The organism is Leucogemmata humicola, assembly GCF_055379415.1.
The window spans coordinates 4,770,415-4,828,085 of sequence record NZ_AP040875.1; the positions used below are offsets into that span (position 1 = coordinate 4,770,415).

Below are 57,671 nucleotides of genomic sequence, written 5' to 3' on the forward strand. Positions count from 1 at the left end.
AGGTCTCATCGACCGCCATCGTCATGGCGTTTGCGTTCTCTGCCTTCGTCGGTGTGGCCTTTGGTGTATGGCCGGCACGTCGCGCTGCGACGCTCGATCCAATCACCGCGCTCCGGTACGAGTAAGACTGAGCGCGGCAAGAAGCTGAACGTCGAACGGCACACCGAGAATACTCGGTGTGCCGTTTTCCTTTGCGGCGCGTTCAACCTCGATCTCGCTTTCAGTATCAGCGGACGCTGAATTCAAAGGGCATTTCGGCCAAGGCGGAAACGCGACGGCCATTGACCTCGGAAGGGCGAAAGCGAAAGCCTAGGAGCGCGGCGCGCGCGGAATTGGCAAAGAGCTCGTGCGTTGCCTGTAGCACGGTGACGCTCGCGGGATCCACGCGGCCAAGCGTGTCAACGGTGAAGCGAATGAGCACTGTGCCGCCGATGCCGGCTTGGCGGAGTGTTTCTGGATAGCGCGGCGTCGATTTCGAGACGATGCGCATCAGGAGTTCGCTGCCCTTCCATTCGCTGCCGTCCGTGTCGCGAACCAACAGACTTCCGCCCCCTGGGTGGTCCGACCCGCCGCCGTGGCTTCCGTCGGATCCGCCAAGCCGGATCAAACTGTCCAGCGACGGGCCGAGCGCCGGCTGAATCGTCGGAAGGCCAACTGGAATGTTCACCGGAACGTCGATCACGCGCGTGCTTGGCGCGGTGAAAGCGGTTCTGGATTCGCTCGGACTCGACGTCACACGAGCATGCGCTGGTGTTGAGGGAGGCGGCTCTTTGGGGAGCACGAGGTGATAGACCGTCGGCTTCTCCGGTGCGGCCGCGTGGGCGCGATCGCGCGCCGTAAATACGGTTACCGTACCGACGATGGCGAGGTGACTCGCCGCGCTGAGCAACGCGCCGCCCGTTCTTCGTTGGCGTCGGGCGCGTGATTCGAGAAGAACTCCAAACATGTTCGCCTCCGTGGAAGAGTGTGCGGAGCGAGTTGTTCGCTCGATCACACGGTACCACGTCCAGGTTGCGCTGCCGTTTCGACCTGGTGAGAGCGTAGTGACGTCTCGATGAGGAAAGTTTGATCGATGAATGAGCCCGTGCTGACGCGAGGATTAGGAATCGATTACGCCCCGCGTATTTCCGGCCCGGAAAACGAAAACGCGACGACGGAGAGTAGATCTCCATCGTCGCGCCATCAGATCGTCGTGCAACCGACGGCGTGAGCCGTCCGGCCGCTGGATCGACCCGGTGTTAGTCCTCGGCCAAGTCGCTCTCGGCCTCGCCGATCTTGCGCTCGAGTTTGCCGCCGATCTGCTGAGCCTTGCCCTTGAGCTGCTCGCTCTTGTCGCCGGTCAGGCCGCCGACTTTGTCTCTGATCTTGCCTTCGATTTCGCGAGCCGAACCCTTGAATTGCTTCTCGGCGCCGTCGCGATCCAGATCGTCTGCCATGTGCTACCTCCGTCTGTGAGTCTCGCTGAAAACCGCTTTCCGTCCGTTCTCTCGTGTTGCAGCCCACACAAGCGCAACGGTTGTGCCCCTTGCGCCGATATAACGTCAGATATATCGTTACTGCCACAGACTTAGATATATCGGAGATATAACGTCATGTGGAACGCATTCATGTTCGAGGTCGACGGCAAGGGCTGTTCAGACCGACGCAGCCGTTGGGGCTGGGACTCATTTGGCGATTGGGGCGGCCCGCCGCGCGGCCGGTCGCATTGGCGGGGACGCGCCGCTCGCCTGTTCGAACAGGGGGATCTCAAGTACGTCATCCTCCGCCTTCTCGAGGAGAAGCCGCGACATGGCTACGAGATCATCAAAGAGCTCGAGAGCCGCTTCGGTGGCTCGTACGCACCGAGCCCAGGCACGGTCTACCCCACCCTGACCATGCTCGAGGACCTCGGCTTCGCCCGAGTGGTGCCCGAGGAAGGCGGAAAGAAGATCTACGAGATCACGGACGAAGGTCGAAAGCACCTCGCGGAGCACAGCACGACGGTGGACGACATCTTCGACAGGATCGCGCGCTTCGTAGCCGGATTCACCGACTCACCGATGATGGAGCTGAACGCATCGTTCCAGCGGCTCGCTAAAGCCACTTACAAGACAGCAACGTCGCATATTCACGACAAGGAACGAATTCAGCGCATTCGAGAAATCATCCAGCGGGCGGCTGACGAAATCGAAGAGGCGGCGAAGTAGTTGCCCCTGCGGCACTTGAGCCCCCTGGGCCCGCTGGACGCCTGAGGGAGAGGCACTAGATTCAAGAATGGGTCGCGGGGTTTCCGCGACCCATTTTTGCGTATTAGTCCCGACGCTCGTCTGGTTCGGGACCATCAGGAATTCGGCGGGGCCCGCCCGCAGCTCATACATGACCGCACAACCACGACGCGTCAACGAACAGTCAGGCGACAAACCGCCTGACGACGCGCCGCGTACCCCAGACGATCGACCCCCCGGGGTACTTCCGCCCTCCGCCACCGGCACAAGCGGCTTTCACGCCGCGCTCCCGCAGCGATTGCACGTCGAAGCCCATCCCACCGGACGGCGCCTCGGCATCCTCTCACTGACGGCCCTCGGCATCGTCTACGGCGACATCGGCACCAGTCCGCTGTACGCGCTGCAACAGTGCTTCACGTCGAAGGAGTTCGCGATCGCACCCACGACGGAGAACGTCTACGGCGTTCTTTCGCTGATCGTCTGGCTCCTCGTGCTCGTCGTGGCGGTCAAGTACATCGTCTTCATCATGCGCGCCGACAACCGGGGCGAGGGAGGTATCCTCGCACTGATGGCGCTCATCCTCCAACAGGAACGGCGCACCAGCGACTCGAAGCGGCGCTTCCTGCTCATTTCGCTCGCGCTCTTCGGAGCGGCGCTCCTGTACGGCGACGGCATCATCACGCCGGCCATCTCCGTGCTCAGCGCCGTCGAAGGTCTCAAGATCGTGACCCCGGCGTTCGATAGCGCCGTCGTTCCGTTCTCGTGCGTGATTCTGTTCCTGCTGTTCGCCGTCCAGCGCTTCGGCACGAAGAAGGTCGGCGTCATGTTCGGCCCGGTCATGGCGCTGTGGTTCGTCGTGATCGCCGTGCTCGGCGTCGCGTCGATGATTCACGAGCCGAGGATTCTGGGAGCCCTGAACCCGTGGCATGGCGCGGCGTTCTTCATCGCGAACCGCCACGTAGCGTTCCTGACGCTCGGCGCTGTCGTCCTCGCGGTCACGGGCGCCGAGGCGCTGTACGCGGACATGGGCCACTTTGGGAAGCGCCCGATTCGCGTCGCGTGGTTCTCGCTCGTGCTGCCGGCCCTCATCCTGAACTACCTCGGCCAGGGCGCCCTGCTACTTCGCAACCCAGAAGCGACCTCCAATCCGTTCTTCCTGCTCGCGCCACGCGTGATGTTGGTGCCGCTCGTCGTGCTCGCCGCGATGGCCGCGGTGATCGCGTCGCAGGCTTTGATCTCCGGCGCCTTCTCGCTGACGCAGCAGGCCGTGCAGCTCGGCTATTCGCCACGCATCACCGTGGTGCACACGTCGGCGAACGAGGCTGGGCAGATCTTCATTCCCGAGATCAATCGCCTGCTGGCGATCGGCTGCGTATTTCTCGTTCTTGCATTCAAGAACTCCAACTCGCTTGGCGCCGCCTACGGCATTGCCGTGACCGGCACGATGGCGATCACATCGCTGCTCTTCTACGTCGTAGCGCGCGGCCGGTGGAATTGGTCCCTCTGGCACATTCTGCCGCTGACGCTCGCGTTCCTGGCGATCGATCTCACGCTGTTCTCGGCGAACGTCATCAAGATCGAACATGGCGGCTGGGTACCGATCGTCATCGCGGCCGTTGTCTTCACGCTCATGAGCACGTGGAAGAAGGGGCGCCACCTGCTCAACCACGCGCTCCATTCCGGTTCGCTCCCACTCGATCTGTTCCTTGGCGACGTTTCGCGTCGCAAGCCTGTTCGAGTTCCGGGCACCGCAGTGTTCATGACCTCATCAAACGATGGCGTGCCCGTCGTGCTTCTGCATCACCTCAAGCACAACAAGGTGCTGCACGAGCAGGTGATCCTGATGTCGGTTGTGACGCGCGAGGTGCCCGAAGTCAAAGCCTCGGAGCGCGTGACGGTCGAGAAGCTGGAGCACGGCTTCTATCGCGTCACGGCGCGCTACGGCTTCATGGAATCGCCGAACGTGCCGGAGATTCTGCAATGGGCCCGGGAATCGGGCGTAAAGGCGAAGCCCAACGAAACGACCTTCTACCTCGGCCGTGAGCGTATCATCATCGGCGACGGTGAGGCTCGGCCGGGAACGCGACGCGCGCCAGAAGATGTGGTGCTCCCGCACATGGCGCGTTGGCGCAAGAAGCTCTTCGTGCTCATGTCGCGCAACGCGCGATCGGCAACCGAGTTCTTCGGTATTCCGCCCAACCGGGTTGTTGAACTCGGAGCACAGGTAGAATTCTGAAAATAGGCGCTAGGCACTAGGTGCTGGGCGCTAGAGAATCGGAATGATGTCTTGTTGGATGAACGGCCCCGCGGAGGCATCTCAGCGGGGCCGTTCATCTACATAGCAAGTTCCGAATCTAGCGCCTAGTGCCTGCGCCCAGCGCCTATCACCAGTCCACGCGACCGCCGAATCGCCCGAACGCTCGACCCATTCCTGCAGTCGCCGACTCGACCGCGCGGCGAACGTCGTCGCCAATGCGCACCGTGCCGGCACCCATGCCCATTCCGCCGAGCGTTGGCATCATGAGATTGTCGCCGCCGATGACCGTGAGTGAGGACTTTCTGCGCGGCAGATCGCTGTAGCGAACCGTCTTGACCTTCACGTTGCGATACTGGCCGTTGAAATACACGCGCAGATCGATCTCGTCGCCGGGCTTGGCGCGCGACACTTCGCGCTCGAGCCGGCTGACGTGCGATGTGCGGAAGACGTAGTCGTCGTCGTCATCGGTCCGATGCCCGCGCACGTCCACACCGTTGATTGACGCAATGCGGCTCCCCTCTTCGATCCCGGCCTTCGCCGCTGGCCCGTCGTCGACCACCGACATGACGAACACGCCGAGTGTGTCGCGACTGCTCCCGGTAACGGCGAGGTTGACCCCGAGGGTCGCGCGTTCGTCGTTGCGCAGGTTCGATACTCGAGCCTCCACCAGGTCCGCCGGAGCGACGGTCTTCACCTTGAGCGACTTCGTCTGTCCGTTCACCACGACTTTGAGATCGACTTCGTCGCCCGGCTTCAGCTTCTCGAGCTCCCGCGACAGGCGTCGCGTCATCACGCCGCTCATCTGATCGTCGCCGACGTCGGCGGGCGACAGCTTGAGGCTCACACCATTGATCGATGCGATCCGATTGCCCTCTTCGATGCCCGCGCGCTCGGCGGGGCTGCCCTGGCGCACGCTCGAGACGAGCACACCGATCGTATCGCGCGCGTTCCAGCCGCTCGATGTGGAAACTCCGATGATCGCGCGCGGCTCTTCGCTGTAGACGCTGTACGTCCGCGCGCCGGGCGTGACGATGGTGCCGGGGCCGATGCGCGTGATGCGCGGCTCCTGGGCGCTGAGCGCTGACGCCGCAGCGCTCGCGATGAACACAGTCGGAAGAAGTGCCGGAATTCGCATAGGGTCCTCGTAATGCCGTTGTGGGGTTCGCTAGATCAGTCACGGTTCAGCGGCGGAGGGTTTACTCGCGGCCGCGTCTCTATCAGCGGCTGGACGGCTCGCCTACCTTTCGCGGATGGCCCCCGCACCCACTTCGACGCCCGATCTTCACGCCTTCGCCCACCATTGGCAGGACGAGGCGGATGCCGCGTACCTGTATCGGCTCCTGTCCAACGCCGAGCCCGACGCGAAAAAGAAAGACATCTACCGACGCCTCGCCGAGGTCGAAGACCGGCACGTCGAGGTGTGGGCCGGCCTCCTGCGCGCGCATGGTCGCGACCCGGGGCGTTTTCGTCCCAGCGCGCGCACTCGCATTCTCGCGCGACTCGGCAACGTATTCGGTCCTGGCTTTCTATTGCCGATGCTGCTCGCCGAGGAAGGGCGCGAGGTCAAAGGGTACCTGGACATGCATCGGCGTACGGCGTCCGGTGCGCCGGGTGCAAGCGAATCGCTCACGCTCGCGCGCGAATCCGCCGAGCACGCGACGGCACTCAATCAGATATCTGGAAAGACGGGCGAACCGTGGCACCGCGCTGAATCAGGCGGCTTCCTTCGGAACGTCGTGTATGGTTTCAACGACGGGTTGACGGCGAACTTCGGCCTCGTTGCCGGCGTAATCGGTGCGTCGGCCGACACGGCACACCACACGGTGATCGTTGCTGGCGTGGCCGGCCTCATTGCCGACGCGCTGTCGATGGGATCGAGTGGTTATCTCGCGGCGAAGAGCGAGCAGGAGGTCTACGCCAACGAGATTGCGATGGAGCGCGACGAAATCGCACTCATGCCAGAGATCGAGCGCGATGAGCTGGCGCTGATCTACGAGGCAAAGGGCATGTCGACGGAGTCGGCGCACGCGTTGGCCACCGAAGTCATGGCTGACCCAGCACGCATGCTCGAAGAGCAGGTTCAGGAAGAGCTTGGCATCGGCGATCCGCAGATGTCGCCAATGCGCGAAGCGTGGATCACCGGATTGGCAACCGCCGTCGGCGCGTTGATCCCGGTATTTCCATTTCTCATATGGTCTGGAAAGACAGCGATCGTGACTGCGTTCGTCATCTCGATGCTGTCGCACTGGGTCGTCGGCGCTGCACGGTCGGTGTTCACGGGGCGCAGCGTGTTTCGCTCCGGTCTCGACATGTTCGTCGTCGGACTCGGCGTCGCGTTCGTCGGCTATTTGGTGGGCGATCTCATTGCCAGGTGATGGCTGCTGACACTAGGCGCTAGGCACTGAGCGCTAGATAATCGGAAAGCGGGGCGCGGCCTTTGGCCGCGCCCCGCGTTCGTTGTCTTTCAGTGCTTAGCCCTACACGACGACGTTCAGCAATCGCCCAGGAACGAAGACCACCTTCTTCGGCGTGCCAGTCACGAACTTCGCGATCGTCGGCTCCGCCATGGCCGCAGTCATCGCTTCGTCCTGACCGCTGCCGACGGGCAACTGAATCGTTCCGCGTGTCTTGCCGCCAACCTGCACGGCAATCGTCATCATTTCCTCGGCCGCGAGGGCGTCATCGAACGCCGGCCAGCCTGCGTCGAACACGCTCTCCGAATGCCCGAGTCGCTCCCACAGCTCTTCGGCGATGTGCGGCGCAAAAGGCGACACGAGCTGAACGATCGGCTCGACTTCGGCCCGATGCGCAGTGCGCTCTCCTCGACGAACGACGTTCAGGTACTCCATCATCGCGGCAATCGCGGTGTTGTAGCTCAGCGCCGGAACGTCCGTCGAAACCTTCTTGATGGTTTGATGAAGCTTGCGCATCACCTGTGCGTCCGGCTCGCCGTCGGTCGACGCGTCGGCCACCGACGACCAGAGACGGTCGAGGAACCGGCGCACACCAGCGACACTCTGATCGCGGAAATCGCCGCCAGCCTCGTACGGTCCGAGGAACATCAGGTACGTGCGGAACGTGTCGGCACCCCACCGATCGACGTACTCGTCGGGATTCACCACGTTGCCGCGGCTCTTCGACATCTTCGCACCTTCGCGCACGATCATCCCGTGCGCGCGGAAGCGTGTGAATGGCTCTTCGAACGCGAGATGCCCGGCGTCGTGCAGCACCATCGTCACGAAACGCGAATACAGCAGGTGCAACACCGCGTGCTCGTTGCCACCGATGTACGAATGCACTGGCAACCACTTCTTCGTGATCTCGGGATCGAACGGACGATCGTCGAAATCCGAACTCGGATAGCGCAGGAAGTACCACGCGCTGTCGAGGAACGTGTCCGATACGTCAGTCTCACGACGCGCCTGGCCGCCGCAGGACGGACACGCGACGCGATACCACGATTCGACGCGCGCCAGCGGCGAGATGCCGGTGTCGTCGGGCTTGAAATCCTCGACGTACGGCAGTTCGACCGGCAGATCCTTTTCCGGAACCGGCACCGTACCGCACTTATCGCAGTAGATGATCGGAATCGGCGGCCCCCAGTAGCGCTGCCGAGAGATGCACCAGTCGTGCAGGCGATAGTTCACCACGCCCTTGGCATGCCCGTTCTTCTCGAGCCACGCCACGATGCGTCGCGTCGCCTCGTCGATCGGCAGGCCATTGAACTGACCGGAGTTCACCAGGTGAACCCGTTCGGTTTCCGTATACGGCGCGGAGAGAACGCCGTGCGACTCGACGCCGTCCGCGGCAACTACGCGCACGATCGGCAGGTCGAACACCGATGCAAACTCGAAGTCGCGCTCGTCGTGACCCGGCACCGCCATGATGGCGCCGGTGCCGTACTCCATGAGCACGTAGTCGGCGATCCAAATGGGAATCGGCTGCTGCGTCGCCGGGTTCAGCGCAAACGCGCCGGTGAAGACGCCCGTCTTCTCCTTCGTCACCTTGCGAGTGACGATGTCCTGCTTGGCCGTAGCCGCACGATACGCGTCGACGTCCGATCGGTACTCGGTAGTCGTGAGCGCATCGACCAACGGATGCTCGGGCGCCAGCACCAGATAGGTGGCCCCGAAAATCGTGTCCGGCCGCGTGGTGAAGACACGAATATCCGTCGTCTGCGCCGTAAACTCGCCCGTCAGTCCGCTTTCGGCCGTGATCGACCCGGCCAACTCTTCCAGATCTTGAACGCGGAAAGTCAGCTCGGCGCCATCGGAGCGGCCGATCCAGTTACGCTGGGCCTGTTTCGTCGAGTCCGACCAGTCGAGCCAGTCCAGGTTGGCCAACAGGCGCGCTGCGTAATCGGTGATTCGGAAAAACCATTGCTCGAGGAACCGCTGCTCGACGCGCGCGCCACAGCGCTCGCATTCGCCGGCAATGACCTGCTCGTTGGCGAGCACGGTCTTGTCGTTCGGGCACCAGTTGACCGCCGCGCGCTTTTTGTAGGCCAGGCCGCGCTTATAGAGCTCTAAAAAGACCCACTGCGTCCACTTGTAGTAGTTCGCATCAGTCGTGGAGAGCTCATGCCGCCAATCGACCATCAGGCCAGAACGCTTTAGCTGGCGCCGAAAGTTGTCGATGTTCTTTGGTATGAGGTCGGCGGGGTGGGTACCGATCTTCAGCGCGAAGTTCTCGGAGTGGATTCCGAACGCGTCGAAGCCCATCGGCTCAAAGACCGTGTGCCCTTGTAACCGCTGGAATCGTCCATAGATGTCGCTCCCCGTGAAGGCGAAGAGGTTGCCAACGTGCAGCCCCTCAGCCGACGGGTATGGGAACATCATCAACGCGTAGTACGGGCGCGCGCCGGCGGCGAGGTCGGTGTGGTTCGTCCCCCGCTTCTCCCACCTCTCCTGCCATTTCCGTTCAATGGCGGCAGGATCGTAGCCGTCCGTTTCTTCGGCCGGCGCTCGATGAGTCGATTCTGTCATGGTAGTTAACGGAATCTAGCGGCCGATGAACCTCCGTCCCAGTACACCTATCTCGCCCATGTCCGTCAAAGACGGCGACCTGCGCTCTGCGCAGTCGCTCCGTCAACGCCTCGTCTTCTTCGCGGGCGCTGCCGCCGTGGTCATTCTCGGTGCGGTGACCTACGCCGGGCTGGTCATGCTCAAGAAGTCCATGGCCGGCGACGAGGACGCACGGATCGTCAACGCCGCGTCGCTGTCCAAACAGCTCGTGGACCGCGTTCTCGCCGAACGCACGCGACAGGTCGAACTGATCGCCACCTCGCCGTCGGTGATAGCGGCTGCGCACAAAGGCAGCGCTGCCTCCCGCGAGCGCGGGCTCCCCAAGCTGTCGATCCCACAGCTGGAGGAGATGTTCCGCGTCACGCGATCTCAGCAGGTCGACAGCGGCGCGAAAGCCTTCCTCGGCGATCTCCTTCCCAAGCTCGACATCGCCGAAGTCATGGTGACGGACGAGTACGGATACAACGCAGTGACGACCTCGCCGTCGTCGGACTTCGTGCAGAGCGATGAAGGCTGGTGGCAGACTGCCTGGGCCAACGGTATTACCTCGGCGCAGGCAACGGCCGATGCCGCAACGCAGCGCACGGTCGTGGAATTGGCCGGGATCATTCGCGATCACGGTACCAAGATCGGCGTCGTGAAAGTGAAGTTCGGTTTGTCGACGGTAGACTCGGTGCTCATGCAGGGCAGCGCTGGCGGATCGATGCTTCGCGTCGACCTCATCGACTCGCTCGGAAAGGTGATCGCGAGCTCCGCGCCGGCGATGCGCTTCAAGCCGTTCGCAGCGTTCTCGCAGGTATCTGGGCGCGAACAGAATACGGCATTCGACTTCAATGGCGACGACGCTTCGGTTCGCCGGGCGTCGTTGGGTTTGGCGAACGCTGGACACTGGCGACTCATCGCTCACATGAGTGAACGCGATGCGATGCGCGGCTACAGCGTCGCGCGCGCTGCGCTCCTTGGCGGCGTTGGTCTGATGCTCGTGCTGATCATGGTTTCGCTGATCGTCGCCGGCCGCTTCATTCACCGGCGCATCACTGGCCCCGCCCAGGAGTTGGCCGAGGTAGCTGAGGCAGTCGCCGCGGGCGATCTGTCGAAGCGCGTGAATCACCTCGAATCGGATGACGAAGTTGGCCGTCTGGCTCGCGCCGTCGCCGCGATGACCGGCGAACTGCGACGGTTGGCCGGCGCGCTTAATGAGTCGGCGCAGGAAACCGCGAGCATGACGGCGGAGATCAACGCGAGCTCGGAAGAAATGGCGGCGTCGGCTGGCCAAATCGCGCACACGGCGTCGGATCTCAGCCAGCAGTCGAACGTGATGGCCGAGACGATTCAGACGTTGGCGACTTCGTCCGAGCAGCTCGTGAGCGTGGCGGCAGATCTCGATGCTGGTGCTCGCGAAGGCGTCGAACGCAATGCGCACCTGCGCGCACTTGCACTCGACAACCGATCGCGTCTGGATGACAGTTCTGCATCGCTCGCGACACTGAGCGCCGACGTCGAAGCAAGCGCCGCGGCGATCGACCAGCTGGCTCAGGCGTCAGAAGAAGTTCGGAGCTTCGTGACACTCGTTCAGAAGCTCGCGCGTCAGTCGAAGCTCCTCGCGTTGAATGCGGCAATGGAGGCGGCACGAGCGGGCGATCATGGTCACGGCTTCGCGGTCGTTGCCGAAGAAGTGCGTCGCCTTGCGGCAATGTCTTCTGAAGCCGCGGAGCGCACGGAGCGCGTCGTGAGCGGGGTGCTCAACGGAATTGCCGAGTCGCGCGTGTCGAGCGAACGCACCGTAGACACCGTGCGGGCGGTACGCGGCGCGACGGAGGAAGGCTCGCGTTCGTTCGGCCAGATCGAGCTAGCAGTAGCGGAAGCAGACGGCTGGACCGCGTCGATTCAGCGCGCCGCGATGTCGACGACTGGGTTGTCGCGCGATCTCAGATCGAAACTCGACTCACTCGCCACTGGCACCGAGGCATTTGCGGCAGCGATGCAGGAAGTCGCTGCGTCGAGCGAGGAACAGAGCGCGAGTACCGAGGAAATCGCTGCTGCGGCTGGAACACTTGCTGGTGCGGCAGAACGACTTGGCAAGCTCGTAGCAAACCTCAGACTCGAACGCACGTCCGGTTCGCCGCCGGAGTCGCCATCGGGGAGTCCGCCGGTAAGGCTTCCGCCCGAGGTGATCATGTCGATGCCGCCAGGCAGCTACATCCCGGCCAAGGCGTAATCAACGAAGCGCACGCGATATCGCGTGCGCTTTTGCTATCGGGCTCCGCCCAGTCGGCGAATGCGTCCGTGGAACTTCACCGCCTTCCAACTCGAATCGGGCGGTGCGTCGGGAACCCCGAGCGTTGCGATGGCGTACGTCGCGCCGGCCGCGGCGAATTCGTCGAGGAGCGAGTCCTGCGCCGCCTTTGAAAGTTGCCAGAACGCTGATACACGATTCCTCGGCACGCTGGCGACGATGTGCAAGCGCGCCGTTCGCGCCCAGTACGATTCGGCGTGCGGTCCAATGACGGCAATCCGTGTTCCTGGCGTGATGCCCTGCGACGCGAGCTCTGTCGCGATGTTCATGGGAACGTTGCCCCAGTTCGGCAGAGCAGCCTGCGCGAGCGCCGTCCGGTCCTGATTGAGACGGATGCCGACGCGGAACAGAAGTACGGCAGTGATCAGCAGTGCGAGCGCCAACTCGGCTCGCCGCGCAAACCAGACGGTGCGATGCGATCGAACCGCGGCAAGCGATGTGCGCCAGAAGAGCAGCGTCATCGCGCCGGCACCGGCCCATACCAACGTCACGAGTGATGCGGGAAATAGCACGCGCGTCGCAACCATGGCAATTGTGGCGATGAGTCCCCACACGACGGGGCGCGATGCGGACACCAGTACGGCCGCCAACATTCCGCCGATGATCGACGTGACGAGCGACAGCCCAGCGACCGTCCTCGGCAGAAGGCCTTCGAGCACGACGGGAATGGCGAGACCGACGAGCGCGAGGACGGGACGCATGCGCCGCGCGATGGGAATCGTCGCGAGAAGCATGAGCGTTCCGGAGAGCACGAAGGGCATGACGTAGCGCGTCGTCACGACGACCATCGCGTACGCGGCGAGGCCGAGCAGCGCGGGCACGTAGATGATCCAGCCGCGATCCCAGGCGACGCGACGCGCCCCCGAGGGCGCGATCACGATGAGGAAAATCAGAAAGAGCAGTGGCGCCAGGTTCTCCACGTAAAACACGTGAAAGACGACGAGCGTCTTGTACTGATCGACGAGGCTCACGTGCGGAACGAGCATCGCGTTCCAGCGCGCCGGGTCCGCCCACATCGGATCCGTGTAGTTGGTGTCGTTGGAGATGCCTGTGCCGGGCAGAATCATCTCGGTGCGAGCGGTCCGTGCTCCGGGCGGTACGCCTCCAATCGACGGCGGATCTTCGCCATTCACGAACCACGCGTACGTCAATCGGCCAGCATCGCCAAACGTCGGCCGGCCAGCTTTGATCGATAGCACCGTCGACCAGGGCACGACGAATACGAGCCACACGCCAATCGCGATCGCGGCCGGACGGAGTCCCTGTTTGCGCGTAGCAACGAGCAGCGTGCCGAATACGACGACTGCCCAGGGGATCATGAACGACTTCGACAGCGCCGCTACGCCGAGCGCAACGCCGAGGACAATCGCGTGGCGTGCGCCGTGACGGGATGTGTCGCGCAAACGCAGGAGCGCACCGAAGGCGATGAACGCCATGGCGGCGTTGATCGTATCCGGTGTCGTCAGCTCGAGCGGCGTCATGGTGAACGCGAAGAAGCCGAACAGCGCGTACGCCACGATCGCCCCAAATTTTCCTGACAGCACCGCGCCGCGCACTCCGGATGCTGCGATCGCCGTCAGCATAAACTCGAACGACGCGAGCATCGCGACGAAGCACACGAAGTTCACCGCGTGAATCACCGGGATTTCAGCGGCAGGACCGGCGTGCACGATGCTCCGCCCTACCCCGATCAGCAGCGGGTAGAGCGGACTCCAATAGAGATTGGCGAGACGGGACCATTGTCCCGTGATGAGAGCGTCGCTGAGGTCGAGATAGGAGACGCCATCGGGACTGATGACGAAGCGCTGTGCGTACGCCTGAAACGCGGCGAGGGCGAGCAGGATCGCCCACGCGATCACTCGGACCGGGCGCGCCACGCTAGGTGCGCTGCTCCGGTCGTTGGTGGCGGGTTCCCTTACGGCTTGACCATCACGCCGCTGATCGGACCCTTGGGTTGCTCTGATTTCTTGAACAGATACGCGCACTGCTCAATACGCGCACCACTCGAATCTGCAACAGCAAACGGCGATCCCTCGTACGCGCACGCTCCGGCGTACTCACCCTTCTTGTTCACGGCGTAGTACTGGAGCTGGAAGTACGGGCGTCCCTTTTCGTCGAGCAAGCGCTTTTCCGTCATCGCGATTACGCGCTCCATGACCTTCATCAACGCCTGCTGTGGCGACATACCCTGGCGCATGAATTCCACGGCCAGGAACGCCCCGCAGACCTTGATGTTCGCTTCGCCGCGACCGGTCGAACCGGCGGCGCCAACGTCGTTGTCGCAGTACTGACCCGCACCGATGATCGGCGAATCGCCAACGCGACCTGGAATCTTCCACGACAGACCGCTCGTCGTCGTGACGGACCCGATGTCGCCGGCCGCGTTCACGGCGTTCATGTTGATCGTGCCGTACGTATATGGAACGCCGTACGCGTCGCGATAGATGTGCAGCGACCCGTAACGCTCCTCTTCCCGCGGCGATTTCTTCGGCGCGGAACTCGGCGTGGTTTTGGCCGAATCGCGCGGAATGTCGAGCCAGTTGTCCGACGAATTGAGACGGCTCTTCCAGCGCAGCCAGTCGAGCCGGCTCTGTTCCGTGAGCAGGTTCACCTGCTTATGCCCCATTTCGACGGCGAACTTCTTCGCTCCGGCACCGACCAGCATGATGTGGTCGGTGTGGTTCATGACGTCGCGCGCGACAGCAGCTGCCGTCGCCACGTCCTCGAGCGATCCCACCGAGCCCGCGCGCTTGGTCGGCCCGTGCATGACGCTCGCATCCAGCTGGACGACACCCTCTTCATTCGGGAGCCCACCCAATCCGACGCTCTGGTCGTTCGGGTTCAGCTCCACCACCTGGACTCCCGCGACCGCGGCATCCAACGGATCGCCACCCTTGGCCATCAGGTCCCAGGCTACCTGGATGCCTCGTTTGCCGCTCGGATCGACGTCGTAGCCGTTGGCCGCCGAAACGATGACCGGACGGCCGGCCATGGCGTTGACGACAGGCTCAGACCGGTCCCGGACGGTGATGACCGGCATCGCCTGGGAGAGCTTTGGGAGGGCTAGGCCGGCCGCAGCCGCGGCGCCGGCACCAAGGAAGTCACGGCGTGAAACGGACATAGAACCTCCGCAGTCGAGCAGGATGGCAGGATCCGATAATCATACTGCGGACCCGAGTCGGGGGCCAATCTGACGGCACCCACCCCGGGTCATTCCTTGATTAGCGATTGACCATCTGCACGATAGGTTACAGCCCCATGTCTGCTGCTTCTCTCCGCGACCGCCTCCGTCAAGCCGAGTTTCTCGAGGGTTTGACCGACTCGGCGCTGCACCAACTCGCCAAACTCGTCTCCGTCGTCACGTTCGAGTGCGACGCCGTTCTCTTCGAAGAGGGCGGGCCTAGACAGTTCATGGCCATCATCTCATCGGGCACGGTCGCGGTCGAAAAGGGCCGCAATGGTCGCCCGGTTCGTCTCGTCACCCTCGGCGCCGGTCAGGCGCTCGGCGAAGGCCTGCTGCTCGACGCATCGGCGCACGGCACGAGCGCGCGTGCAGTGCAGCGCACCGAGGCGTTCGTCGTCTCGGCCGATCAGGTTCGTGAGATGTTGAAGGAATACCCAGCGCTGTATGCGGCGCTGGTTGCGCGCGCCGCGCGATCGATCTCGCAGCGACTCGCCGCAACCGACGCAACGCTCGTGGGTCACGGACGCACGCTCGGCTTCACCGGCGCGCGTACTCGTCGTGAACACGATCTGCTCGGCGAACGCGACGTGCCCGAAGACGCGATGTACGGCATTCAGACATTGCGGGCGTTGGAAAACTTTCCCATCACCGGCATCGCGCTACGCGAATTCCCGGTGCTCATCGAAGCGCTCGCGGCAGTCAAGGAAGCAGCCGCGCTAGCGAACGCCGAGCTCGGACTGCTCGATCATGCGGTGGCCGAGGTGATCGTGCGGGCGACGCAGGAGCTGCAGGCAGGGCGGCATCATGAGCACTTTGTCGTCGACATGATCCAAGGTGGAGCGGGTACGTCGACGAACATGAACGCGAACGAAGTCATCGCGAATCGTGCGCTCGAGTTGATGAACAAGCAGCGCGGTGATTATGCGGCGGTTCACCCGAACAATCACGTCAACCTCAGCCAGTCGACGAACGACGTCTATCCGACGGCGGTGAAGATCGCGCTACACAATGCGATCGAAGCACTGCGAGCGGCGATGCGCGACTTGGCGCAGGCGTTCCTCGAGAAGGGCAAAGAGTTCAATCCGCACCTCAAGATGGGCCGCACGCAGTTGCAGGACGCGGTGCCCATGACCCTCGGCCAGGAGTTCACTGCGTTTGGCCATACGATTCTGGAAGACGTGGATCGTTTGGGCGAAGCGCAGGCGCTGATTCGCGAAATCAACATGGGCGCCACGGCGATCGGCACGGGTATCAACGCGCCGAACGGATACGCGGAAACGGTTTGCCGCGAGTTGTCGCGCATCTCGAAACTCAGTCTCATTACGGCGCCGGATCTCGTCGAAGCAACGGCGGACACCGGTGCGTTCGTGCAGCTCTCGGGCGTGTTGAAGCGCTGCGCGGTGAAGCTTTCAAAAATCTGTAATGACCTCCGGCTATTGAGCTCGGGTCCGCGCGCTGGATTGGGCGAGATCAACCTACCGGCAATGCAGCCCGGATCGTCGATCATGCCGGGAAAGGTCAATCCGGTGATTCCGGAAGTGATGAATCAGGTGTGCTTCGACGTCATCGGCGGCGACGTGACGGTGACGCTCGCCGCGGAGGCGGGCCAGTTGCAGCTCAATGTGTTCGAGCCGGTGATCGCGTATCGCTTGCTACGCAGCATCGAGACGCTGGAGAATGGCTGTCGTGTGTTGCAGAAGCGATGCGTCGAAGGCATCACGGCGAACCCTGGCCGCATGCGGTTTTTCGTCGAGCATTCCATTGGCATCGTGACTGCGCTCGTGCCGGTGATCGGCTATGAGCAGGCAACCTCGGTGGCGAAAGAAGCGCTGGAGTCGGGCCAAGGTGTGTTCGATATCGTCATGGCGCGCGGGCTGTTGACGCGCGAACAGCTCGAGCGCGCGCTGGATCCAGGCACCATGTTAGGGTCCAAGGTTTAGGTCTCAATGCCCCCACGACGGCGAAAGCGCCTCGATCCCGTGGCGTTCAATCTTCCCGTCGAGCAGCTTCGGCAGGGGTTTTACACGGATACGCACTTCGTCCGTGCGCGGGAGATCGTACGACAAGACAAGCGATCTCCCGCTGTGACGCTGCAGTTCAGCGGAAAGACCGAAGGCTGGCTCAGCGGAATTGACGAGACGATCGCGATCATCAAATCGTGCGTCGACGACTGGAGCGCCCTCACCGTACACGCCTTGTACGAAGGCGACCGGTACGAAAGCTGGGACACCGTTCTTACGGTCGAGGGGCCGTACGAATCCTTTGGCCACCTCGAGACCGTGTGCTTGGGCACGCTGGCTCGCCGAACGCGCATCTGTACGAACGCCAAGCTGATCTCCGACGCGGCGCACTCCAAGCCGGTGATGATCTTTGGCGCACGCGATGATGCTTTCCTCATGCAGCCTGGTGATGGCTTCAGCGCGATGGTCGGCGGTGTGAAGGCAATGTCGACCGACGCACAGGCATCGCTGTTTGCCGGCAAGATCGTGGCGACGATTCCGCACGCGCTCATTGCGCTGTGTGGTGGCGACACGGTGAAAGCAACGAAGCGTTTTGCCGACATGTTCGACGGCGTAGAGTTGATCGCGCTGGTTGATTACGCGAACGATTCCGTGAAGACGAGCGTCGACGTGGCGAAGGCGCTCGAAGGGCGCTTGTGGGGCGTGCGCCTCGATACCGCGGAAACGATGGTCGACAAATCCGTGCTGCCGCAGATGGGTGCATTCAAGCCGACAGGCGTCAACGCGGCACTCGTTTGGAATGTTCGCAACGCACTCGATGCGGAAGGCTTCGGCGAAGTGAAGATCGTTGCCTCTGGCGGGTTTGATGCGCCGCGCATCATCGCCTTCGAGGAAGACGGTGTTCCCGTCGATGCATATGGCGTTGGATCTGCGCTCCTCGATGGCCGATTCGATTTCACGGCCGACATCGTTCAGGTGAATGGGAAAGCGGAGTCGAAAGCGGGACGCGAGCTCCGGCCCAATCCGAAGATGGAGCGAGTGAAGTAGCTCTCGAGGTCGCTGGGTCGTCGTGAGCGGATTTTATACAATCGCATCCGACCCATATATCGGCCGGTTGGCCACCGAGACCTCTTACGACTTTTGGTGAGCGGGACGAACCGTCCCTGCACAACAACGCCAGCTCACCATCGGGCCTCCACACAAATTCGGAATCGACCGTGCTTTAGTCATCTGGACATCTCAATTAGAGTCCCGTAGACTCTGGCCCGTACCAGGCTCCGGCCCGCGCCGTGATTATGTGGCGCCGGGTGGTCCCAAGTGAGAGTGCGCGTCAATCATGGATTCGCTGTGTCGGGAATCCTGCTGATTGTTGTCCCGCTGTGAGCTCGCGCGTTTGGGCGCGCGGTCCCGCGGCGGCGAAGTCGCTCACCCATCGCATCTGCGTCGCAGCAGAGGTGATGTCGTGTGCGCAGTGCGCCAGTAACTCTCACAAGGCAGATACCCACCCATGCCAAGACACCACTCTCGCGCTCTTGCTTGTCTGAGCGTCCTGCTGGGAACTATCCCGGCGACGATTCACGCCCAGCAGAGCACAACGATCAGCGGCCGCGTCACCAACGCCACGCAACAACCACTGCAAAGTGTCAGTGTTGCGATTCCGACAATCGGCGCCGGTGCTCTCACCGACGACCAAGGTCGGTACACATTCACCGTACCAGCATCCCGCTCCGCGGGGCAAAGCGTACAACTCTCAGCAAGACGTATTGGATTCGAAGCAAAATCAGTTACGGTCACGCTGAACGGTACGGCGATCACGCAAGACTTTTCTCTCACCGCAACGGCCGCGCAACTCACGGGCGTTGTCGTAACGGCACTGAGCCAACAGCGAGAGAAGGCCACGATCGGCACGTCGCAACAGGCGGTATCGGGCGAAGAGCTGACGCGTGTTCAAACACCGACGCTCATCAGCTCGCTGTCTGGAAAGGTGTCTGGCCTGCAGATCAATCAGTCCGGCAACATGGGCGGATCGCAGCGTATCATCATTCGCGGTGCGGGTTCAATCACCGGCGAAAATCAGCCGCTCTTCATCATCGACGGCATTCCGGTTTCGAACACGCAGTTCACCGGCAACGGCTTCAATGCCGCATCGGCCAGCGGTGGGCGCGACTACGGAACGGGCATTCAAGATCTCAACATGGATGACGTCGCGAGCGTCACCGTGTTGAAGGGGCCGAACGCTGCAGCCCTCTACGGCTCACGCGCCTCGAACGGCGCGGTGGTGATCACCACGAAGAACTCCCGTCAGGCGAGCCGCGGCACGAAGATCGGCTTCACGAGCCGAGCGACGGGCGACCAGCTCTCGATATTTCCTGAATATCAGAATCAGTATGGTCAGGGCTTCGGCGGCGATTTCAAATACGTCGACGGCGCGGGCGGCGGCGTCAATGATGGCGCCGACGAATCGTGGGGCCCCAAGCTCGACGGACGCCTGATCGACCAGTTCAGTGGCAAGCAGCAGCCGTGGATCGCGCATCCGAACAACGTCCGAGACTACTTCCGCACCGGAAGCACCGTCTCGAACAACCTCACCGTGTCGCAGGCGTTCGACAACGCGGGTGCGCGCCTCTCGATCACGCGTGACGACTCGAAGGGCGTCGTCCCGAACTCCTCACTCGGCAAGACGGCAAGCTCGCTCTCGGCGAACGCAACGATCAAGGAGAAGCTCGAGGTATTCGGCTCCTTGATGTACGTCCAGAACCGCGGCATGAACCGCTCCGAGAACGGCTATACCGAGGGCAATCCGTTCATGACGTTCACGTGGTTCGGCCGACAGGTCGACGTGCAGTCACTGGCGGGCAAGTACTACAACAAAGACAGTCCGTACGGTCTGCCCGACGGCAGCCTGTACAACTGGAACGACAACTACCATCGCAATCCGTACTGGCAGGTGTTCGAAAATCCGGCGCCGGACTCGCGCGACCGCGTCGTGGCGCAGGCGTCGGCCAACTACAACTTCCGTCCCTGGTTGACGGTTGTTGCACGCGGCGGCGCCGATTCGTATCGCCAGACGGCAGATGAGGATTTTGCCAAAGGCAATATCGATCGCGCGAGCGCTTCGTACGAAGGCGCATTCACGAGCTTCAGCACGCGCGCGCAAGAAACGAACTTCGAGGCGATCGCCACCGCGCGCCACAGTCTGCGCTTCGTCGACATGACGTTGAACCTGGGCGGCAACATGCGCCGCAACGATTCATATCGAGCGGGCTACGCCACGGCGGGCATTCTGGTGCCGGGCATCTACAACCTTGCAAACGCCGGCGTCGCACCCACTCTCCAGAACGCTGAATTCCACTCCGCGGTCAACTCGTCGTACGGCTCCGCGGTGGCGACGGTGAACAAGTACTGGACCGTCGAAGTCACCGGACGAAACGATTGGTCGTCGACGCTGCCGAAGGAGAACGCGTCGTACTTCTACCCGTCGGTCAGCTCCGCACTCGTGCTTTCCGATCTGTTTCCATCGCTCGCCAACAACCGCTGGCTGTCGTACATGAAGGTGCGCGGCGGTTGGACGCGCGTTGGATCGGATGCTGGTCCGTATCAGTTAGCCACCGTGTACAACGGCAGCTCGTCGAAATTCGGCGGACTTTCGCTGTTCTCGCTGGCTGACCGTTCGAACAATGCGCAGCTCAAGCCCGAGCGTACCACCGCGCAAGAAGGCGGCGTCGAAATGTCGATCCTCGACGACCGGCTCACGCTCGACGGCACGTACTACGTCAAGAAGACGCGCGATCAGATCATTCCGCTCACCACCGCTCCGGCCACCGGCTTCAGCTCGGCGGTCATCAACGCGGGCCAGATCAGCAACCGCGGCTTCGAGGCAAGCATCACGGCGCGGCCAATTCGCTCGTCGAATGGGTTCAGCTGGAGCACGACGTTCAACTATCTCAAGAACAAGAGTCGCGTCGACTCGCTCGCTCCGGGGTTGGCCACGATCATCATCGCGTCGCAGTGGAGCTCGAACATCGAGGCGCGTCAGGGTCAGCCGTACGGCATCCTGTTCGGCTATGCCTACGCGCGCGACTCGGCCACCGGCAAGATGCTGCTATCGGGCGGCCTGCCGACCCGTGATCCGGTCAAGCGGATTCTCGGCAACGTGAATCCCGATTGGACGGGCGGCTGGGCGAACGAGTTCCGATACAAGCGCGTTGCGCTCAACGTGCTCGTCGACTTCCGCCACGGCGGCCAGAACTTCTCCGTCGGCAATTGGTGGGGGCAGTATGCCGGAATCCTCAAGTCCACGCTCAACGGACGCGAGGTCGATTGGGATAAGCCGGGCCTCGTGCTCGATGGTATCGACATCGCGACGAAGCAGAAGAACACGATCAAGGTCACGGCGGAGGATTACAACCACACCGTGTATCCGATCAACGAGGCGGGCATTTTCAACACCGGCTTCTCCAAGCTCCGCGAAGTTCGCTTCAGCTGGGATGTGCCATCGAATCTGTCGTCGAAGATGCACGTGTCGCAGAGCAACCTCTCGTTCGTCGGACGCAACCTCTTCACCTGGACGAAATTCCCGAACTACGATCCTGAGAATTCCAGCAGCGCCGGCAACGGCGGCCAGGGCTACGACATGGGCGCTCTGCCCACGACGCGTACGCTCGGCTTCAACCTCACGATCGTTCCGTGACCGCCACTCGGGAGACATCGACCATGAAACGCATTCGATTCGCGGTCACGCTCGCCGTCGCGACACTCGCGGCCTCGGCGTGCAAGACCGATCTCACATCGCTGAACAACAATCCGAACCAACCCACGTCCGCACCCGCGGGGGCGCTGTTCACCAACGCGGTAATCACGGCCGTTGGCCGTTGGGCCGGCGCCGGCCAGCTGTCCGGCACGGAGCTATTCGCGCAGCACCTCGCGCAAGTGCAGTACGTCGAAGAAGACCGCGGCCGGCTTCGCACGGAAACGATCGACGGCTGGTACACGAATGCGTTCGTCAGCGAACTCGAGGACCTCGGCAAGGTCGCGGACCTCGGCAAGACGAACAATTCGCCGAACACCTCGGGGCCTGCACTGATCATGCAATCATGGGTGTACCAGACCATGACGGATCTATGGGGCGACATTCCGTACAGTGAAGCACTCAAGGGCGACGCTGGCGGTTCGCTGAAGCCGAAGTACGACGCCCAGAAGGACATCTATTATGGTTTGCTCAAGACCCTCACCGACGCGTCGGCGGCGATGAAGCAGTCGAGCGACCCGGGGCTGACGAGCGGCGATCCGATCTACCAGGGCAAGATTGCCAATTGGCAGAAGTTGTCCAACTCGCTGCGCGCGCGTATGGCGATGCGGATGCTGAAGGCCGATGCAGCGAAGGCCGGAACGGAGCTCACCGCAGCGTTCGCGGGACCTGGCGGCGTGATGGCGTCGAACGCCGACAACGCGAAGCTCACGTGGCCTGGCGACGGTACGTTCGACAATCCGTGGGCCGGCACGTTCTCGACGCGCGATGACCATCGCGTATCGAAGACGCTGCTCGACACGTTGAACGCACTCGGCGATCCGCGCATGAAGATCTACGCGCAGCCGACCAAGGCTGATCCGACGAAGTACGTCGGCCTGCAGAATGGCCTCGACAACGTCACGGTGACGCCCTTCTTCAATACCACGTCGAGAATCGGCGCGATCTTCTACCCGGGCGCCACGACCTACGGCACGTTTGGTACATCGGCAGGCAAGACAACGCCGTCGTACATCATGACCTTCGCCGAAGTGTCGTTCCTGCGCGCCGAGGCGGCGGAACGGGGATTGGGCGGTCAGACGGGCGCGGCGGCGTACTACAACGCCGGTGTGCGCGCATCGATCCTCCAGTGGGGCGGCACCGATGCGGATGCCGACGCCTACCTCGCAAAGCCGGGCGTCGCGTACGTCGCGGGCGCCACGGGCCTGAAGCAGATCGGCCTACAGAAGTGGATCGCGCTGTTCACCCAGGGCAACGAGGCGTGGGCGGAATGGCGTCGCACCGGCAACCCGGCGACGGTCAAGATGGGCCCCAAGGCTTATGCTGACGTTCCGGAGATTCCGCGTCGCGTTCTATATCCGAGCAACGAACAGACGGTCAACGCGGCAGCACTTGCCGAGGCGATCGCGCGTCAGGGTCCGGATACGTACCTCACGCGCATGTGGTGGGATAAATAGGTAGAAGTCGCGCCTGAAGTCGAAGAGGAGGCACTCCGAAGTCTGGAGTGCCCCCTCTTCATTTGTATATCGGCTGTATATCGGCGATGGAGCCTACTTCAACATCTTCACGAGGATGACCGGGCCTTCGCGTGCCGCTCCGCCGAACTGACGCATTGCCGCGGCGATGTTCAGGTAGCGGACCTCTTGAACGGTCCCTGCGTGAATGTTGTCTAGCTCGGACAGTGGTACGATCCGACCATTGTCGATGGAGACGTGCACCTTGCCCGCCTCGTCGTCGCTGTGGCTGTTCTTTCCCCGTTCGGTGAGGAACTGAGGGCGCATTGTCCGAATCACGCTCAAGACGCTTTGTGCCCGGACCGACGGCTCGGACAGTTCTTGCAGGGTGATCAGATCGCGATCGCGATTTGGCGCAGCTTCTCGGGCAGCGGTGGCGGTGGATGTCGCTGGTGCTGCGGCCTCGCCGGCGGGTGGCGTTGCCCGACCGCCGCACGCGCTGGCGGCGACGACCGCACAGAGCGAAATCAGCTTCGTGGACATGCGAGCCTCAGTGAGTGGGTTCTCAGAATAGGGACCCACTGGCAATGCCAGTCAAGGTTGGCTTTCTGCGGCTGCAACGCCGGGTGATATCTTTCCGCGCATGCCAGGTATTCGCCTCGATTCCGCGGGCCAGAACAAGATGAAGACGCTGGATGAAGCGATGCTTCTTCTCCAACGCGTCAACGGCCTCGTCGAGAACTACGCGATGGCGGTGAAGCGCAATCAGCCCGCGGGCCCGTACGTGATGAACATCCGTCGGACCCTGCCGGCCCTCGCCGAGAACCTGAAAGCGCAGTTCGGGTTGATTGCTGAGCAGATCGTGGGGATCAACCTGGCGGCGAGCCGGGGAGCGAGCGAGGGCACGCGCGTTCGCAACCTTCGGGAGGGCGTGGCGCAGATCAAACAGGCGCTCGAAATCGCCATCACGCAGACGAAGGACAAGCACGCGGTAGAGGAGCCGGAGAAGCCCGCGGGGGAATAGACGACAGGTGACGTAACCTGCTGTAGGGAAAGAGACTACTGACGAGGTAGCTCGGGTTGAAATCCCCTCTATGAGCCGGTAGGTTCCGCTTGCTATTCACAATCCGCCCCGAGCGCATTTTAGGGTCGCGCTCAGAACGCCCGGTTAAAGGGAAACCGCATGCCTTTTCTATCCCGCCTGCGCCGGCCGGGTACCCGCAAAGCGGGTCAGGTCGCGCTGACGGTCGCCGTGGCGGCGCTCCTCGCCGCCTGTGGTGGAAACCACCCCGATTCAATCTTCCATCAACGGACTGATTTCAATCGGGATGTCGACTACCTCTTCAAAATTCTCATCTACGCCGGCACGGCTGTCTTCATCTTCGTTGAAGCCATCCTTGTCTGGACGCTGATCAAGTATCGCAGCCGTCCGAATCAGCCGGCCCCCGAGCACGTTCACGGCAACACCACGTTGGAAATTGCGTGGACCGTGATTCCGCTCATCATCCTGATCATGATCGGCATCCCGACGGTCCGCACGATTTTGCGGACGCAGGCGGCGGCGCGTTCCGATGCGCTGCAAGTCGAGGTGATCGGCCATCAGTGGTGGTGGGAATTCCGGTACACGCAGTACACCGCGCCAGGTGCGAACGGTCACGTCGACACGGTCGTCACGGCGAACGAGCTGTATCTGCCCATCGGCAAGACGGTGAACTTCACGCTGCACTCCAAGGACGTGATTCACTCGTTCTGGGTGCCGGCGCTTGCGGGCAAGCGCGATCTCCTGGCCAACCACACGAACTATCTGTGGTATACGCCGGATTCAGTTGGTTCTGATGCGTTCAACGGCGTGTGCGTCGAGTACTGCGGCGACAGCCATGCGAACATGCGCTTCAAGGCGTTCACGGTCACGCAGGCTGACTTCGACAGCTGGGTGCAGCATCAGTTGACGCCAGCGGTTGGTTCGGTAGCGCCGACGCCTCCCGCTGCGGTCGACACGAGCAAGGCAGTCAAGGGCGCGAAGCCCGCAGTTGCTGCCGCAGCTCCGGTTGCCGCTCCGGCAGTCGCAGCACCAACGGTCGTTCAGGCTGGGTACACCGAATATCCGCGCGACAAGATTCCGGCGTACGCGGTTCCGCAGACTCCGTATCCGGCAGGCATCACGTTCGACGACAACTTGCTCGCCAAGGGTGATCCGGCGAACGGAATGAAGCTCGCGGCCGGCGTGGGCGGATGTCTCGCCTGTCACTCGATTCGCGGCAATCCGGCGATGATCGGCAACATCGGACCGAACCTCACGCACCTCGCAACTCGGTCGACGATTGCCGCGGGTCTCTTTCCGAATGACCCGGCGCACCTGGCGCGCTGGATCAAGAACGCCCGCGTCATGAAGCCCGGCGTCATCATGCAGACGATCGGCATCAACCAGTTCGATCCCGTGTTGAAGACGGTCACCAAGTTCGGCCTCACGGATCCGCAGATCGCCGATGTCGTGGCGTATCTGAATACTCTGAAATAACGCACCGCCGAATCGGAGATATAGACGAATGGCAACTGCCGCCGTCAGCCCGTCCTACGCTCATTCCGGCGAGTCGTCGCAGAGCGGGATCTGGAGCTGGCTCACGACCGTCGATCACAAGCGGATCGGCGCGCTGTACCTCTATACATCGCTAGCGTGGTTCGCGATCGGCGGCCTCGAAGCGCTGATCATGCGTCTGCAGCTGAAGGGACCGAACGGCCACGTGGTATCGGCTGAAACGTTCAACCAGCTGTTCACGATGCACGGCACGACGATGATCTTCCTGGTCGTCATGCCGCTGTCCGCAGCGTTCTTCAACTTTCTGATTCCGCTGCAGATCGGCGCGCGCGACGTCGCCTTCCCGCGACTGAACGCGTTCAGCTACTGGGTCTATCTGTTCGGATCGCTGTTCATGAATTCGTCGTGGATCGTTGGCATGGCGCCGAATGGTGGCTGGTTCGGTTACGCGCCGCTCACGACGTTGCCGTACTCGCCGGGCCTCAACATCGACTTCTGGATGCTCGGTCTTCAGATCCTCGGTGTGTCGTCGCTCGCCGCGGCGTTCAACTTCATCACGACGATCATCAACATGCGCGCGCCAGGAATGAACCTGATGCGCATGCCGATGTTCACGTGGATGGCGTTCGTCGTGCAGTTCCTGCTCGTGTTGGCCTTCCCGGTGATCACGATCGCGCTGGTGTTCCTGCAGTTCGACCGCTTCTTCGGCACGAACTTCTACACGATCACCGCCGGCGCCGACCCGCTCCTCTGGCAGCACCTGTTCTGGATCTTCGGACACCCAGAGGTCTACATCCTGATCTTGCCGGCGTTCGGTCTCGTCTCCGAAATCCTCCCGACGTTCTCTCGCAAGCCGATCTTTGGATACCCGGTCATGGTCTATTCGGGAATCCTCATCGCCTTCCTCGGCTTCGGCGTCTGGGCGCACCACATGTTCGCAGTAGGCATGGGTCCGGTGGCCGACTCGGTGTTCGCGATCACGACGATGCTCATCGCGATCCCGACGGGTGTGAAGATCTTCAACTGGATCTTCACGATGTGGGGCGGCAACATCCGCTTCACAGTCGCCATGAAGTACGCGATCGCACTTGTGGCACTGTTCACGGTGGGTGGAATCTCCGGCGTGATGCACGCGTCGCCGCCGGCCGACTTGCAGCAGACCGACACGTACTTCATCGTCGCGCACTTCCACTACGTGCTCGTCGCCGGCTCCTTGATGGGTCTCTCGGGCGGTATCTACTACTACTACCCGAAGATCACCGGCCGCATGCTGAGCGAGAAAATCGGCAACTGGCAGTTCTGGCTCACATTCATCGGCGTCAACCTGACGTTCATGCCGATGCACTGGTCTGGTCTCTACGGCATGCCGCGCCGCGTGTACACGTACGATGCTGGCCAGGGCTGGGAGGTCTTCAACCAGATGAGCACGTGGGGCGCATTCATCCAGTTGATCGCCGGCCTCATTGGTGCGTACAACCTGTGGCACAGCCGCAAGCACGGTGAGATCGCCGGCAATGATCCTTGGGGCGCTCCGTCGCTCGAGTGGTCAATCCCGTCGCCGCCGCCCGACTACAACTTCGAAACGATCCCCACGGTGACGTCGCGTTATCCGCTGTGGGACGTGAAGTCGCCGGAGCTGACGTCCGAGGTTCCGCACAGCCGTCATGGCGACGAACGCAACGACGTCTCGGTGGGTGGCAAGCACGTTGGCGCGTTCCACGATCACATGGCTGCCGGCAGTCCCGAGGGCGGCGTGAATCCGCACGCGAAGCAGGCGCCGTCGAAGGTCTCGCTCAAGACGGCCGAGCAGCTTGGGATTCCGATGCCGTATCCGACGATCAAGCCGCTGTTTGCCGCACTGTTCATGACGTTGATGTTCGGCTCACTGCTGCTGATTCACGAAGGCAAGACGCAGCTCGCCATGGTCGGCGTGATCGGATGCGCCACCGCGATGACTGTGTTCCTGTACTCGTGGCTGACGTCTCCGCTGGAACCACACCACCACTGAGAAGGAGTGAGAATGAGATCTGAGGGTTGAACCTCGGATCTCATTCTCTCAACCTCGGATCTCAATCCTCTTATCCTCCTATGTCTTCCGCAGTGGCCAGCCACGCGCATCCGCCGACCAGCACCGGCCTCGATCATCGCAAGATCGCGATCTGGGCGTTCATCGGGTCGGAGTGCATGCTCTTCGCGTCGCTCATCTCGACGTATCTGATCTACAAGGGCCGCAGCATCGTTGGCCCGTTCCCGCATGAAGTCTGCGACCCGCCGAAGTGTGCGACGCACCTCAATGCGATTCTGAACATCCCCGTCACCTCGATGTCGACGTTCGTGCTGCTGATGTCGTCGCTTTCGATGGTGCTCGCGCTCGCGGCGGTGGAGAACAAGGGCAAGCCGGGCTACGAAGGCATTCTCGGCTCGTCGAAGTTCTGGCTCCTCGCCACGGCAATCCTCGGCACGACGTTCCTCGGCTTCCAGGCGTTCGAGTTCACGTCGTTCGTGCATGAAGGACTGACGATCAAGACCAACCTGTTCGGCTCGTCGTTCTTCACGCTCACCGGCTTCCACGGCGCGCACGTTACGGCGGGTGTGCTCTGGCTGTTGACGCTCCTCGCGATCGATATCAAGCGCGGGCTCGGCCCCAAGGACGCGCTGCTCGTCGACATCTCGGCGCTGTACTGGCACTTCGTCGACGTGGTCTGGATCGCGATCTTCACGCTCGTCTACCTCATCAAGTAACGCTCGGAGCGACGCTACCAATGGCTGACCACGAGTTCACGCATACCAATCCCGACATCGACGTACACGCGATGGGCGAGATGCACGAGCACCCCACTTGGAAGCAGTACAAGTGGGTCGCGCTCATTCTCACGCTGATCACGATTGTCGAGGTGTGGGGCTATTACATCCCGTCGTTCGTCGCGTCGCCGCTGTTCGTGCCGGCGCTGCTGATCATGTCGGCGGTGAAGTTTGCGATCGTCGTGCTGTTCTACATGCACCTCAAGTACGATCACAAGCTGTTCAAGGCGCTGTTCACCGGCCCGCTGATCATCGCGGTGTCGACGCTCATTGCGCTCATGTTTCTCTTCGGAAAATTCGCGGGGAGGTAGTGTGGTCCCCGCGGTGATGTCGCTCGCCCTGCTGCATACCGGCGCGCGGCTGAGTTTGAACAGTTTTACCGTGCATCCGAGCACGGTGATCGGAATCCTCGGACTCGCAGGGCTGTATGAGTTTGGCGCGCGCCGCGTGAAGTCGTCCGCGGCGCTGCAGCCGGAGCCAGCCTCTCCTTCGCAGGCTCCCACGCGCGGCCAGCGCATCACGTATCACGCGGCGCTCGTGCTGATGTTCTTCTCGCTCAACGGGTGGCTGCACGACCTGAGCGATTCGTATCTCTTCAGCGCACACATGCTGCAGCATTTGCTGCTCGCGCTCGTCGTTGCGCCGATGATGATCATGGGCACGCCCGGAAGCATGCTGCGGCCAGCGCTGCAGCTGCCTGGCGTTGGACCCGTGGCGCGCTGGCTCACGAAGCCCGCGCATTGTTTTGCGATCTTCTCGATCGTGGTCGCCGGCTGGCATTTGCCCCCGTTGTACAACTACGCCCTTGCGCATCACCCGGTGCACATCGGCCAGCACCTGATGATCCTCGTGGCGTCGGTGCTGATGTGGTGGCCGGTGCTCAGCCCGCTCCCTGAACTGCCGCGGCTCAGCTATCCGATGCAGATGCTCTACCTGTTCCTGATGAGCATCCCGATGGCGATCGTGTCGGTCTATCTGGCGTATGCCGACGGCGTGCTGTATCCGCTGTACGCCAGCGCGCCCCGCATCTGGGGCATCACGCCAATGAATGATCAGATGATCGGCGGCTTGATCATGTGGATCCCCGGCGGTCTGTTCTTCTACACGATCATCTCGGTCGTCTTCTTCCGCTGGCAGCAGCGCGATGGGGTCGAGAGCCGAGCTGGCGCGCAGGTCGATTGGCGCGCGGTATAGGCCTCGTTTCCAGGGCGTTTGTTCGGCTCCTTCCGAGACCTTTGAGGTACTATACTAGTCGGAATTATGGTCTCAGATCCGAGGTCTCGGATCTGAGGTTTCGGTAGCTCGCAGCCTCCAGCAGGGCGTCGTCCGACCAGTCTTCAGTACCCTCACAGGGCGGATCATGTGAGCACGACAATTCCCGGATCGAGCGTCGACCTCGACGTCAGCTCTACGGCCCCAGCGCCCACGGCGAAGCCGACTAGCACCTCCAAGGCCCCTCGCGAGCGCCTCCTCTCGCTCGACGTCTTCCGCGGCATGACGGTCGCCGGAATGCTGCTCGTCAACGACCCGGGTACATGGAGCGCGATCTACCCACCGCTCGAGCACGCGAACTGGAACGGGTGGACGCCGACCGACCTGATCTTCCCGTTCTTCCTCTTCATCGCCGGCGTCACCACGCACCTGTCGCTCGAAGGGCGACGTGCTCGCGGCGACGACGAGTCGGCGATTCGACGCCAGATCATTCGACGCGGTCTGGTGATCTTCCTGCTCGGCTTCCTCGTCAACGGCTTCCCGTATTTCACCTGGGGGAACGTCACGGGTATAGCCGATCCGACCTTCCTCCAGCGCGTGGTCGACAGACTCTACCACTGGCGCATCATGGGTGTGCTGCAGCGCATTGGCCTCGCCTACATGTTCGGTGCGCTGCTGGCCCAGGGACGGACGGTGAAGCAGCAGGTCATCACTATCGTAGTGCTGCTGTACGGCTACTGGTTCGCGATGACAGCCCTTCCCATCCCCGGCTCAGGGGCCATGGGCCAGCTGATGCTTGGCTCGGCGTCGCAGACCATGTCGGCGTGGTGGGATCGTCTGCTGCTCGACTGGACGCGCTTCGGCCTCGGCAATCACCTCTGGGTGAGCAGCCAGACCTGGGACCCAGAAGGCATCTTCTCGACGATCCCTGCAGTGGGCACGGCAATGCTGGGCAACCTCGCCGGCCAGTGGATCGGCACCAAGCGGTCGCTCACGGAGCGTCTGAATGGTCTCTTCGGCGCTGGCGCACTCGGCATGATGGTCGCACTGATGTGGAATTGGTCGTTCCCGATCAACAAGAGCCTGTGGACGAGCTCGTACGTCCTGTTCTGCGCCGGCATGGCCGCCGTCGCCATCGCGACAACGATGTGGGTAATCGATCTCCACGGTTTCAAACGTTGGACGACGCCGTTCGTCATCTATGGGCTGAACCCGACGGTCGCGTTCGTGGGGTCGGGTGTGCTGGCGCGGCTGATCTATTCGATCTTCACCGTGAACTACCAGGGTAAGCGCGTTCCTCTCGAGGGCGCGATCTACCAGGCCGGTTTTGCGTCGTGGCTCGAGCCCGTGAATGCGTCGCTCGCGTTTGCCATTTGCTTCGTGTTGTTCTGGTTTGCGATTCTGTCGGTGCTGTACAAGAAAAAAATCGTATTGAAGGTGTAGGCGCAGTCCACACGCACACCGTCCCAGGGTCCCGATGTTGCCCGTCTCCGCTGCATGAACTCATCATCACTCCGAGCTGCCGGCGCTGCCGCCTGTCTGGCTCTTGTTGTTGTCGCGACGAATGCAGACGCGCAGAAGCGATCGACGAAGCGAACGGCCTCGACCACTCGCGCGGTTGCGGACAAGAAGTCAGCCGATCCGGCGAAGACAGGCTCGGCCGATGCGCCGAGTGGGGTGGGAGGACTGTCGAGCGCGATTGGATCGGCGCTGTCGAGTCATACGCGCGGCGGTGAATGGGGCGCGATCGTCGTATCGCTCACGCGCGGTGACACGCTCTTCTCGCAGAATGCGGATGGGATGATGCAGCCCGCGTCGACGATGAAGATGTACACGTCGGCGGTGGCGCTCGATCAGTTCGGGCCGGACTTCACGTTCCACACGCCCGTGCTGCGCGACGGCGCGATTGGAAACGACGGCACGTTGTCGGGCAATCTGTATCTGCGCGGTGTCGGCGATCCGTCGATGAGTCCGCGCTTCTGGCACGACGAAGAGCCGATGGAAGTGCTCGCCAAACAGATCGCCGCGGCGGGCGTCAAGCGAGTTCGCGGCGACCTCGTGGGCGACGCAACTGCATTCGAAGACAAGCTCGTTCCCGACGGTTGGAAGACCAGCTATCTCGGCGCTGCCTACGCCGCGCGTGTGTCGGCGCTCTCGCTCAATGAAAATCTCGTCTGGGTCGCGGTTCGCCCCGCGGGCGGCAATGCGCTGGTCACGCTCGAGCCGGCGACGACGGTGATTCCCGTCGAAAGTTCGGTGCGCCTCGTGCCCGGCTCGCGCGGCAACATCCGCGCAGTGCGCCGCGGCGACGGCGCGATCGTTGTGAGCGGAACGATTGGCGCAAACTCGGGCCCGCTCAAGTACTCGCTCGTCGTCGACAATCCGGCGCTGTTCACCACCGGTGCGCTACGCGCGGCGCTCAAGAAGGAAGGCGTTCAGGTCGACGGTCAGACTCGACTCGGACAGACGCCCGCTGGCGCCACCGAAGTTGCCGCGCTCGCATCACCGCCGCTCGCCCAGATCATTGGCGAGATGGATCGTGAGAGCATCAACATCGTGGCGGAGTTGCTGTTCCGTGCGTCGACGCACGCTGCGACCAAGCAGATGGCCACGGCTGAGACAAGCCTGCAGCATCTGCGCGAGCTGATGTCGAAGAAGGTCGGCACGTCGCCAAACTTTGTCGACGTCAGCGACGGAAGCGGACTCTCACTCCTTGATCGCGTGACGCCACGCTCGATGGTGCAGCTGTTGAGCTACGTGCATCGCGCCGAGTGGGGCCCGGCTTTTCACGCGGCGCTTCCCGTGGATGGAGAATCAGGAACGCTCAAGCGTCGTGCGGCGGGGACGCCGGCGCGCGGCAATCTGCACGCAAAGACCGGCACGACCAACACGGTGGCCGCGCTCGGCGGCTACGTGACGGCAAAGAATGGCGAAGTGCTCGCCTTCTCGTTGATCTACAACGGCAACGATCGCGCGAACGCCAAGGCGGCGATGGATCAGATCGGCAGCAGCATGGCCGACTTCGTTCGCGAATAATTTAGAATCGTGCGGGGTACGGCGTACGGCGTGCGGCGTCAGAACCGCCGCACGCCGCACGTCTTACGATTCTTTGATATCGATTCCGCGCTTGCGCAGCGCGTCGATATATGGCTTGGCCGGAACGCACTCATCCGGCGTGTGAACGCCAGCCGGCTTCACTTCGCCACGCACCTGCATCAAACCCGTGATCGACAGCGAGTAGCCCGTGGTGCGCATCATGGCGCTGACTTCGTGCTTCTCGTCGTACTTGTCGACGAGCTCGAACGTTTTCGTCGCCGGTGAACCGTTCTTCGTGCCGGTAACGACGACACGAAGCGCAACGAGATCGTGTCCCTTTGGCTTGGTGAGCTTCGGCTGCACGCTCGCGATGAAGACGTCGCGCGGAATGATCTTCGTTCCCTTGACGTCGATCGGCGAGTTGTCGAGCAGGCCCATTTCGCGAATGTCTTCCATCAACTTCGCGTGACCCGGATAGCGGAGTGTCTTGTACTCCATCACCGGAATCTTGTCTTCATAGCGGAACGCCATGGTCGACAGACCGCCGGCGGTGTGAAACGCCTCCAACTCGGAAAAATCGAACTTCACGGGTTCGCGCTCGGAGAGAGCCTTCACCTGCGTTCGCTTTCCGCCACGCAGCACCCACGACAGGGTCGTGTAATAGTCCAGCGCGCCTTCGAGCGAGTAGACGAGCATGTAGTTGAGCGGCGGCTCTGGATGCTGGGGCAGTCCGCCAACGAAGATCTTCACCGAACCCACCGTATCGAGCTGCGAGATCCCATACTCGGCCAGGATGTTGACCATCCCTGGCGCGAGGCCGCAATCCGGCACGACCGTGATGTTCTTGCGGCGCGCTTCGGCGTCGAGTTGTTTTTGCTGGAATACGATTTCGGTGTTACCGCCGAGATCGCAAAAGTGCACGCCGGCTTCCACGGCGAGCTTTGCCAGATCGTAATTGAAGTAGTAAGGAATCGCACTCATGACCGCGTCGCACTGGCGCATTGCGCCAAGCACAGCATCGCGGTCTCGGACGTCGAGCGCGGTTGGCAGCAACCGCGGACCCGAGAACGGAGCGAGAAACTCCGCGAGCTTACCGACGTGAACATCGGCAAGACGCACTTCGGTGACTTCCTTATCCTGCAGCAGGTCGTACGCACACGCCGAGCCCTGCAGTCCTGCACCAAGAACGAGCATCCGCATGCGGCAATTCTCCAATGAAATTTGGACCAAGCTTGAAAGCTACATGGTCCCAGGAGGCTACGTCACCTGTGCGCATGATCCTCGCGCTTACGCCCGCTCGGGCCTATGACAGACACTGAGCTGGACAGCAACGATTGGCGACGCCATCTCGTCGACGATGAAGCCGGATTGACCCGGATCATCGAGTCGGCGCGTCGTATTGCGGTGCTCGGGATCAAGATCGACCCCGAACAGCCTGCGCACTACGTTCCGGCGTACGCGCAACGTGCGGGTTTCGAGATCATTCCGGTGCCCGTGTATTTCCCGGAAGTCACCGAGATCCTTGGCGAACCGGTGTATCGGACCATCAGCGCGGTTCCGGGCGATATCGACATCGTGAACGTGTTTCGAAGGCCCCAAAGTGTTCCGCCCCACGTCGACGACATCATCGCCAAGCACCCCAAAGTTGTATGGATGCAGTTTGGCATTCGCAACGACGACGCCGCGGAGCGCCTCGCGCGCGCTGGGATCGACGTCGTACAGGATCGTTGCTTGTTGGTCGAGCTTCGTCGGCGCGGTCGCTAGCGACGCGAGTCAGGGTTCAACGATCAGTGCACCACGCTTTGCATCGAAGGTCCATCGATGCTCCCGGAGCGTGCGCGCGACACCAGGTCGCATGATCGACGTCCATCCGCCCGTCAGCAGCAGTTGAAGGTCCGAGGCTGTACTCCAGGTGACAAAACGCGTTCCGTTCGGGAGTGTGACGCGCGGCATTCCGATCCGCAGCGTGATCTGTCGGCTCGCAAGGTCGAACGTCGGCGCATACTGACCGATCACATCGAGGCCGACGATCGCGGTTCGAGGCCCGTCGACGCGCGCGATGGTCACCGGCACGTTCGAGATCGATACGCGGCCAAACCCGATCGAATCTGCAGCGGCGAGAACCGGCCCCCGATCGCCGTCGGCTGAGAAGCGATGCAATTGGCGCGCGATGGCCGTCGTATCCGAAATGACAATACCGGAAACTCGCGCACTGATGACGGCTTCGACCGCGCGTCCATCTACGCGAAGCGCGATTCGCCCGACGCCAGCGCTGTCGGTCGCGGGTCTGACCGGAATCGAAAGAATAGAATCGGCTGCAATCGTTCGGCTCTCATGCGCGACAAGCCATTGTGCCCGTTCGCGCTCTGGCACTGAGATCGATTTCAACCCGGCGAGCGAATGATATTCGCCTGCTTCGAGATAAGCATGTGCGAGATCTGGCTCGAGCGCAGTCGCGTCTCCGCCAAACTTTATTGCCTCCTCGAGCAGCGTCATGCCTACACGCGTGGCGCCACGCGCAACGAGATACCTGCCGAGCGCGGCACGTGCGACCGGATCGCGCGGACGCGTTTGCACGGCATTGTACAGCGCTGTCTCCGTGCCGACGATCGACCCAGCACGCATCGTCGAGTCTGTGAGGCGCGTTCCCTGCGCTGCGACGTGCGTACCACACAACGACACAGCCACGGCGGCGACGAACAACGTGCGGTACATCAGGGATTCGGCGGAAGAACGGTCAGCCGCGCGAGCGTCTCGACATTCGGATCGAACAGCACGCGCGCCGGAGCGCTCGGCATCGGCACGCGAAGCTGTTGCACTGCGTTCGTCTTGCCTGATAGGTCGAGCGTGGCTTTGTGCACCGTTCCGTTCGAGTCGATCACCGCGATCGCGAGCGGCAGCTGGAACAATCCAAATCGAGTGCTCTGAGAAACACTGATCACTGCTTCACGCGCGGCGGCGTCATACGACCAGCTCGCCGTGATTTCCGGATAGCCTGGGCGACGCAGCCACTGGTCAAAGAACCAACCCAGATTCTGCTTCGACTCGCGCTCCATCTCGGCGCGCAGATCCTCCGTAACGGCGGTCGAATGGCGATGCTTGATATAGTACGCACGAATCGCATCGAAGAATGCTCGCTCTCCAACCTGGGCGCGAAGCATGTGCAACACGAATCCGCCCTTCTCATAGCTATTCCGATTGAGTAGGGCGAGCAGGTTGGTCTCGATGGTATCGATGACGGGACGCTTCGTGACCGACGCTGAGTCGTTGAGAATCGTCGTGCGAATTCCGGCCATTTGAGTACGGAACGCGCTGTCGCCGCGGGCGGCGCGCGTCCAGAGCGCGGCGAAGTACGTGGCGAAACCCTCCGACAACCAGACGTGCGGCCATTCACGCTCGGTCACCGCGTCGCCAAACCACTGATGCGCCGTTTCGTGCGCAATCAAACCATCGTTCATCGTGCGACGGCGAAATGCGCCATCGGAATAGAAGATCTCGCTGGCGTTTTCCATGCCGCCAAAGCGCGTTGACGACTGGAGGTGCGCCAACTTCTCATACGGGAACGGGCCAACGAGGCGACCGAAGAGCTGAACGATTTCGCCAGCGCGTGCGAACGGACCGGGCACGAAGCTGCGCTGCTCTGGCGCCGTGTACACGAACTGCGGCACGCATCGCTGTCCTTCGGCGAGCCCGCACGCCGTGTCGCCGAGGTCGAGTCGCTCGAGCGGCGCGGCAGCAATCACCATGAGGTACACGGGGATTCGCTTCGTCTCGCGCCATACGGTTTCGGTCCGTTCGGTAGATCCACGGCGCACCGAGCGCGTGCTCATGAGTCTTCCGTTACCGACGACCGTTTGCGACGACGGCGCCGTGACGCGCCACGTTACGGTTGCCTTGTCGCTCGGATGATCGATGCTCGGAATCCAGTGACGCGCGCGGTTCGGCCAATTGTCGCCGAAGTACGTCCAACGCCCGGCGCTGTCGACTCTCGCGATCAGCCCGTCGGTCACGGCGCCGCCGTAGTCGACGGAAACCGTATACACGGGATTCGCGCCGCGCTTGGCCGGCAGCGGAATCGCAATCGTCTCAGTACCGCGAACGAACTTCACCACGCGGCCGTCGACCGTTACGGCATTCACCGTGAGATCGAGCAGGTCCAGCACGAGTGTGTCGGCGCGACCTGGCTTCGTGAGCGTCAGCGTCGCATTGGCGTGAATCGTCGCGCCAGTATCCGGCAGGTCGATGGCGATCAGATAGTCAGTGACATCGAAGGCCGGGCGATACGGACGATCCTGTTGCGCCCCGAGCGGCGCCACGCCTGCCGCGCATGCGACGACGATTGCCGCGCGAACACTCCGCATCCAGCGGCTAGTCATTTTGCTCATCGGCCGAACAACTTGCCGAGCAATCCGCTCTCGGTCGACGGTGTGCTGCGTTCGGCAGCCGCAGCCGCGAATGCGTCGGCGAACTCCGTTGCCTGCTGATACCGATCATCGGGATTTCGCTGCATCGCTCGATTCAAAACGCGCTCCACCGATTCAGGGAAATCGAGATCGGGGCGCATCTTTCGCAGCGACGTCGGTTCGCTTCGCAATCTCGCAATCATCATTTCCTGCTGGGTTCTGCCCTGAAATGGAAGCTTGCCGGTGAGCATCTCGTACGTCATGAGGCCGAGCGAATAGATATCCGTGCGTGCGTCGAGCGGTTTGCCACGCAGCTGTTCCGGACTCATGAACTCTGGCGTTCCGAGAATGATGCCCGTGGCCGTGAGCTTCTGGAGCTCCGCACCAGCTTTGCGCTCTTTCGCCAATCCAAAGTCCATGACGACCGCGTGCTCGGTTCCGTCAGCCGTGCGCGCAACCATCACGTTTTCCGGCTTGAGATCGCGGTGCACGATCTTGAGATCGTGCGCCACCTGCAATCCTGTCGTGATGTCGCGAACGAGCCGCGCAGCCTCGGCCAGCGGTATGACGCCCTGGCGATTGGTTCGGTCGGAGAGCACTTCGCCTTCGACGAACGGCATCACCACGTACACCAAACCATCCTCGGTCTCGCCGAGCCGGATGATGTGGCAGATGTTGGGGTGCGCGAGCCGCATGCCGACGCTCGCTTCGCGGCGCAGTCGCGCCATGGCATTCGCGTCGCGCGAGAGCGCCGCCGAGAGCACCTTGATGGCGTACCGCTCGCGCGTGGCGACGTCGTTGGCGAGGTACACGAACGACATTCCTCCCTCGCCCACCTTCTTCACGATCTGATACCGACCCTGGAGGGTCCGGCCGATCAGATTGTGGTGCGTCACCGGGACGGTTGCGTCGCTCCGGGCAGGCGCGGCAGTCGAGCGGGCCGGCGTTTCAGCGTGCGGCGCTTGTTGTGCGACCGATCCGGCTGCGGGCGTTCCGCCTAGTAGGCGTGTGCCGTCTCGCGTGCAGAAGCGTGCGTCGTCGGCGTAGAGCGTTCCGCAGGTCGGACAGCGATTCGTCAAGTGCGCACTTGGTTTCGGCCTCCGGATTTTGCGCGGTACAGCGCTTCGTCCGCCCGCGCAAAAAAGTCTTCGGTGGTCGCGACGCGCGGAGACGGAAAAGTGGCGACGCCAATGCTCACCGTCAAATGAATCGGGCGATCGATGCCGATGTCGAAGGACTGGGCCGCCACGCGCTCGCGAAGCCGTTCCGCGAAGATGATTCCACCTTCACTGGCCGTTTCGGGCAGAATCGCGACGAACTCCTCGCCGCCGTAACGCGCGACCACATCGACCTTACGCACTGCTTCCTCGAGCAGCGCGCCGAGCTGGCGAAGCACGCTGTCGCCCGCGAGATGCCCTGCCGTATCGTTGATCGTTTTGAAATGATCGACGTCGAGCAGCAGCAACGTGAGCGACGAACTGAAGCGACGAGAGCGATCCACTTCCGCCGTGAGCCGATCGAGCAGCGCGCGTCGATTGAGCACGCGCGTGAGCGGGTCTGTCGTTGCCAACGCCTCGAGACGACGATTGTCGGCACGCGTCGTCTCGAGCGCCTGTGCGCGACGAATCGCCGCAACGGCCGCGCGGATCACGATGTCCGCAAACTCCACGTCTTCGGTCGTCAGCGCCCGCTCACTGCGCGCAGTGCGCAGGAACAGCACGCCGGCGCGCCACCGATCGATCGTGAACGGAATCGTCGCGACCGATCGAATATCGATTTCCTTGCCCTCGCGCGCGAGTGATTCACGCGTGCCGGCAAAGAGCGGGTGGACCGCCGCATCGCCAACCAGTACCGGCCGCTCCGACTCGAGAGCTGTGCCAATCTCTGGATAGCCTTCGAGACTGATTTCCAACTCTTCGGCGGTCTGGTCTTCGGCGGCAGCGGCAACAGTGCCCACCGAGTCGCCCGGCCGCGCCAACACGACCGAGCAGTGAGAGATCTCGAGCGCGCGCGCAACGCGAATCGCGAGCAGACGATAGATCTCCGTCGCAGACAGCTCGCCGGTGACTTCGTGCAGAATATCGACGAGGCGACGATTGCTCACCGCATCTTCGCGAACTCGCTCGAGCTCCGCTGCGGTATCGTTGAGCGCCACACGCGCCGCACGCAGTTGCCCACTCGCGCGCAGCTGTGTGCGTACACGACTGAGCAGTTCAGGAACGCGGAATGGAACGCTCACGCAATCGTCGGCGCCCCACGGCATCGATGTCGCGCCGTCATCCATCGAAGCCCATGGCGCAGTGACGATGACACGCACATCGCGCCACTGCGCACCGGCACGCACCTGGTGAAGCAAATCTCTATCGCGGCTGACGACCTCGCCGTCGAGCAGGATCACATCGGGCGTCGACTTGGTGATGTTGGCGAACAGCTCGTCGCGATCAGCAACGGTCGCGACGGAATAGCCATGTTCGCGCAGCAACCAGGAAAGCGCACCCGCAGTAGCCGGGTGACTGTCCGCGACGATTACGCGGCCACCGACACTCGGCGTGTCAGTTGCCGAGAAGCTCATGAAGGCCGTCCCACTCGATGTTGCCGCCGCTCAGAATCGCCACCGTGGGTCCACTCACGGCGACCTTTCCTTCGAGCAGCGCCGCAACCGTGATCGCACCGCTCGGCTCGACGACAAGCTTCATTCGATCGAGCAGCAGACGCATGGCGCGCTTGAGCGCCGAGTCGTCGACGAGGACGACGTCGTCGAGATAACGCTGATGATGCGCGAACGTCACCGTTCCGATCTCGACGGCGAGCAAACCGTCGGCAAGTCCGCCGGACGATTCCAGCTTCACTGGACGGCCAGCCGCACGCGCGCGACTCAGTTTTGGCGCACCAACCGGTTCCACGCCGATCACGCGCGCATTCGGCAGACGGAGCTTGATTGCCGACGCAACGCCGGCGCTGAAGCCGCCGCCGCCAACTGGCACGAGCACCGTTTCGACGTTTGGCAGATCAGCGGCAATCTCGAGGCCGACCGTTCCTTGGCCCGCGATGATCTTTCGATCGTCGTACGGCGGAACGAGCGTCAGACCCTCGTCACGCATGAGTTCTTCGGCGCGCGTGAGTCGGTCCGCTGTCGTCGTACCCGCGAGCACGACGCGAGCGCCCAATCGCTCAGCACCATTTCGCTTTGCCGGAGTAACGGTCGTCGGCATCACGACGGTCGCCTTCATGCCGAACAGTTTGGCTGCGAGCGCGACAGCCTGCGCGTGATTGCCAGACGAAGGCGCGACGACGCCAAGCGCACGATCGGCCGGAGACATCTGCGAGAGAAAGTTGTACGCGCCACGGAATTTGAACGCACCGCCGCGCTGCAACATTTCCGGCTTGATCCACACCGGCGACCCGACCTGCTCGGACAGCACGTCCGACGGAAGGAGCGGAGTACGCACGGCCACAGGCGCGACTACTCGCGCGGCGGCTTCGAGGTCGTCCAACGTTACCAACTGCATATCAATCACGAGAATACCCGGTTGCGGCCTGCGGTTTTTGCGCGATAGAGCGCGGCATCGGCTTCTTGAAGCAACGTCTCGGTCGACGTTGGATCGCTGCCATTGGCGAGAGCAACACCCACGGAAATAGTAACGCTCTGCGGAGACCCTTCCGGACCGAATGTATACTCGTCGATCCGACGGCGGAGCCGGTCCGCGAAGGTGAGTGCACCCTGCCAACCAGTGTCCGGAAGTATGACGACGAACTCGTCTCCACCGTACCGAGCAACCGAGTCAGTGTCGCGAGCGGTTTGCGTCATGATCCCGGCGACCTGCTGGAGCACGAGGTCGCCCATTTGATGGCCGAGCGTGTCGTTGATCTCCTTGAACCGGTCGAGATCCACCGCGGCGATTGCGACCATCGAGCCGCGACGGCGCGCCTGACGAAGGTCGGAGCGAAGTTGCGTCTCGAACGCCCGGCGATTCATGCAGCCCGTCAGCGAATCGCTTCCCACCTGTTCGGCGAGTCGCGCGTGCATCGATTGAAAGCTGCGAACGAGCAGCGTGAGCTCGTCAGGCCAGCGCTCGCTCGGCAGCGCAGGCAACGCCGCGGTCTCACTCTGCTCGGCAACGCTGCAGTAGGCTCGCAGCGCGTCCATGCGTTCGCGGAAGCTGCCGAACGTGTAGACGAGCACCGTGCTGATGATCGCGAAGAGCGTCACGTTGAACGCAACCGTCATTGCGCTCGGCGGCGTTCCCGGGACGAACGGATGGACGCCAAGCGTGAACAGCAGGTACGCGATGATCGTGAGCCCGGCGGCGAGCGTTCCCTGCGCGCGACCGAAGTAGAACACGCCCAGCTGCATCGACAGAAATCCGAGGAGCAGAATGCGGTGTAGCTGCTCGGGCGAGCTGGTGATGTAGCAGAAGCCGGCGAGTGCCGCGATGTCCGCAGCGATGAGGAGCGGGGCAAAGACTCGCACCGGCGCGATCGACGTGGACCTTCCGAGAATCCACGCGGTGCCCATGACGACGAAGACATACGCCGCCGCGATGAGCACGAGCGGTATGAGTGCAGCCTGCGGTGCTGACCCGAATACGAGCGAGAGCAGTACCAGGGTGCCGATCGCCAGGTATCGGACCCACCGCTGCCAGAGAAGGACGTCGCGGTGGAGGCTGGCCTGCTCGCCCCGTAGCGTCTCGCCAAGCTCCAGGGAGACCGCGGGGAGCTCGATGGTGGCGGAGGTGCGCCGTTCGCGGCCTGGGGCGGCCGGAGGCGGAGGCGCGTACGTCGCGCCCAGCGGCGGTGTGGACTCTTCTCGCTCGACGCGGAGGGGAGAGGTCATCAAGGATGGCAGGAGTAGCGCAAACTACATTGTGATCCGCATCACCGAAAGATTGAGAGGGTGCAACGTTTCGTTGCAAAAACGGGCCGGCGCAATGCGCCGACCCGCTTGAGTAAGTCACTTTGACGGAACTGCGACGAGCGGCTACTCCTCGTCGGGTTCCGGCTCGCCGATCACCACATCGTCGCCCTCGGCGCCCGGTTCGGCGTCGTCGTCTGGTACGACGCGGGCAACGTCCATCACCGCGTCGTTGCCATCGAGGTTCACGAGGCGCACCCCCTGCGTATTGCGGCCGGCCACGCGAATGCCCTTTACCGGCATCCTGATCGCAACGCCCTGAACCGTGATGAGCATCAGCTCATCGTCGGGCAGAACCTCCTTGATCGACACGGCGTCGCCCGTCTTGTCGGTGCGGTGGACGGTGATGATGCCCTTTCCGCCTCGCTTCTGAACTCGATACTCGTCAATGGGCGAGCATTTACCCATGCCCTTCTCGGTCACGACGAGCAGGTTGGCTTCGCGCTTGATGACGACCATACCGATCACTTCATCGCGCGGTCCGAGCTCGATGCCCTTCACGCCCGTGGTGTCTCGACCCATCTCGCGCGCGTCTTGCTCGTGGAAGCGAATCGATAGACCGTGGCGCGTGGCGAGCACGATGTCGTTCGTGCCCGTCGTCACCTGGACGTCGATCAGTTCGTCGCCCTCTTCGATCTTGATTGCCTTGATGCCGTTGGTGCGCACGTTCGAGTACTGCGACAACGACGTCTTCTTGACCGTTCCCTTCTTCGTCGCGAAGAGGAGGAAGAGATCGTCGGGGAAGTTGCGCACGGTGACGATCGCCGAGACCTGCGTGTCGGGCGACACGTTGATCATGTTGACGATCGGCTTGCCCTTGGCGGCGCGTCCGGCCTGCGGGATTTCGTGGACCTTGAGCCAGAAGCAGCGTCCATCGTCCGTGAACACGAGCACGTAGTCGTGCGTCGATGCCACGAAGAGATGTTCGACGAAATCCTCTTCTTTGAGCGTTGCGCCGTTGTTACCGCGCCCACCCCGCCGCTGCTTCTTGTACGTCGAGACCGACGTACGCTTGATGTATCCCGAGTGTGAGATGGTGACGACCATCTCTTCTTCGGCGATGAGATCTTCGATCGTGAACTCGCCTTCGTCGCTCGTGATTTCAGTCCGGCGTTCATCGCCGTACTTCTTCGCGATCTCGATGAGCTCGTCCTTGAGGACCTTCATGCGCTTTTCCTTCGACTCGAGCAGCGCACGGTATTCCTTGATGAGCCCACGTACTTCTGCGAGTTCTTCCTCGAGCTTCTCGATTTCCAAGCCGGTGAGCTTGGCGAGACGCATGTTGAGGATCGCTTCCGCCTGGCGTTCCGACAGCTTGAATCGCTTCTGCAGCTGCGTGCTCGCAGTCGGCGTATCCTCGGCCTTACGAATGACCTTGATGACCTCGTCGATGTTGTCGACGGCGATCTTGAGGCCTTCGAGGATGTGCTCACGCTCGAGCGCCTTGTCGAGATCGAACTGCGTGCGACGGACGATGACTTCGTGGCGGTGCTTGATGTAGTGCTCGAGCACCTCCTTGAGCGGCATGACCTTCGGCACGAGGCTGCCCGTATTCGCATCGGGCACCAGCGCCAGCATGATGACGCCGAACGTCGACTGCATCGCCGTGTGCTTGTACAGCTGATTGAGCACCACGCGCGGAATCGCATCGCGCTTCAGCTCGATGACGATGCGCATACCGTCCTTGTCGGACTCGTTGCGCAGGTCGGAAATGCCTTCGAGCTTCTTGTCGCGAACCAGATCGGCGATGTTCTCGATCAGCTTCGCGCTGTTGACCTGATACGGAATCTCGGTGACGACGATCTGCGACTTGTTCGAGGATTCCTTTTCCTCGATCACCGCACGCGCGCGCATGACAATGCGACCGCGGCCCGTCTCCTGATAATCCTTGATACCGGCGCGACCGTAGATGTATCCGCCCGTCGGGAAATCCGGACCCTTGATCAGCTTCCGCATTTCGCCGGGAGTGATGTCGGGATTGTCGATGAGCTGAATGACGGCGCTGATGACCTCGCGCGCGTTGTGCGGCGGAATGTTCGTCGCCATACCAACCGCGATGCCCGACGATCCGTTCACGACGAGATTCGGAATGCCGGCTGGCAGTACCGACGGCTCTTCGAGTTGATCGTCGAAGTTCGGAACGTAGTTGACGGTGTTCTTATCGATGTCCGCCAACATCTCCATCGCGATTGGCATCAATCGCGACTCGGTATATCGATACGCGGCCGCCGGATCGCCTTCGACCGAACCGAAGTTCCCTTGTCCGTCGATCAGCGGATAACGCAGCGAGAACTCCTGCACCATTCGCACGAGCGCGTCGTATACCGACGAGTCACCGTGCGGATGGTATTTACCGAGCACGTCGCCAACGACCGTTGCGCATTTCTTGAACGGCCGGCCGGGCACGAGGCCGAGTTGATCCATCGCGTAGAGCACGCGACGATGCACCGGCTTGAGACCATCGCGCACATCGGGCAGCGCGCGCGATACGATGACGCTCATCGAATAATTGATGAACGACTCTCTAATCTCGTCGTCGATCAGGCGCGGAAGAATGCGTTCGCGATTGTTTGGAGCAGTCATTGATGGGGGCGTGTGGCTACGGGCAACAGGCTATGCGAGCGGTGAAAACACACGCACGCGCGACGCAACGACAGGGGACTTTTGCCGTCCCTGAAATGTACCCGAAAACACAGCGAAAGGCAACCGAAGCGCCATGCCGTAACACGCTTTGCTACAACGAGTTACGTCGCACTACCCGGCAGCGCTATTCGCTCTCTGGCAGGTCGGGCCGAACTGGGCCGGTGGAGGAGTCCTGACCATGCCGATGGTCACGCTCTTCCTCGGCGTCTTCGGCCTCAGCCTGCGCTTCTTCCTGCTGCTCGCGCGCCAACGTTTCCGCGCGTTCGCGACGGTAGTTGGCGTACCACTCACGCGTGATCTCGCCCGCCAACTCGCGGTTGCCAAGACCAAACGAGAGAGCAAGCGCGAGCGCGATGGCACCGAACAGAATCGCGAACGCGGTCGTCACGATATCCGTTGCGATGCCGAGTTCCTGCAACGCCATGAAGATCGCGAGCAGAATCACACCGCCGCGTCCGATGCGCGCCAACGAACGCCCGCCGTGAACCGCGCCGGCCGACGCCGCGATCAATCCGCCAACGAACCCGCCAAGCACGATGCCGACGAGAATGATCACGATCGCCGCGATCACGCTCGGGATGTAGCTCACGAGCGTCGACACCACGTTTGCCAGCGAGTCCAACCCGAGCGCATTCGCCGCGAGGAGAATCACGGTGAACATCACGAGCCAGAACACCAGATTCGCCAGCACGCGCGTCGGGTTCACGTGCGTTCCCGAACGCTCGACCGCCTGCGTGACACCACCGCGCTCGAGCAGGTGGTTGAGGCGAATGCGGCGAAGCCCGCGCTCGGTGAGGCGCTCGAGCACCTTCGCCAGCAGATAGCCGGCGAAGAGAATGATCAACGCGCCGAGCAGCGCCGGCAGAACCTGACTGAAGACTCGCGCCGAGCTGCCTTGCAGCCGGTCGGTCAGGCTGGTGGTATCCTGTTGGAACATGCGGAGAATCTACTACTCCCAGTTCAGTTGCGCGTCCCTCGTTTGACGTCGAAGATCACGCTGCGTTTGCACGTCGGGCAGATGAGCCACTCGCGCTTTCGTGCGTAGCCCAATCCGAACGAGCCGCCTCCGATGCTGCGGACCGTCATGGCCGTTCCGTCACGCGGGCAGGTTGGATGCGCCTGCCGCGCGACACTCTCACGAATGGCGCGCTCCTCCTCGGGGTCGTAGCGTGCCGTCTCTTCGGTCACGAGATCCGTACGACGACCTTACCGAACTGCTCGGCGCTCTCGAGGCGTTCGAAAGCCGCGCGGCCGTCCTCGAGCCGATAGACGCTGTCGACGGGCGGCAGCAGTCGCCCCGCACGAAGCTCCGCCACGATCGCGTCGAACTCGGCGTCATTGCCCATCGTTGAACCCATGATGGACCACTGATTCCAGAAGAGCCGGCGGACGTCCGTCTCGACGATCGGGCCAGACGTAGCACCGCACGTAACGAGACGCCCACGCCGTCCGAGCGCGTGTAACGATTGCGCCCACGTCGCCTTGCCAACGTTGTCGACGACGACGTCCACACCCCGTTTGCCCGTGCGCTCGCGAATCACGCGGCCCACGTCAACGGCGTTGCGATTCAGCGTTTCGTCGGCGCCCATGTCTCGCGCCATACGAAGCTTGTCGTCGCTGCCCGACACGACCCATACACGCGCCCCGATCTGCTTGCAAATCTGCAGCGCCGCGAGCGCGACGCCGCCACCAATGCCCCAGATCAACACCTGGTCGCCCGACTGAACCTGCGCGCGACTCACGATCATGCGCCACGCCGTGAGCGTCGCCAACGTGAACGCCGCGGCCGATTCCGGAGCTATGTGCGACGGGATCGTTCGAACGTTGGCCGCGGGCACCACCACATACTCCGCGAGCGTTCCGGGATGATGTTCGCCGAGGATTCCGTAGCGCGGGCAGAGCGGCTGTTCGCCGGCTTGGCAGTACTCACACGTGCGGTCGCTCAAGCCGGGATTGATGACGACGTAGTCGCCCACCGCAACGCCAGTTGCCGCGCTGCCAACAGCGTCGATCACGCCGCACGCGTCGGCGCCTAATGTCCAGGGCGGAGCGATCGTGATGCCGGGCAAACCGCCGATCGTGAAGAGGTCGAGATGGTTGAGCGCGGCGGCGCGAACGCGCACGCGAACGTCGTCATCCCGGCGAAGCTGCGGCACAGGGAGATCGTCACGGAACTCGATCTGGTCGAGCCCACCGTGGGCGGAGATGGTGAGTGCACGCACTAAAGGAGGGGCCGTTATATTCGGGTTGTCTGCGTGCAAAACTACTTCGTTTCGCGCTTCACCGTTCTCCGTCCTGTCGAATGGCTTCCATCAAAGTTCCCCCGCTCGGTGAGTCCATCGTCGAAGCCACCATTTCCCGGTGGCTGAAAAAAGAGGGCGACGCGGTCGCTCCGGGCGATACCCTAGTCGAGCTCGAGACAGACAAGATCACGGTCGAAGTGCCGGCCATGAGCGCAGGCGTGCTGACGAAGCGTGCGCACGCCGAGGGCGACGTGGTGAAGGTCGACGAACTGTTGGCCGAAATCGAGGAGGGCGGCGGCGCGGCTACGGCGGCCGCTACTCCGGCTTCGGCTCCAGCGCCTGCTGCTCCAACCCCAGCCGCGAAGCCAGCCGCTCCCGCTCCTGTGGCCGGCGAGGTACGAGCATCGCCAGCGGCACAGCGCGTTGCGGCTGAGAAGGGTATCGATCTCTCCACGGTCCAGGGTACGGGTCGCGGCGGCGTCGTGAGCAAGCCAGACGTCATCGAGAGCGCGACGAAGGCACCGGCACAACCGGCCGCTCCTGCACCGGCAAAGCCAGCCGCACCTTCGGCACCCGCCACGGCTCCGCGCTCGCCGCTTCCTGCGGATCAGCGCGAGTCTCGCGAAAAGATGACGACGCGGCGCAAGCGGATCGCGGAGCATCTGCTCGAGTCGCAACACGCCACGGCGCATCTCACGACGTTCAACGAGATCGACATGTCGGCGGTGATCGCGGTGCGCGAGCGGCTGAAGGAGCGCGTTGAAAAGGAGCAAGGCGTGAAGCTGTCCTTCATGCCTTTCTTCGCCAAGGCAGCGTGCATGGCGCTCAAGGCCTATCCAACGGTCAATGCGCAGATCGAGGGCGACTCGATCATCTATAAGCATTATGTGAACATGGGCATCGCCGTCGCGTCGGATGCCGGGCTGGTCGTGCCGAACGTGAAGGACGCCGATCGAAAGGGGATGCTCGACGTGTCGCGCGACATTGCCGCGATGGCCAAGCGCGCGCGCGACGGCAAGCTCACCATGGACGACCTCAGCGGCGGCACGTTCACGATCACGAACGGCGGCGTGTTCGGCTCGCTGGTGTCCACGCCGATCATCAACTACCCGCAGGTCGGCATCCTCGGTCTGCACAAGACGCAGGATCGTCCCGTAGCGATCAACGGCAAGGTCGAAATTAGGCCGATGATGTACGTCGCGCTGTCGTACGACCACCGGATCATTGACGGACAGCAGGCGGTGCTCTTCCTCGTTCGCGTCAAGGAACTGATGGAAGACCCTGCTTCGATGCTGATCGACTGAGTCGTTCCGCCGCCGGCGCTGCCGGCGGCGCTCCCCCGCGCGGTTAACTTTCGGGCAATCCGACCACACCGCGCACTCAGTCATGAGCACCTCAGCCACGCCCTCTGAATCCCCCTCCGGCCACACTCCGGCCGATGTCGTCATCATTGGCGGCGGACCCGGCGGCTACGTCGCCGCGATTCGCGCCGCACAGCTCGGCTTCAACACCGTTTGCGTCGAGATGGACAAGACGCTCGGCGGCACCTGCGTCAACGTTGGGTGCATTCCGTCCAAGGCGCTGCTGACATCGTCAGAGCACTACGAGTTCGCGGCGCACTCTGCGGCGGCGCACGGAATCGGCGTGGGTCAGCTGACGCTGGATCTGCCGACGATGCTGAAGCGGAAAGACGATGTCGTTGGGCAGAACACGAAGGGCATCGAGTTTCTGTTCAGAAAGAACAAGATCACTTGGGCCCGCGGCTTTGGGACGCTCGAGGCGGGGAACGTCGTGACGGTAACGACGGGTGGTGAGGCGGGGGGCCCCCCCGCGAATAAAATCGCCTCGTATCAAGCAAAGAACGTCATCATTGCCACCGGCTCTGTACCGATCGAACTCCCCTTCCTCAAGTTCGACGAAGAACGCGTCCTGTCGAATGTCGGCGCACTCAAGATCCCCGAGGTCCCCAAGCACCTCATCGTCATCGGCGGCGGCATCATCGGCCTCGAGCTCGGCTCCGTCTGGAAGCGACTCGGCGCCAAGGTCACCGTCGTCGAACTCCTGCCGGCGATTCTGCCGGGGATGGATGACGAAGTCGTAAAGGAAGCCGACCGCGTCTTCCGAAAGCAGGGCATCGAGATTCGCACGGGCACGCGCGTCACCAACGGCGGCCGCACCGCGGACGGCGTCTTTATAGAAGTCGAAAAAGACGGAAAGTCCGAGCGCATCGAAGGCGACTACGTGCTCGTCTCGGTCGGCCGCCGGCCGGCAACGGCGGGTATCGACGCAAAGAAGCTCGGCCTGAACATGGGCAAGCGCGGCGAGATTCTCGTCGACGATCAGATGCGTACGAACCTGCCGAACGTCTACGCGATCGGCGATTGCGTGCCCGGACCGATGCTCGCGCACGCCGCCGAAGAGGAGGGTGTTGTCGCGGCAGAGGTGATCGCGGGTCAGCCGGTGCACATGCACTACAAGTCGATTCCGGGCGTCGTGTACACATGGCCGGAGATCGCGTCTGTCGGCCTCACCGAGCGACAGGTCAAGGAGAGCGGCCGCGAATACAAGGCAGGCAAGTTCCCGTTCTCGGCGAACGGTCGCGCGCGCTCAATGGGCGAGAGTGCCGGGTTCGTGAAGTTCGTCGCCGATGCGAAGACCGACGAATTGCTCGGCGCGCACATGATCGGACCGAACGTGTCGGAGCTCATCGCCGAGGTGGTGCTCGCCTTTGAGTATCGCGGATCGTCGGAGGACATCGGGATGACGGTGCACGCGCACCCAACCCTCTCCGAAACCACAAAGGAAGCGGCGCTCGCCACGCTCGGCCGCGCGCTCCACTTCTAACGTGTCGGGATACTTCGCCCTCGAACCCCGCCCGCTGCTCCCTGAGGACACTCAGGGAACGCGGGTGTTGTTGTTGGGAACGCTGGGCGTCACACCGTACATCGATCGTGCACTCGAAGTTCTGGCGCACGCTGAGCGCGGCAACGATCCGGAGCATCGCGCCATGGTGATTGCGCGCGACGGAACGGTTGCCGGACTCGCGCTGTTCGGGACGATTTCGGGAACGCAGTTCGCGGCGCGTCTGCACACGGCGGTGCTCGCGCCAGGTGTGCGAACGGACGACGTTGGCGAGCGGCTCATGCGGTCGGTGAGCGACGCGGCACGCGACGCTGGCGCGCACTTCATGCTCGCCGAGATGCCAGATGATCCGGCAATCGGCTCCGTGCTCTCGCTGCTCCGAGACCATGGATTCGAAGAGGAAGCACGTGTGCCGGACTTTTACCGCGAGGGCGTCGCGCTCACGTTCTTGCGACTCACGCTTTAGCGCCCGACTCCAGCGTCACGTGCGCATGGACGGCGTCAATGAGTTTCTGCTTATCGATGCGCGCGCCCGGACAGTATGAATGCGTGGTGCGCGGGTCCTCTTTGTGGAGACGCAGCGAGCTGGGATTCAAACTCGCTGCCATCTGCAGGGTCGACAGCGCGCTGATCGTGTTTCGCCAAACGTCGGGGTGCAGCTCTTCGTGGTCGTAGTCGCCGACGATCTCGACTCCCCACGAGACGTCGTTCCACGACGGTGAGTGAACACCGGGAACCGTGAGCGGCGTGAAGGTCCAGATCAGATCGTCCGCAACGAAGAGGTGCGGTCCTCCCGACCATTTCATGTCGTCACGATAGTAGCTCTCGAGGCCGCGCATGCGTCGCGCGCCAGGAACCGAGTGCCACTCGTCGAAGCGGGGATCGCCGGTGTTATGCACGACCGTGAACTGCGGACGCCACGCACTGAACGACAGCGTCCGAACATAGGCTTCGAATTCCGCAGCCGTGAACCCGCGACCGACGATCCCTTTCCACCCCGGCATTGACGACACTCCGCGTCTCGCATCGAGTCGCGAGACGGCGTTCGCCGCGCCGCCTCGCTACGGTCGAACGCCTCCCGCCTGCAGGCTCGCTGCCTTTAGATATTTGTCATACCATGCTACGTACCGCACCAGCCGGTCGTAGTTGAAACTCGGCAGCGACAGCCCGTGATGCTGGTTCGGATAGACGACGAGCTGCGACGGCACGCCGAGGCTGCGCAGCGCTTGATACATTTGCTCTCCGCCAATCACCGGGACGTTGAAGTCTTTGTCCCCACCCATGAACAGCGTGGGCGTGGTGATGCGATCGGCGTGGAAGAAGGGATACGACAGCTTGATCCAGAGATCCTGATTCTTCCATGGAGCGCCGAGTTCGTTCTCGTACTGGTAGATGTACTGGTCCGATCCGAACATCGAGAGCTGCAGCGCACTACCGGCGCCGGAGATCGCCACCTTGAAGCGAGTGGTCGTGGCAATCGTGTAGTCGGTGAGAATTCCGCCGTAGCTCCATCCTCCGATCCCTAAACGATCTGGATCGGCGATTCCGGACGCGACGGCGTAATCGACACCAGCGAGCAGGTCGACCACTTCCTTGTTTCCCCAGTCAGCGAAGATGGCCTGTTGATACTTCTCGCCGCGGCCACTGCTGCCGCGATAGTTCACGTTCAACACCGCGTAGCCGTTTGCGGCGAACAACTCGCGCTCGAAGCTGAATGCGTGTTGATCCTGCCCGTTAGGTCCGCCGTGAATGCGAAGCAGTAACGGATACTTGTGGCCGGCGACGTAGCCAACCGGTTTGACCATCAGTCCGTGCGCGTCGTTGCCGTCCTTCGCGCGGAAGCTGACATCTTCGGTCGAGGCGAACTCGATACCGGCAAGCCACGCGTCGTTCTGATGCGACAACTGCCGAAGCGAACCGTTTTCGAATGCGTAGACTTCGTTGGGCTGCGTTGCTGTCGAATTGAGAACGGCCATTCGACCGTCTGCTGCGTACGTCACGCCGCCAATGACGCGTCGTCCACCGGTGACTACCTGCACGTTGCCGCCATCGACTGAAACGCGGGCAACGTACCGCGCACGATCGTCTGTCACGACGAAGGTGATCGACTTTCCGTCGGGGCTGAAGTGCGGCGCGGTCACCGGTCGATCGAGCGATGACGCGATCAGGCGCGACGCGCCACCGGCGGCAGGAACAATCGCGAGCTGTGATTGATCATACGCGCTGTATTTCGGCGCGCTGCCGCGCATATACGCAATCAGCGCCCCGTCCGGACTCCACACCAACGGCCCGCCGTCCGGTCCGTCGTACGTCGTCAGCTGTCTTGGCTGGGCACCGGTGCGAGCTTCGATGACGAAGACATCACTGTTGTTGGAGTGATCGAGATCGCCTGGGACGCGCTTGCTCTCGAACGCGATGAAGCGCGAGTCCGGCGACCAAGATGGCGATCTCTCTTCGTACAATCCCGGAGTGAGAACCGCCGAAGTGCGTGCCGCGACGTCGAAGAGGTAGAGGTGGCTGCTCGTGGAGTCGAGATAGCCGTCGCCGTCGTTCTTGAAGTGATATCGATCGATCACGATCGGCTTCGGTCGCTTGCTGGCCGAGTCGGCCTCTGGGCGCGGCTCGGTCATCACGAGCACGATGCGCTTGCTGTCGGGCGACCATTCGTATTCTTGAATACCGGCCTTGAGCTCCGATACGCGCTGCGCTTCGCCACCACGCCGATCGAGAAGCCAGAGCTGCGCGCCCTTCCCTTCCTGTCGCGACGATAGGAATGAGAGATACCGACCGTCGGGGCTCCACCGCGGCGAACTCTCGCCGTCCGGCGACGACGTCACGCGAACCGTCTCGGCGCCATCCCAGCTCGTCATCCAGATGTCGCTGTCACTCTTGTCCTTGGCCGAATCGGTGGTCGCGACGACGTAAGCCACCCACTTCCCGTCCGGCGATATCTGCGCTCCGCTGACGGTCTTGAGCCGGTACATGTCGCCAACGCGAAGCGGCCGTTTGGCCGGCGCCTGAGCGGCGAGCGTGGAGGCGGCAAGCAGAAGTACCAGTGGGGTGAGTCGAACGCGCATCGTGCAATTCTCCGAGAAAACGAGACGGCAATCCTGAGGGAAAGTCTGGACGTGGGGAATTGGATTGTCTACGGCCGGGCCTCACCGCGGGGAAGAAATCGCGGCTGGCCGATTCAATCGAACCCTGGCGCAGAAATCGTCTGGCGCGCATTCTCCCGAACCCTCACTCCTCTCAGACGCCAAGATGAAACGAATCGCCTTCGTCGGCCTCGCGGCCATCGCTGCATGCCATCAACCGACGACCGGCGCAGCTCCGGCTCCGGCGACCTCAGCCTACGACGTCGTCATCGAAAACGGCCGCGTCGTGGACGGAACTGGCGCAGCATGGTTCTACGGCGATGTCGGAATTCGTGGCGATCGAATCGTCGCGGTCACGCCACTTGGAATGCTGCGGTCGGCAGCCGCCAAGACGCGTGTCGACGCGCGCAACCTCGTCGTCGCGCCGGGTTTCATCGACATTCAGGACCAGTCGGGCGGCCAACTACTCTCCGGCGACGGCCGACAACTGGGAAAGATCACGCAGGGAGTAACGACCGGCATTCTCGGCGAAGGCTCGACGCCCGCGCCGCTCAATCCAACGTTGCTCCGCTCTGACGCAAACCAGTTGACGCGCAGCTTTGCTACGCCGCACGGGTTCAATGCTTGGCTCAGCGCGATGGAAGCGCATGGTATCTCGCAGAACGTTGGATCGTTCGTCGGCGCGGGCACGATTCGCCAGTATGGCATGGCTGAGCGCATGGGAGCGGCGACGGGCGCAACGCTCGATTCGATGCGCGGCGCGGTTCGCCGAGCGATGGAGGACGGTGCGTTCGGGTTGGCGAGTGCGCTGATCTATCCGCCGAACACCTTCGCGACGACCGAAGAGCTGATCGAAGAGTCGAAGGCGATGGCACCGTTCGGCGGCATTTACATCACGCACATGCGTTCCGAGGCGGATCATCTGCTCGAAGCGATGGACGAAGTGATTCGCATCGCCAAAGAGGGCGGCGTTCCTGGCGAGATCTATCACCTCAAGGCGGCCGGCACTCGCAACTGGCCCAAGGCACGCGCCGCCATCGCCAAGATCGACTCAGCGCGCGCTGCAGGGATCGATCTTCAGGCGAATATGTATCCGTACCCCGCCGGTGCGACCGGACTCACGTCGTGTCTGCCGCCAGAATATTCGGCGGAAGGAAAGCTGTACGACAACCTGGCAAGTCAGGCGATTCGGACGAAGATCCGCGCCGAGGTGTCGCGGCCGACGAGCGAGTGGGAAGACATGTGCGGTCTCGCGTCGCCAAAGGGCGTTCTGATCACGAGTCTCCGGCAGCCGGCGAATCAACCGTACATCGGCAAGCGGCTCGACGAGATCGCGCTGATGAAGAAGACTGACTATCTCGACGCCGCAATGGACCTCATTCTCACGGAACACAGTCGTGTGGAGACGACGTACTTTTTGATGGATGAGGAAAATGTAAAACTGCAGCTGCGGCAGCCGTGGATGAAGTTCGGCAGCGATGCCGGCGGCCCGGATCCCGACAGCGTTCGCGCACTCGTGCATCCGCGGACGTTCGGAAATTTTCCGCGCGTCCTTGGCAAGTACGTGCGCGACGAACACGTCATTCCGCTCGAGGATGCGATTCGCAAAATGACGTCGGCGGTGGCGACGCGACTGTCGATCAGCGATCGCGGCCTGCTCAAGCCGGGCATGTTCGCCGATGTCGTGGTATTCGATCCGGCAACGATCGCCGACCGCGCGACCTTCGAGCAACCCAAACTGCTCTCGGTGGGCGTGCGCGATGTCTGGGTCAATGGCGTTCAGGTGCTGCGCGACGGGACACACACCGGAGCAAAACCGGGCCGCGCAGTGCGCGGCCCGGGGTATCGATCCGTCGTGCAGTAGCGCTGCTACTCGTTACTGTCCTGCTGTCGCCTTGACGCGATCGAGGAAGAGCTGCTCCAGCCGACCCGTCGTACCGCAGGGAATGCGATCGCTGCTCGCACCGGTCATGTCCTGGCCGGTAGGAATGAACGTCGTTTGCACCGTCGTTCCTCCTTTTCCGTCCGGGACGACCATGGTGAGCATCGACATGTAGATCTTGTACGTCGCCGCCTTTGGTCCGGTCATTCCGGTGCCGCAGTCGACGAAATCGGTCATGGACCGTCCGGCAATCTGTCGGTACTTGAAGAAATCCGGATTCCCTAACTGGCGCCCAGCGGGATTCTCGACTCGAATGGGAATCTCGAGATCGGCGTACACCTTTTTCACGGCGATCCAAACGGCCGCCGGTGCCGCAGCGATTGCGACTGACGTCGCGAGCGGCTTGTCGCCATAGAGCGTGCCCGTCTCCTTGCTTGAAAAGATGACGGGCGGACGCGCCAGAGCCTCGTCGGGCGGTGGACTGCCTGCACTCGCGCAACCGGCGAGGACGACTAAGAAAAGGGCGCGGCGCATACGACACTCCTGGAGGGAATCAGTTAGAAGATGCATAACGCGCCGACGGTCGCAATACCGGCCGAGCGGATTAGTGCGGCGGACGGGACTCGAGGATCCCGAGCGCCGTAGGCAAGGTCACCTCGACCCAGCGAGCATACATCTCACCCGACGGATGCAGGCCATCGCCGGCCACGAGCGCGGGCTCTTGTGTCACTCGGCGCGAAATCGGAGTGATGTCCACGTAGCGCGCACCACCCCGCCCAGCTTCGTCCCGATTCACGGCGTTGAATGCGTCAATTTCCGCGGCGATGTGTGCGCGATCTCGGCCGGCAGCAAAGGGCGTGAGCCCCCAGTCCGGAATCGAGAGCACGATCACGTGCCCCGCATTGCCGCCCGCAAAGCGAACGGCTCGAGCGAACAGAGCACGAAACTGCTCGCGATACTCCGTCACAGGGCGCGCTCGGTACTGATTGTTCACACCGATGAGCAGCGTGACGACGTCGAACGGTCCGGCCGGATGCGCGTCGTCGATCCCAGTCGAGAGCTCGTCCGTCGTCCAGCCGGTGCGCGCCACGATCGTGGGGTCGGCGACGCGGAAACCGCGCGCGCGGAGCAACGCCGCGAGCCGCACTGGCCATCGTTCCTTGTCACTCACCGATTCGCCGATCGTGTACGAATCGCCCAGCGAGAGAATCCGAATCTCCGCCGCGGGAGGAGCAGCCTGCATCACGGTTTCACGTATCGATTGAACACCAGCGCTGCGTAGCTCGTGAGTTCACCGGCGTCGAACGCGCGGATGAACGAGTCCATTGGTTCGATCATCGACGTGCTGAGGTTCCCGGGAGAGGGAACGTACAGCGGATGCGTCATACCGAGACGTCCGAAATAGCTGCGAATGATGACGCTCGTTGCATCGTGCGGGAGCGTTTTGACGTTCTGCGCGAACGCGCCAAAGCCGCCGTCGCGGCCCATGAGATACTGCTCGACATTCGACATATAAAATGCAGAAACGACCATTCCGTGCTCGCTGGCGTACGTGCCCACGGAACGCACTGCCTTGGTACCGGCGACATTACCAATCACCGGAACGATTCGATCGGCTAGCTGCATGCCGCGGACAAACTGGAATGCCGACTCGTCGGCCAAATACCCAATTTGCTTGCCGGCGCGGTCGGTTTCGAAGATCAGACGGCCGAACGACGGATACTCGCTTCGGTTGTTGCGTCCCAGACTCGAGTACCGCGTGTCGAGGCCTTCAGCGACGAACTGCGCTCGGTATCGGTCGATCATCTCGAGATCGTGCGCGTCGAGCGCTACATGATAGCTCGCAATGCGATCGTTGCTCGCACGACGCGTCGCCGCCGCGATGGACGAATCGGTGCGCGTTTCGCCAATGTAGGCGATGAGCTCGGACACCGGTCGACCAGTCCACGTGTCGATGTCGGCGGGAACGCGCTTGCCGAATAGCAGGCACATGTACTCGAGCCGATTGCGCGACATCGCAAAGAGCGATTTGAATAGCAAATGCTCGAGTAGATTGTCACGGCGAATGTCGACCATGAACGCAATCGACGGCCGAATGATCGCGATGTACGAGAAATTCTGATCCGGGCCCACACCCATGTACACGCCGCCGTGCGTGCCGACGGAGCGTAGCTGGCTCGCCACGTGGAGGTAGGACACCTCGTTGGTGATGATGTTGTCCGAATCGAAATAGCCGTTCGGCTCGGACAGGCGGGCCACGAGACCGGCAAACGACGAATCGGCGGCGCGCGGCGCTTGGGCCGGCGCGGCGCTGGCGAACACCGTCGCGACAGCGGCGGAGATCAGGAAGGCACGGCGCGAGATCGTCACGCGCATAAACCTACTGCTTGCACACTCCTTCCGGATCAGGCTTCGCTTTGTCGACGACCGGCCGGTGCGCCAGATCGGCCACGCCGGCAATGACGTCGCGAACGTATTTGCCAATGTGGGTCATGCGGTCAAAGGCGATGTACTGCGGTTCGTCGCTCACCATGTGGTAGTCGATGTACCAGGCGGCGGCGCTGAAGAACACGACGGGAATTCCGTAGCGAGCGTACATGTAATGATCGCTGCGGCAGTACGCGTTGGTCGGATCACCGTTCTTGTCGAACTGATAGTCGAGTCGGAACGCGTACTCTGGCCGAGTGTTGACCGCTTCGGCGAGATCGCCGAGTTCGGTGGAGAGTCGGCGTGAACCAATAACGACGAGCGCATTCGGGCCGCCCGCCGGATTGTCGATCGGCTCCCCTCGGCCCATCTGATCCATGTTGATCTGCGCGACGATTGAATCGCGCGGCACCGTTGGATGATCGGAGAAATACTGCGCGCCGTAGAGGCCCTTCTCCTCGGCGGTGTGCCAGACAAACAGGATCGAGCGC

General features: G+C 62.5%; 46 protein-coding genes (2 of these 46 only partly in view). 22 read left to right on the top strand and 24 right to left on the bottom strand.

The window, feature by feature from the left end; all coding sequences use genetic code 11:
• Positions 1-125, top strand: partial view of an ABC transporter permease gene (locus tag AC6H4Z_RS20440; protein ID WP_497543814.1) — the final stretch only. The gene continues 1,102 nt to the left of window position 1, outside the view; 125 of the gene's 1,227 nt are visible here — the last part of the coding sequence; the start codon falls outside the window, past its left edge; its stop codon occupies positions 123-125.
• A gap of 101 nt (positions 126-226) precedes the next feature.
• On the opposite strand, the gene AC6H4Z_RS20445 is transcribed toward AC6H4Z_RS20440, so the two are convergent.
• Entirely contained in the window at positions 227-946 is a 720-nt protein-coding gene (locus tag AC6H4Z_RS20445) for an energy transducer TonB (RefSeq protein WP_497543815.1), read from the bottom strand.
• 292 nt (positions 947-1,238) lie between these two features.
• Positions 1,239-1,436, bottom strand: a complete 198-nt coding sequence (locus AC6H4Z_RS20450; protein ID WP_497543816.1) for a CsbD family protein — start codon at positions 1,434-1,436, stop codon at positions 1,239-1,241.
• Between the two features lie 156 nt (positions 1,437-1,592).
• Here AC6H4Z_RS20450 and AC6H4Z_RS20455 point away from each other — a divergent pair, with 156 nt between their 5' ends.
• Both AC6H4Z_RS20455 and AC6H4Z_RS20460 read left to right on the top strand, forming a co-directional pair.
• Entirely contained in the window at positions 1,593-2,186 is a 594-nt protein-coding gene (locus tag AC6H4Z_RS20455; RefSeq protein ID WP_497543817.1) for a PadR family transcriptional regulator, read from the top strand.
• A gap of 169 nt (positions 2,187-2,355) precedes the next feature.
• Complete coding sequence (locus AC6H4Z_RS20460; protein ID WP_497543818.1) at positions 2,356-4,440, top strand: potassium transporter Kup; 2,085 nt, start codon at positions 2,356-2,358, stop codon at positions 4,438-4,440.
• A 148-nt stretch (positions 4,441-4,588) separates the two neighbouring features.
• Here AC6H4Z_RS20460 and AC6H4Z_RS20465 read toward each other — a convergent pair whose 3' ends face one another.
• Positions 4,589-5,596, bottom strand: coding sequence for a PDZ domain-containing protein (locus tag AC6H4Z_RS20465; RefSeq protein ID WP_497543819.1), 1,008 nt, complete (start codon positions 5,594-5,596; stop codon positions 4,589-4,591).
• A 115-nt stretch (positions 5,597-5,711) separates the two neighbouring features.
• Here AC6H4Z_RS20465 and AC6H4Z_RS20470 point away from each other — a divergent pair, with 115 nt between their 5' ends.
• A complete protein-coding gene (locus AC6H4Z_RS20470; RefSeq protein ID WP_497543820.1) occupies positions 5,712-6,836 on the top strand; it encodes a VIT1/CCC1 transporter family protein in 1,125 nt (374 codons plus the stop codon).
• A gap of 102 nt (positions 6,837-6,938) precedes the next feature.
• Here AC6H4Z_RS20470 and leuS read toward each other — a convergent pair whose 3' ends face one another.
• Positions 6,939-9,446, bottom strand: a complete 2,508-nt coding sequence (gene leuS / locus AC6H4Z_RS20475; RefSeq protein WP_497543821.1) for a leucine--tRNA ligase — start codon at positions 9,444-9,446, stop codon at positions 6,939-6,941.
• Between the two features lie 58 nt (positions 9,447-9,504).
• On the opposite strand from leuS, the gene AC6H4Z_RS20480 reads away from it, so the two are divergent.
• Positions 9,505-11,703: a methyl-accepting chemotaxis protein gene (locus AC6H4Z_RS20480; RefSeq protein WP_497543822.1), complete on the top strand. Its 2,199-nt coding sequence runs from the start codon at positions 9,505-9,507 to the stop codon at positions 11,701-11,703.
• Between the two features lie 35 nt (positions 11,704-11,738).
• On the opposite strand, the gene AC6H4Z_RS20485 is transcribed toward AC6H4Z_RS20480, so the two are convergent.
• Both AC6H4Z_RS20485 and AC6H4Z_RS20490 read right to left on the bottom strand, forming a co-directional pair.
• Positions 11,739-13,658 (bottom strand): hypothetical protein, encoded by a 1,920-nt coding sequence (locus tag AC6H4Z_RS20485; protein WP_497543823.1) that lies wholly within the window; start codon positions 13,656-13,658, stop codon positions 11,739-11,741.
• Between the two features lie 38 nt (positions 13,659-13,696).
• A complete protein-coding gene (locus AC6H4Z_RS20490; protein ID WP_497543824.1) occupies positions 13,697-14,902 on the bottom strand; it encodes a glycosylasparaginase in 1,206 nt (401 codons plus the stop codon).
• Between the two features lie 137 nt (positions 14,903-15,039).
• Between AC6H4Z_RS20490 and AC6H4Z_RS20495 the strand changes: the two genes are divergently transcribed.
• The 4 genes from AC6H4Z_RS20495 to AC6H4Z_RS20510 all read left to right on the top strand — a co-directional run bounded on the left by AC6H4Z_RS20495 (position 15,040) and on the right by AC6H4Z_RS20510 (position 23,130).
• Complete coding sequence (locus AC6H4Z_RS20495) at positions 15,040-16,905, top strand: aspartate ammonia-lyase (protein WP_497543825.1); 1,866 nt, start codon at positions 15,040-15,042, stop codon at positions 16,903-16,905.
• A 6-nt stretch (positions 16,906-16,911) separates the two neighbouring features.
• The gene (locus AC6H4Z_RS20500) at positions 16,912-17,973 is read left to right on the top strand and encodes a nicotinate phosphoribosyltransferase (RefSeq protein WP_497543826.1); all 1,062 of its coding nucleotides are present in this window, start codon (positions 16,912-16,914) and stop codon (positions 17,971-17,973) included.
• A 460-nt stretch (positions 17,974-18,433) separates the two neighbouring features.
• Positions 18,434-21,616 carry a SusC/RagA family TonB-linked outer membrane protein gene (locus tag AC6H4Z_RS20505; RefSeq protein WP_497543827.1) on the top strand — a complete coding sequence of 1,061 codons (3,183 nt, stop codon included), beginning with the start codon at positions 18,434-18,436 and terminating at the stop codon, positions 21,614-21,616.
• 23 nt (positions 21,617-21,639) lie between these two features.
• Complete coding sequence (locus AC6H4Z_RS20510) at positions 21,640-23,130, top strand: SusD/RagB family nutrient-binding outer membrane lipoprotein (RefSeq protein WP_497543828.1); 1,491 nt, start codon at positions 21,640-21,642, stop codon at positions 23,128-23,130.
• Positions 23,131-23,223: 93 nt separating this feature from the next.
• Here the strand turns inward: AC6H4Z_RS20510 and AC6H4Z_RS20515 are convergent, their stop codons facing one another.
• Positions 23,224-23,670: a hypothetical protein gene (locus AC6H4Z_RS20515; RefSeq protein ID WP_497543829.1), complete on the bottom strand. Its 447-nt coding sequence runs from the start codon at positions 23,668-23,670 to the stop codon at positions 23,224-23,226.
• 100 nt (positions 23,671-23,770) lie between these two features.
• Here AC6H4Z_RS20515 and AC6H4Z_RS20520 point away from each other — a divergent pair, with 100 nt between their 5' ends.
• The 8 genes from AC6H4Z_RS20520 (at position 23,771) to dacB (ending at position 32,713) form a co-directional block, all read left to right on the top strand.
• Positions 23,771-24,151, top strand: a complete 381-nt coding sequence (locus AC6H4Z_RS20520; protein WP_497543830.1) for a hypothetical protein — start codon at positions 23,771-23,773, stop codon at positions 24,149-24,151.
• Positions 24,152-24,310: 159 nt separating this feature from the next.
• Positions 24,311-25,645 carry a cytochrome c oxidase subunit II gene (gene coxB, locus AC6H4Z_RS20525; protein ID WP_497543831.1) on the top strand — a complete coding sequence of 445 codons (1,335 nt, stop codon included), beginning with the start codon at positions 24,311-24,313 and terminating at the stop codon, positions 25,643-25,645.
• 28 nt (positions 25,646-25,673) lie between these two features.
• Positions 25,674-27,671 carry a cytochrome c oxidase subunit I gene (ctaD, locus tag AC6H4Z_RS20530; protein ID WP_497543832.1) on the top strand — a complete coding sequence of 666 codons (1,998 nt, stop codon included), beginning with the start codon at positions 25,674-25,676 and terminating at the stop codon, positions 27,669-27,671.
• Between the two features lie 80 nt (positions 27,672-27,751).
• Complete coding sequence (locus AC6H4Z_RS20535; protein WP_497543833.1) at positions 27,752-28,405, top strand: cytochrome c oxidase subunit 3; 654 nt, start codon at positions 27,752-27,754, stop codon at positions 28,403-28,405.
• Positions 28,406-28,425: 20 nt separating this feature from the next.
• Entirely contained in the window at positions 28,426-28,776 is a 351-nt protein-coding gene (locus tag AC6H4Z_RS20540) for a cytochrome C oxidase subunit IV family protein (protein ID WP_497543834.1), read from the top strand.
• A 1-nt stretch (position 28,777) separates the two neighbouring features.
• A complete protein-coding gene (locus AC6H4Z_RS20545) occupies positions 28,778-29,659 on the top strand; it encodes a cytochrome c oxidase assembly protein (protein WP_497543835.1) in 882 nt (293 codons plus the stop codon).
• 168 nt (positions 29,660-29,827) lie between these two features.
• A complete protein-coding gene (locus tag AC6H4Z_RS20550) occupies positions 29,828-31,120 on the top strand; it encodes an acyltransferase family protein (RefSeq protein ID WP_497543836.1) in 1,293 nt (430 codons plus the stop codon).
• Between the two features lie 54 nt (positions 31,121-31,174).
• Entirely contained in the window at positions 31,175-32,713 is a 1,539-nt protein-coding gene (gene dacB, locus AC6H4Z_RS20555) for a D-alanyl-D-alanine carboxypeptidase/D-alanyl-D-alanine endopeptidase (protein ID WP_497543837.1), read from the top strand.
• 63 nt (positions 32,714-32,776) lie between these two features.
• Here dacB and AC6H4Z_RS20560 read toward each other — a convergent pair whose 3' ends face one another.
• On the bottom strand, positions 32,777-33,913 hold the full coding sequence (locus AC6H4Z_RS20560; protein ID WP_497543838.1) for a saccharopine dehydrogenase family protein: 1,137 nt from the start codon (positions 33,911-33,913) through the stop codon (positions 32,777-32,779).
• 105 nt (positions 33,914-34,018) lie between these two features.
• Here AC6H4Z_RS20560 and AC6H4Z_RS20565 point away from each other — a divergent pair, with 105 nt between their 5' ends.
• On the top strand, positions 34,019-34,477 hold the full coding sequence (locus tag AC6H4Z_RS20565; protein WP_497543839.1) for a CoA-binding protein: 459 nt from the start codon (positions 34,019-34,021) through the stop codon (positions 34,475-34,477).
• Positions 34,478-34,486: 9 nt separating this feature from the next.
• Here the strand turns inward: AC6H4Z_RS20565 and AC6H4Z_RS20570 are convergent, their stop codons facing one another.
• The 10 genes from AC6H4Z_RS20570 to AC6H4Z_RS20615 form a co-directional block, all read right to left on the bottom strand.
• Complete coding sequence (locus AC6H4Z_RS20570; RefSeq protein ID WP_497543840.1) at positions 34,487-35,428, bottom strand: hypothetical protein; 942 nt, start codon at positions 35,426-35,428, stop codon at positions 34,487-34,489.
• Entirely contained in the window at positions 35,428-37,089 is a 1,662-nt protein-coding gene (locus AC6H4Z_RS20575; protein WP_497543841.1) for a M1 family metallopeptidase, read from the bottom strand. The genes AC6H4Z_RS20570 and AC6H4Z_RS20575 overlap by 1 nt, the downstream gene beginning before the upstream one ends.
• Before the next feature lie 5 nt (positions 37,090-37,094).
• Positions 37,095-38,195: a protein kinase domain-containing protein gene (locus AC6H4Z_RS20580; RefSeq protein WP_497543842.1), complete on the bottom strand. Its 1,101-nt coding sequence runs from the start codon at positions 38,193-38,195 to the stop codon at positions 37,095-37,097.
• Positions 38,192-39,688 carry a diguanylate cyclase gene (locus AC6H4Z_RS20585; protein ID WP_497543843.1) on the bottom strand — a complete coding sequence of 499 codons (1,497 nt, stop codon included), beginning with the start codon at positions 39,686-39,688 and terminating at the stop codon, positions 38,192-38,194. Before AC6H4Z_RS20585 ends, AC6H4Z_RS20580 begins: the two co-directional genes overlap by 4 nt.
• On the bottom strand, positions 39,669-40,625 hold the full coding sequence (locus AC6H4Z_RS20590; RefSeq protein WP_497547069.1) for a threonine ammonia-lyase: 957 nt from the start codon (positions 40,623-40,625) through the stop codon (positions 39,669-39,671). The genes AC6H4Z_RS20585 and AC6H4Z_RS20590 overlap by 20 nt, the downstream gene beginning before the upstream one ends.
• Before the next feature lie 5 nt (positions 40,626-40,630).
• Positions 40,631-41,950 (bottom strand): GGDEF domain-containing protein, encoded by a 1,320-nt coding sequence (locus AC6H4Z_RS20595; protein ID WP_497543844.1) that lies wholly within the window; start codon positions 41,948-41,950, stop codon positions 40,631-40,633.
• Positions 41,951-42,094: 144 nt separating this feature from the next.
• Positions 42,095-44,611 carry a DNA gyrase subunit A gene (gyrA, locus tag AC6H4Z_RS20600; RefSeq protein ID WP_497543845.1) on the bottom strand — a complete coding sequence of 839 codons (2,517 nt, stop codon included), beginning with the start codon at positions 44,609-44,611 and terminating at the stop codon, positions 42,095-42,097.
• Positions 44,612-44,795: 184 nt separating this feature from the next.
• Complete coding sequence (locus AC6H4Z_RS20605) at positions 44,796-45,608, bottom strand: mechanosensitive ion channel family protein (RefSeq protein WP_497543846.1); 813 nt, start codon at positions 45,606-45,608, stop codon at positions 44,796-44,798.
• 23 nt (positions 45,609-45,631) lie between these two features.
• Positions 45,632-45,859, bottom strand: coding sequence for a hypothetical protein (locus AC6H4Z_RS20610; protein ID WP_497543847.1), 228 nt, complete (start codon positions 45,857-45,859; stop codon positions 45,632-45,634).
• Positions 45,856-46,893 carry a zinc-binding dehydrogenase gene (locus AC6H4Z_RS20615; RefSeq protein ID WP_497543848.1) on the bottom strand — a complete coding sequence of 346 codons (1,038 nt, stop codon included), beginning with the start codon at positions 46,891-46,893 and terminating at the stop codon, positions 45,856-45,858. Before AC6H4Z_RS20615 ends, AC6H4Z_RS20610 begins: the two co-directional genes overlap by 4 nt.
• A gap of 80 nt (positions 46,894-46,973) precedes the next feature.
• On the opposite strand from AC6H4Z_RS20615, the gene odhB reads away from it, so the two are divergent.
• The 3 genes from odhB to AC6H4Z_RS20630 all read left to right on the top strand — a co-directional run bounded on the left by odhB (position 46,974) and on the right by AC6H4Z_RS20630 (position 50,242).
• Positions 46,974-48,218, top strand: a complete 1,245-nt coding sequence (gene odhB, locus AC6H4Z_RS20620; protein WP_497543849.1) for a 2-oxoglutarate dehydrogenase complex dihydrolipoyllysine-residue succinyltransferase — start codon at positions 46,974-46,976, stop codon at positions 48,216-48,218.
• A gap of 82 nt (positions 48,219-48,300) precedes the next feature.
• Entirely contained in the window at positions 48,301-49,758 is a 1,458-nt protein-coding gene (gene lpdA, locus AC6H4Z_RS20625) for a dihydrolipoyl dehydrogenase (RefSeq protein WP_497543850.1), read from the top strand.
• Position 49,759: 1 nt separating this feature from the next.
• On the top strand, positions 49,760-50,242 hold the full coding sequence (locus tag AC6H4Z_RS20630; protein ID WP_497543851.1) for a GNAT family N-acetyltransferase: 483 nt from the start codon (positions 49,760-49,762) through the stop codon (positions 50,240-50,242).
• Here the strand turns inward: AC6H4Z_RS20630 and AC6H4Z_RS20635 are convergent.
• Together AC6H4Z_RS20635 and AC6H4Z_RS20640 are read right to left on the bottom strand one after the other, a co-directional pair.
• Positions 50,232-50,780: an N-acetylmuramoyl-L-alanine amidase gene (locus tag AC6H4Z_RS20635; RefSeq protein WP_497543852.1), complete on the bottom strand. Its 549-nt coding sequence runs from the start codon at positions 50,778-50,780 to the stop codon at positions 50,232-50,234. The two genes, AC6H4Z_RS20630 and AC6H4Z_RS20635, sit on opposite strands and share 11 nt — an antisense overlap.
• Positions 50,781-50,837: 57 nt before the next feature.
• Positions 50,838-52,853, bottom strand: a complete 2,016-nt coding sequence (locus AC6H4Z_RS20640) for a S9 family peptidase (protein ID WP_497543853.1) — start codon at positions 52,851-52,853, stop codon at positions 50,838-50,840.
• Positions 52,854-53,037: 184 nt separating this feature from the next.
• Here AC6H4Z_RS20640 and AC6H4Z_RS20645 point away from each other — a divergent pair, with 184 nt between their 5' ends.
• Entirely contained in the window at positions 53,038-54,735 is a 1,698-nt protein-coding gene (locus AC6H4Z_RS20645) for an N-acyl-D-amino-acid deacylase family protein (RefSeq protein WP_497543854.1), read from the top strand.
• A gap of 12 nt (positions 54,736-54,747) precedes the next feature.
• Here AC6H4Z_RS20645 and AC6H4Z_RS20650 read toward each other — a convergent pair whose 3' ends face one another.
• From AC6H4Z_RS20650 to AC6H4Z_RS20665, 4 genes are all read right to left on the bottom strand, one after another.
• Positions 54,748-55,287, bottom strand: coding sequence for a hypothetical protein (locus AC6H4Z_RS20650; RefSeq protein ID WP_497543855.1), 540 nt, complete (start codon positions 55,285-55,287; stop codon positions 54,748-54,750).
• A gap of 70 nt (positions 55,288-55,357) precedes the next feature.
• Positions 55,358-55,996, bottom strand: a complete 639-nt coding sequence (locus AC6H4Z_RS20655) for an SGNH/GDSL hydrolase family protein (protein ID WP_497547070.1) — start codon at positions 55,994-55,996, stop codon at positions 55,358-55,360.
• The gene (locus AC6H4Z_RS20660; RefSeq protein WP_497543856.1) at positions 55,996-57,123 is read right to left on the bottom strand and encodes an LIC_10091 family protein; all 1,128 of its coding nucleotides are present in this window, start codon (positions 57,121-57,123) and stop codon (positions 55,996-55,998) included. Before AC6H4Z_RS20660 ends, AC6H4Z_RS20655 begins: the two co-directional genes overlap by 1 nt.
• A 10-nt stretch (positions 57,124-57,133) precedes the next feature.
• Positions 57,134-57,671, bottom strand: the end of a protein-coding gene (locus AC6H4Z_RS20665) for a M28 family metallopeptidase (protein WP_497543857.1). Its footprint extends 1,151 nt past the window's final position; the window shows 538 of its 1,689 coding nt (coding positions 1,152-1,689); its start codon lies off the right edge, out of view — the gene reads right to left on this strand; its stop codon occupies positions 57,134-57,136.

Coding starts and splice junctions, on each gene's coding strand:
- AC6H4Z_RS20640 (WP_497543853.1), bottom strand. CDS start 52,853: ATGCGCGTTCGACTCACCCCACTGGTACTTCTGCTTGCCGCCTCCACG.
- AC6H4Z_RS20510 (WP_497543828.1), top strand. CDS start 21,640: ATGAAACGCATTCGATTCGCGGTCACGCTCGCCGTCGCGACACTCGCG.
- AC6H4Z_RS20650 (WP_497543855.1), bottom strand. CDS start 55,287: ATGCGCCGCGCCCTTTTCTTAGTCGTCCTCGCCGGTTGCGCGAGTGCA.
- AC6H4Z_RS20460 (WP_497543818.1), top strand. CDS start 2,356: ATGACCGCACAACCACGACGCGTCAACGAACAGTCAGGCGACAAACCG.
- AC6H4Z_RS20455 (WP_497543817.1), top strand. CDS start 1,593: ATGTGGAACGCATTCATGTTCGAGGTCGACGGCAAGGGCTGTTCAGAC.
- AC6H4Z_RS20590 (WP_497547069.1), bottom strand. CDS start 40,625: ATGCAGTTGGTAACGTTGGACGACCTCGAAGCCGCCGCGCGAGTAGTC.
- AC6H4Z_RS20575 (WP_497543841.1), bottom strand. CDS start 37,089: ATGACTAGCCGCTGGATGCGGAGTGTTCGCGCGGCAATCGTCGTCGCA.
- AC6H4Z_RS20540 (WP_497543834.1), top strand. CDS start 28,426: ATGGCTGACCACGAGTTCACGCATACCAATCCCGACATCGACGTACAC.
- AC6H4Z_RS20560 (WP_497543838.1), bottom strand. CDS start 33,913: ATGCGGATGCTCGTTCTTGGTGCAGGACTGCAGGGCTCGGCGTGTGCG.
- AC6H4Z_RS20595 (WP_497543844.1), bottom strand. CDS start 41,950: ATGACCTCTCCCCTCCGCGTCGAGCGAGAAGAGTCCACACCGCCGCTG.
- AC6H4Z_RS20585 (WP_497543843.1), bottom strand. CDS start 39,688: ATGAGCTTCTCGGCAACTGACACGCCGAGTGTCGGTGGCCGCGTAATC.
- AC6H4Z_RS20565 (WP_497543839.1), top strand. CDS start 34,019: ATGACAGACACTGAGCTGGACAGCAACGATTGGCGACGCCATCTCGTC.
- lpdA (WP_497543850.1), top strand. CDS start 48,301: ATGAGCACCTCAGCCACGCCCTCTGAATCCCCCTCCGGCCACACTCCG.
- AC6H4Z_RS20465 (WP_497543819.1), bottom strand. CDS start 5,596: ATGCGAATTCCGGCACTTCTTCCGACTGTGTTCATCGCGAGCGCTGCG.
- AC6H4Z_RS20645 (WP_497543854.1), top strand. CDS start 53,038: ATGAAACGAATCGCCTTCGTCGGCCTCGCGGCCATCGCTGCATGCCAT.
- coxB (WP_497543831.1), top strand. CDS start 24,311: ATGCCTTTTCTATCCCGCCTGCGCCGGCCGGGTACCCGCAAAGCGGGT.
- AC6H4Z_RS20605 (WP_497543846.1), bottom strand. CDS start 45,608: ATGTTCCAACAGGATACCACCAGCCTGACCGACCGGCTGCAAGGCAGC.
- AC6H4Z_RS20635 (WP_497543852.1), bottom strand. CDS start 50,780: ATGCCGGGGTGGAAAGGGATCGTCGGTCGCGGGTTCACGGCTGCGGAA.
- AC6H4Z_RS20655 (WP_497547070.1), bottom strand. CDS start 55,996: ATGCAGGCTGCTCCTCCCGCGGCGGAGATTCGGATTCTCTCGCTGGGC.
- AC6H4Z_RS20480 (WP_497543822.1), top strand. CDS start 9,505: ATGTCCGTCAAAGACGGCGACCTGCGCTCTGCGCAGTCGCTCCGTCAA.
- AC6H4Z_RS20570 (WP_497543840.1), bottom strand. CDS start 35,428: ATGTACCGCACGTTGTTCGTCGCCGCCGTGGCTGTGTCGTTGTGTGGT.
- AC6H4Z_RS20495 (WP_497543825.1), top strand. CDS start 15,040: ATGTCTGCTGCTTCTCTCCGCGACCGCCTCCGTCAAGCCGAGTTTCTC.
- odhB (WP_497543849.1), top strand. CDS start 46,974: ATGGCTTCCATCAAAGTTCCCCCGCTCGGTGAGTCCATCGTCGAAGCC.
- gyrA (WP_497543845.1), bottom strand. CDS start 44,611: ATGACTGCTCCAAACAATCGCGAACGCATTCTTCCGCGCCTGATCGAC.
- leuS (WP_497543821.1), bottom strand. CDS start 9,446: ATGACAGAATCGACTCATCGAGCGCCGGCCGAAGAAACGGACGGCTAC.
- AC6H4Z_RS20515 (WP_497543829.1), bottom strand. CDS start 23,670: ATGTCCACGAAGCTGATTTCGCTCTGTGCGGTCGTCGCCGCCAGCGCG.
- dacB (WP_497543837.1), top strand. CDS start 31,175: ATGAACTCATCATCACTCCGAGCTGCCGGCGCTGCCGCCTGTCTGGCT.
- AC6H4Z_RS20450 (WP_497543816.1), bottom strand. CDS start 1,436: ATGGCAGACGATCTGGATCGCGACGGCGCCGAGAAGCAATTCAAGGGT.
- ctaD (WP_497543832.1), top strand. CDS start 25,674: ATGGCAACTGCCGCCGTCAGCCCGTCCTACGCTCATTCCGGCGAGTCG.
- AC6H4Z_RS20505 (WP_497543827.1), top strand. CDS start 18,434: ATGCCAAGACACCACTCTCGCGCTCTTGCTTGTCTGAGCGTCCTGCTG.
- AC6H4Z_RS20445 (WP_497543815.1), bottom strand. CDS start 946: ATGTTTGGAGTTCTTCTCGAATCACGCGCCCGACGCCAACGAAGAACG.
- AC6H4Z_RS20470 (WP_497543820.1), top strand. CDS start 5,712: ATGGCCCCCGCACCCACTTCGACGCCCGATCTTCACGCCTTCGCCCAC.
- AC6H4Z_RS20535 (WP_497543833.1), top strand. CDS start 27,752: ATGTCTTCCGCAGTGGCCAGCCACGCGCATCCGCCGACCAGCACCGGC.
- AC6H4Z_RS20500 (WP_497543826.1), top strand. CDS start 16,912: ATGCCCCCACGACGGCGAAAGCGCCTCGATCCCGTGGCGTTCAATCTT.
- AC6H4Z_RS20490 (WP_497543824.1), bottom strand. CDS start 14,902: ATGTCCGTTTCACGCCGTGACTTCCTTGGTGCCGGCGCCGCGGCTGCG.
- AC6H4Z_RS20520 (WP_497543830.1), top strand. CDS start 23,771: ATGCCAGGTATTCGCCTCGATTCCGCGGGCCAGAACAAGATGAAGACG.